42 protein-coding genes (1 of these 42 cut by a window edge) are annotated in these 57,671 nt (G+C 52.1%); 4 read left to right on the top strand and 38 right to left on the bottom strand.

Annotated features, from left to right (window positions below):
• From BCM02_RS02415 to BCM02_RS02350, 13 genes are all read right to left on the bottom strand, one after another.
• Window positions 1-1,206, bottom strand: the 5' portion of a protein-coding gene (locus tag BCM02_RS02415) for an amino acid permease (RefSeq protein WP_148927443.1). Its footprint begins 135 nt before the window's first position; 1,206 of the gene's 1,341 nt are visible here — the first part of the coding sequence; it begins with the start codon at window positions 1,204-1,206; the stop codon falls past the left edge of the window.
• 24 nt (window positions 1,207-1,230) lie between these two features.
• The gene (locus BCM02_RS02410) at window positions 1,231-2,040 is read right to left on the bottom strand and encodes a TIM barrel protein (RefSeq protein ID WP_148927938.1); all 810 of its coding nucleotides are present in this window, start codon (window positions 2,038-2,040) and stop codon (window positions 1,231-1,233) included.
• Between the two features lie 696 nt (window positions 2,041-2,736).
• On the bottom strand, window positions 2,737-3,735 hold the full coding sequence (locus tag BCM02_RS02400) for an NADP-dependent oxidoreductase (RefSeq protein ID WP_148927442.1): 999 nt from the start codon (window positions 3,733-3,735) through the stop codon (window positions 2,737-2,739).
• Window positions 3,736-3,791: 56 nt separating this feature from the next.
• Window positions 3,792-4,595, bottom strand: coding sequence for an SDR family NAD(P)-dependent oxidoreductase (locus BCM02_RS02395; RefSeq protein WP_148927441.1), 804 nt, complete (start codon window positions 4,593-4,595; stop codon window positions 3,792-3,794).
• The gene (locus BCM02_RS02390; protein WP_148927440.1) at window positions 4,592-5,293 is read right to left on the bottom strand and encodes an SDR family oxidoreductase; all 702 of its coding nucleotides are present in this window, start codon (window positions 5,291-5,293) and stop codon (window positions 4,592-4,594) included. Before BCM02_RS02390 ends, BCM02_RS02395 begins: the two co-directional genes overlap by 4 nt.
• A 336-nt stretch (window positions 5,294-5,629) precedes the next feature.
• Window positions 5,630-6,208 carry a TetR/AcrR family transcriptional regulator gene (locus BCM02_RS02385; RefSeq protein WP_148927439.1) on the bottom strand — a complete coding sequence of 193 codons (579 nt, stop codon included), beginning with the start codon at window positions 6,206-6,208 and terminating at the stop codon, window positions 5,630-5,632.
• A 227-nt stretch (window positions 6,209-6,435) separates the two neighbouring features.
• The gene (locus BCM02_RS02380) at window positions 6,436-10,524 is read right to left on the bottom strand and encodes an alpha-L-fucosidase (protein ID WP_187433978.1); all 4,089 of its coding nucleotides are present in this window, start codon (window positions 10,522-10,524) and stop codon (window positions 6,436-6,438) included.
• Between the two features lie 47 nt (window positions 10,525-10,571).
• Complete coding sequence (locus tag BCM02_RS02375; RefSeq protein WP_148927437.1) at window positions 10,572-11,378, bottom strand: carbohydrate ABC transporter permease; 807 nt, start codon at window positions 11,376-11,378, stop codon at window positions 10,572-10,574.
• A complete protein-coding gene (locus tag BCM02_RS02370) occupies window positions 11,375-12,322 on the bottom strand; it encodes a carbohydrate ABC transporter permease (RefSeq protein ID WP_148927436.1) in 948 nt (315 codons plus the stop codon). Before BCM02_RS02370 ends, BCM02_RS02375 begins: the two co-directional genes overlap by 4 nt.
• Window positions 12,323-12,422: 100 nt before the next feature.
• Entirely contained in the window at window positions 12,423-13,808 is a 1,386-nt protein-coding gene (locus BCM02_RS02365) for an ABC transporter substrate-binding protein (protein WP_187433977.1), read from the bottom strand.
• Between the two features lie 82 nt (window positions 13,809-13,890).
• Window positions 13,891-15,657 carry a cache domain-containing sensor histidine kinase gene (locus BCM02_RS02360; protein ID WP_148927434.1) on the bottom strand — a complete coding sequence of 589 codons (1,767 nt, stop codon included), beginning with the start codon at window positions 15,655-15,657 and terminating at the stop codon, window positions 13,891-13,893.
• A complete protein-coding gene (locus BCM02_RS02355) occupies window positions 15,654-17,225 on the bottom strand; it encodes a response regulator transcription factor (RefSeq protein WP_148927433.1) in 1,572 nt (523 codons plus the stop codon). Before BCM02_RS02355 ends, BCM02_RS02360 begins: the two co-directional genes overlap by 4 nt.
• Before the next feature lie 529 nt (window positions 17,226-17,754).
• Window positions 17,755-20,259, bottom strand: coding sequence for a pectate lyase family protein (locus BCM02_RS02350; RefSeq protein ID WP_148927432.1), 2,505 nt, complete (start codon window positions 20,257-20,259; stop codon window positions 17,755-17,757).
• A gap of 558 nt (window positions 20,260-20,817) precedes the next feature.
• On the opposite strand from BCM02_RS02350, the gene BCM02_RS02345 reads away from it, so the two are divergent.
• Window positions 20,818-21,234, top strand: coding sequence for a VOC family protein (locus tag BCM02_RS02345; protein ID WP_148927431.1), 417 nt, complete (start codon window positions 20,818-20,820; stop codon window positions 21,232-21,234).
• Window positions 21,235-21,374: 140 nt separating this feature from the next.
• On the opposite strand, the gene BCM02_RS02340 is transcribed toward BCM02_RS02345, so the two are convergent.
• Genes BCM02_RS02340 through BCM02_RS02330 form a run of 3 tightly spaced genes read right to left on the bottom strand, consistent with a single transcriptional unit; the run spans window position 21,375 to window position 24,321 of the window.
• Window positions 21,375-22,481, bottom strand: a complete 1,107-nt coding sequence (locus tag BCM02_RS02340; RefSeq protein ID WP_425466138.1) for a sigma-70 family RNA polymerase sigma factor — start codon at window positions 22,479-22,481, stop codon at window positions 21,375-21,377.
• The gene (locus tag BCM02_RS02335; RefSeq protein ID WP_148927429.1) at window positions 22,391-23,605 is read right to left on the bottom strand and encodes a leucine-rich repeat domain-containing protein; all 1,215 of its coding nucleotides are present in this window, start codon (window positions 23,603-23,605) and stop codon (window positions 22,391-22,393) included. The genes BCM02_RS02340 and BCM02_RS02335 overlap by 91 nt, the downstream gene beginning before the upstream one ends.
• Window positions 23,606-23,634: 29 nt before the next feature.
• Window positions 23,635-24,321, bottom strand: coding sequence for a hypothetical protein (locus BCM02_RS02330; protein ID WP_246183156.1), 687 nt, complete (start codon window positions 24,319-24,321; stop codon window positions 23,635-23,637).
• 294 nt (window positions 24,322-24,615) lie between these two features.
• Here BCM02_RS02330 and BCM02_RS02325 point away from each other — a divergent pair, with 294 nt between their 5' ends.
• Entirely contained in the window at window positions 24,616-24,795 is a 180-nt protein-coding gene (locus BCM02_RS02325; protein ID WP_148927428.1) for a hypothetical protein, read from the top strand.
• Window positions 24,796-24,901: 106 nt separating this feature from the next.
• Here BCM02_RS02325 and BCM02_RS35795 read toward each other — a convergent pair whose 3' ends face one another.
• The 19 genes from BCM02_RS35795 to BCM02_RS02235 all read right to left on the bottom strand — a co-directional run bounded on the left by BCM02_RS35795 (window position 24,902) and on the right by BCM02_RS02235 (window position 47,164).
• Window positions 24,902-25,138, bottom strand: coding sequence for an SDR family oxidoreductase (locus tag BCM02_RS35795; RefSeq protein WP_246183155.1), 237 nt, complete (start codon window positions 25,136-25,138; stop codon window positions 24,902-24,904).
• A 19-nt stretch (window positions 25,139-25,157) separates the two neighbouring features.
• Complete coding sequence (locus BCM02_RS35790; protein ID WP_246183154.1) at window positions 25,158-25,433, bottom strand: SDR family NAD(P)-dependent oxidoreductase; 276 nt, start codon at window positions 25,431-25,433, stop codon at window positions 25,158-25,160.
• A gap of 195 nt (window positions 25,434-25,628) precedes the next feature.
• Window positions 25,629-26,450 (bottom strand): type II CAAX endopeptidase family protein, encoded by an 822-nt coding sequence (locus BCM02_RS02315; protein WP_148927427.1) that lies wholly within the window; start codon window positions 26,448-26,450, stop codon window positions 25,629-25,631.
• 175 nt (window positions 26,451-26,625) lie between these two features.
• Window positions 26,626-27,294, bottom strand: a complete 669-nt coding sequence (locus tag BCM02_RS02310) for a response regulator transcription factor (protein WP_148927426.1) — start codon at window positions 27,292-27,294, stop codon at window positions 26,626-26,628.
• A 2-nt stretch (window positions 27,295-27,296) separates the two neighbouring features.
• The gene (locus BCM02_RS02305) at window positions 27,297-28,181 is read right to left on the bottom strand and encodes a sensor histidine kinase (RefSeq protein WP_187433976.1); all 885 of its coding nucleotides are present in this window, start codon (window positions 28,179-28,181) and stop codon (window positions 27,297-27,299) included.
• Between the two features lie 566 nt (window positions 28,182-28,747).
• Complete coding sequence (locus tag BCM02_RS36255; RefSeq protein WP_281288141.1) at window positions 28,748-29,041, bottom strand: c-type cytochrome; 294 nt, start codon at window positions 29,039-29,041, stop codon at window positions 28,748-28,750.
• Window positions 29,042-29,109: 68 nt separating this feature from the next.
• Complete coding sequence (locus BCM02_RS02295) at window positions 29,110-29,754, bottom strand: response regulator (RefSeq protein ID WP_148927423.1); 645 nt, start codon at window positions 29,752-29,754, stop codon at window positions 29,110-29,112.
• A gap of 197 nt (window positions 29,755-29,951) precedes the next feature.
• Window positions 29,952-30,569, bottom strand: a complete 618-nt coding sequence (locus BCM02_RS02290; protein WP_148927422.1) for a hypothetical protein — start codon at window positions 30,567-30,569, stop codon at window positions 29,952-29,954.
• Between the two features lie 171 nt (window positions 30,570-30,740).
• Entirely contained in the window at window positions 30,741-31,226 is a 486-nt protein-coding gene (locus BCM02_RS02285) for a FixH family protein (protein ID WP_148927421.1), read from the bottom strand.
• A gap of 15 nt (window positions 31,227-31,241) precedes the next feature.
• Window positions 31,242-32,624: a PepSY-associated TM helix domain-containing protein gene (locus tag BCM02_RS02280; RefSeq protein WP_148927420.1), complete on the bottom strand. Its 1,383-nt coding sequence runs from the start codon at window positions 32,622-32,624 to the stop codon at window positions 31,242-31,244.
• A 247-nt stretch (window positions 32,625-32,871) separates the two neighbouring features.
• Window positions 32,872-34,104: an NAD(P)/FAD-dependent oxidoreductase gene (locus BCM02_RS02275; RefSeq protein ID WP_148927419.1), complete on the bottom strand. Its 1,233-nt coding sequence runs from the start codon at window positions 34,102-34,104 to the stop codon at window positions 32,872-32,874.
• 198 nt (window positions 34,105-34,302) lie between these two features.
• Window positions 34,303-35,439, bottom strand: a complete 1,137-nt coding sequence (locus tag BCM02_RS02270) for an FAD-dependent monooxygenase (RefSeq protein WP_246183211.1) — start codon at window positions 35,437-35,439, stop codon at window positions 34,303-34,305.
• Window positions 35,439-36,035, bottom strand: a complete 597-nt coding sequence (locus BCM02_RS02265; protein WP_148927417.1) for a TetR/AcrR family transcriptional regulator — start codon at window positions 36,033-36,035, stop codon at window positions 35,439-35,441. Before BCM02_RS02265 ends, BCM02_RS02270 begins: the two co-directional genes overlap by 1 nt.
• Before the next feature lie 132 nt (window positions 36,036-36,167).
• Window positions 36,168-36,932, bottom strand: a complete 765-nt coding sequence (locus BCM02_RS02260) for an SDR family NAD(P)-dependent oxidoreductase (RefSeq protein WP_148927416.1) — start codon at window positions 36,930-36,932, stop codon at window positions 36,168-36,170.
• Between the two features lie 48 nt (window positions 36,933-36,980).
• Window positions 36,981-37,370 carry a VOC family protein gene (locus tag BCM02_RS02255; protein ID WP_148927415.1) on the bottom strand — a complete coding sequence of 130 codons (390 nt, stop codon included), beginning with the start codon at window positions 37,368-37,370 and terminating at the stop codon, window positions 36,981-36,983.
• Between the two features lie 128 nt (window positions 37,371-37,498).
• Entirely contained in the window at window positions 37,499-38,422 is a 924-nt protein-coding gene (locus BCM02_RS02250) for a helix-turn-helix transcriptional regulator (RefSeq protein WP_187433974.1), read from the bottom strand.
• Window positions 38,423-38,502: 80 nt separating this feature from the next.
• Window positions 38,503-39,228, bottom strand: a complete 726-nt coding sequence (locus BCM02_RS02245) for a YheC/YheD family protein (protein WP_246183210.1) — start codon at window positions 39,226-39,228, stop codon at window positions 38,503-38,505.
• A gap of 174 nt (window positions 39,229-39,402) precedes the next feature.
• Complete coding sequence (locus BCM02_RS02240; RefSeq protein WP_148927413.1) at window positions 39,403-45,885, bottom strand: immunoglobulin-like domain-containing protein; 6,483 nt, start codon at window positions 45,883-45,885, stop codon at window positions 39,403-39,405.
• A 736-nt stretch (window positions 45,886-46,621) separates the two neighbouring features.
• The gene (locus tag BCM02_RS02235) at window positions 46,622-47,164 is read right to left on the bottom strand and encodes a VanZ family protein (RefSeq protein ID WP_148927412.1); all 543 of its coding nucleotides are present in this window, start codon (window positions 47,162-47,164) and stop codon (window positions 46,622-46,624) included.
• 364 nt (window positions 47,165-47,528) lie between these two features.
• Between BCM02_RS02235 and BCM02_RS02230 the strand changes: the two genes are divergently transcribed.
• Entirely contained in the window at window positions 47,529-47,993 is a 465-nt protein-coding gene (locus BCM02_RS02230) for a CBO0543 family protein (RefSeq protein ID WP_246183152.1), read from the top strand.
• Between the two features lie 716 nt (window positions 47,994-48,709).
• Window positions 48,710-49,126, top strand: coding sequence for a helix-turn-helix domain-containing protein (locus tag BCM02_RS02225; protein ID WP_148927411.1), 417 nt, complete (start codon window positions 48,710-48,712; stop codon window positions 49,124-49,126).
• A gap of 110 nt (window positions 49,127-49,236) precedes the next feature.
• On the opposite strand, the gene BCM02_RS02220 is transcribed toward BCM02_RS02225, so the two are convergent.
• From BCM02_RS02220 to BCM02_RS02210, 3 genes are all read right to left on the bottom strand, one after another.
• Window positions 49,237-55,443 (bottom strand): DUF4962 domain-containing protein, encoded by a 6,207-nt coding sequence (locus tag BCM02_RS02220; RefSeq protein WP_148927410.1) that lies wholly within the window; start codon window positions 55,441-55,443, stop codon window positions 49,237-49,239.
• Window positions 55,444-55,534: 91 nt separating this feature from the next.
• Entirely contained in the window at window positions 55,535-56,722 is a 1,188-nt protein-coding gene (locus BCM02_RS02215; RefSeq protein ID WP_148927409.1) for a saccharopine dehydrogenase family protein, read from the bottom strand.
• Window positions 56,723-56,903: 181 nt separating this feature from the next.
• The gene (locus BCM02_RS02210) at window positions 56,904-57,560 is read right to left on the bottom strand and encodes a GntR family transcriptional regulator (RefSeq protein ID WP_187433973.1); all 657 of its coding nucleotides are present in this window, start codon (window positions 57,558-57,560) and stop codon (window positions 56,904-56,906) included.
• Window positions 57,561-57,671 lie beyond the last annotated feature (111 nt).

Raw genomic sequence — 57,671 nt, 5'->3', positions numbered from 1 at the left:
CCATGCCAGCCAAGCGGCCCCCAGGATGGCAAGAATCGTCGTGACTCTCCATAACGGCATGCGGTAGATCGGCTTGTAATCTTCTCGCTTCCGGCATTTATAGACCGCAGCAAAGTCCATGATATTGATGATAAGCTGGATGAGCGTGAAATAGCCCAGCAAGGCCGTCAAGTTACTGAAAAACACCAGCAGACAAGCCAGCGTAACTTGCGCAATAATCGAGAAGCTTGGGGTTTCGTATTTGGGATGAACTTTCGCGAAACGCTTGAAGAACAGTCCGTCCTTCGCCATGGCATATTCCAGTCGGGGCTGGAACATGATACAGGAGCTAAGCGAGCCCAGAATGACGATAATCGCCGTGATCGCTACAAAGTGGGAGGCAATGCCCGATAGCCCCGGGATATATTTCACAGCATCGGAAACTGCAGCACTCGAACCCATCAATTGCTCGAATGGCAGAAGACCCGTCACGCAGACCGCAAGCAGCGTATAAAGCGCAAGCACGATCAGCACTGAAATGATGAGCGCGCGCGGAAGGATCTTCCCGGGATTGACAAACTCGCCGGCCATGAAGCAGATCGCGGCCATTCCCGTGTAAGCCCAGGTGGTGGCGGATATACCGCCGATTAAGCTGGATTCGGCCCCTGGAAGAGGGGTATAAGCGAAGTTATCAAAGTTCATGTACATCAAGCCCAGAACAATGACGATCAGGAAGGGAATGATTTTGACCGCTGTTATGATGACCTGGAAACGACCGCCCTCTTTCACGCTGCGGTAATGAATGGAGGTGATCATCAGAATGATCGCAACCCCCAGCAACTTACCGGCAAAGCCCGAGAAGAAGGGAAAGAAACTGGCCAGATAGGAGACGATCGCAAGCGCCATGATGGAGATCGAAGGAGGGTCTAGCGCCCAGAATGTCGCCCAGCCGTACAGGAAGGCAAGCGGCCGCCATCCTGCCTTATTCAGATATACATAACCGCTCCCATTTTGCGGGTAGGCGGTCGAAAGCTCGGCTAATACCATGACCTGCGGTATCGCGATGACCCCTCCGATAATCCAGGCCAGAATCGAAATCGAAGGCAACCCGGCGGCTCGTGCAACATCGCCGGTCGAGACGAATATTCCAGAGCCTATCGTCGTTCCGACCGCAATGGCCAAAGCCGACCAGAAGCCGAGTTTCCGCGTAAGCGTGCCGTTACTCATAAGAGTTCCTCCAGATCAACATGATTAAGATAAGAAACCCGATTCCCTTAATGCCGCGATCGATTTCATCAGCACTTCCTGCGGGTTCTCATAATACCGGAACCCCATAATTTCAAGCGTAATAGCCCCGTCGTATTGGCTGTTCTGCAGAGCTGTGAGGCAAGAGCGCCAGTCCAAGACACCGTCATCCAGCCCTAAATGCGCATCCGAAACGCCGTCTCCGTCGATTAGATGAACATGACCTAACTCCGGTAGCGCATCGAAGTAATCTCCCGGACCTTCACCTGCCAGTTGCATGGCGACCGTATCGATCATGCCCTTTAATGCAGGCGATTGTATTTGATCCATCACCCGCCTAATCCCGTTTAGGTCCGTGATCAAGTTCGATTCAAACTTGGTTAACGGCTCCAGCACAACCGTCAAGCCTTCCCGCTCGGCTACCCGGGCTATCCGATAGATCGAATCGCTGGCATAGTCCAACGCTTCCTCAAGAGGTGTTGCGAAGTCTCCTATGCCGGATGTGAGCAGCATCATCTCTGTCTCCAGCTCTGCGGCGGCATATAAATTCTCCGTAAAATAATCCACGCTCTTCTGCCTCCACCCTGCATCCGAAGCCGCAATATTGTAAGGGTAGACGCACTGCTCCGGTGTAAAGCACACAAGCTTCATCCCTCTCGCTTTTAGCTGCCGACGTATGTACCGGATATTGCCTAGGACGTTGCGGTAAACATACAGATGCGGTTCCCCCGCCCATAGCTCGATGTGGTTTATTCCCAGCTGCGTCATCGACTCCAAAAAATAATCGAGCGAATAATGCCTGTATGTAATATTCATGCCTGCAAGTTTCGTATTGTTCACCCCCTTTCATGTAAGCGCTTTTAATTGTTATGTCTTGTATTATAACTAAGGGGTACATTTTAATCAACCGCTTTTTTCTGTCTGGTTCGGTGGCTTTCTCTTGCCCGTAATTTGCCGATGAAAACACGCAGTTAAACAAAGACGGCAAATAGCGCCGCAGGGATAAGTCCCTACGACGCTATTTTTTAGACTATAGTAGTCCATCAGACCCAGTTCGCTTCTTTCACGTCGATTTCATCGAGCTCCCATTCGCTTTCCAAGGAAAATCGTGGCGTCGTTCTCCATTTGAACGCAGAGTCCGCCAATTTCAAATGAATTGAATGCTTGTTCACCTAGATAACATATTCTCAAGTAAATAGTTCAACTATCCTCCCCGTGCTTAAAAGTGAAAAGGGAGCACAGCCATGGCAATTGCCCCTGGCTGAAAACTTGGCATTCTGAAAGGGCGGAGAGTATCAGGTCATTGACACGCGAGTTGAATATCAGACCCACGTGGGAAACGCCTGAGATCCGAATGATATTTGCACCGTTTAGGTTTGAAAGATAGTTGGGGTTGTTTGATGGAGCTACCGTTCTCTCGTTAGCGTAATCAGCCAAATGTTGCGAAGTGTGAATGCGGTATTATGCCAAGTCACCCTTCGAGCTTATTTGCAACATTCATATATCCTCTCCCTAAAAGGTTACAATCACTTTTCCTTCGGAGTGACCAGTAGAAACTTTAATTAAAGCCTTGTTAATGTCATCAAAATTATAAACTGAATCTATAGCCGGCTTAATATCTTCATCCTCAACTAGTTTCGTCAGTTCTTGTAATTGCCTGCCATTGGCGGACACGAATAAGAAGCGATATTCTTTATTCTGTTTAGCTGCTAATCGATCTAAACGAGCACCTACTAAACCAAACAATAGCTTTTTCCATATTGAGAAATTATTTTCTGCAGCAAAGCGGTAATTGGGTAAAGCTTTCAATGATACCAATTTCCCATGGAGTTTGAGGATAGCAAGTTCCATTTTAATTTCTTTTGTACCCAATGTATCGATAACATAATCGATATTAGAAAGCAAATCAAAATAATTTTCCTCTTTATAGTTAATGAATTGATCAGCACCGATGGACAGTGTACGCGATCTCCCTCTTTCACTGCCGCTCGTAATCACATATAACCCCATCGATTTGGCAATCGGGATAGCCATCGTACCAAATCCGCCGGTTCCTCCAGGAATAAATAATTTTTTATCGGGTTGAACATGAAGTACATCATGCAAGGCTTGATATGCAGTCAAAGCCGTGAGGGGTACCGCGGCGGCTTCAATAAAAGAAAGATTTTTAGGCATAACGGAAATCGCATCCTCATGGACTGCCGCATACTCAGCAAAAGCTCCGATTTTATTTACTGGCAGTCTCGTATAAACGGGATCTCCAACCTTGAATTTCACAACATCTTTTCCAACAGCCTCAATAACGCCGGATAGTTCGTTTCCTAAAGTTAAAGGGAAGTCATAATCGGCAATCATGCGAATACTACCATTTAAAATAAGAATGTCTAAGGGATTTACACCTGCAGCTTTTACTTTGATAAGAACCTCATGATTATTGATTTCTGGTATTTTTATATTGTTTATTTCTAATTGGATTTGTTTTGAATATTTCTCCATTTGTGCAGCTTTCAAGTCTTCATCTTCTCCTTTTCTCATTTTCTTAATTCCACATTCGTTTATTGGAAAGATTAAAGGCGTACTTTAACTTGTACGCCAACTTTAGCCTGTGCGGATCTGACCGCCTTTGTCATGAGCTTGCGAGGCAGCAACCGCGGCAAGAACGCCATGAACTTGTTGCGCCCCCCTGTTATGATTAAAGTCTTGCCCCGCAAGAATTCGCGATATCCTATGTCAGCCACCTGCCCAACCTCCATAACGCCGCTTCTAAACAGCTTTGAGGTGGCTAGCCCAGCACGATCGACAAAGCCAGTCGCTGTCGCTCCCGGACAGAGTGCCGACACAGTCACGCCTGCGCCACGCAGCTCATTCTCCAAAGCCTCAGTGAACGATAGTACGTACGCTTTTGTCGCGTAGTAAACTGCCATCAGTGGTCCAGGAAAGAAAGCCGCCAACGAAGCCACATTCAGTACCCCACCTTGGTGCCTTTTGACCATATCCGGTAAGAAAACCTTTGTCATTATAGTCAAAGCCTTGATATTAATGTCGATCATATTCGTCTCTTGCTCCAGCTGTGTCTCCAAGAATTCCCCGTACAAACCGAAGCCCGCATTATTTACAAGATAGTCGACGGTGATCCCTTTTTCTTTAAGCTCCTTGTAGATTTCCTCCGCCACGCCAGGTAACGCAACATCTTTGGCGATGTATGTCGTTTGGACACGATACTTTTCCCGATATTCCCTCGCGAGATCCACGAGCTTGTCCTCGCTGCGTGCGACCAGCACCAAGTCGTATCCATCTTTGGCGAATCGATCCGCCAGCTCTTTTCCAATTCCGCTCGACGCTCCGGTAATGAGTACAGTTTTGCTCATCATTTAAGCTGTGGGTAAATTGCGGCTACCCCGCCAGCGAGAGCACGCTGGAGTTGACGGCTCGGTTCGTCAGCAAGAATTTCAAAGCTATCGGACTCTATTCCATCAATTGCTATTTTTGCAATATCAGCAGGGTTGGACTTCGGAGCTTCTACGCCTGACGTCATGTCTGTATCCATAAAGCCTACATGCAAGCCAGCTACTCTCACATTTTGAGGATACAGATTTAAGCGCAACTCGTTCGTCATTGCCCACGCAGCCGCCTTTGCAGCCGAATAAGCGCCTTCACTCCCCCCACTACTGAACCATGATAATGCGGAAAGGATATTCAGTATGGATCCTCCACCATTATTAATAAGAATAGGTGCGAAATTGCGAATCATGGCTAATGTGCCAAAGAAGTGTGTATTAAATTCCAACTGAATTTGATCGAGATCACCGTCAAGCAAAGTAGCGCCTGTAGCCGATCCTGCATTGTTGATCAAAAGCGTTACATCTTGAGCGGCCGCAGCAGCTGCAACTACCTCTTGAGGATTCGTAATATCAAGCTTTACAGGGATTGCACCGGGAATGTCAATGGACTGCGGATTTCTTGCTCCGGCATATACCTTAGCCCCTCTGGATAGAAGTTCAAGGACAAGATGGCGACCAAAACCTCGGTTCGCGCCAGTGACAAATGCAACTTGTTGAGAAATATTCATTTTCATGTGCTCCTTTTATTGTATTTTTGTTTATGAAGTTGTTTTCTTGTTGATACGTAGTAAGTACGGTAAGCGAGTTTTACGCCATACTTTCTTTCTAACGAGAACGATCATTCTCAAAATCGCAAAAAAAAAGCTGCGTGCCTTACTGTTGTTTTTGTTTGTTGTGTTGTTTTAACTGCGCTGTTAAACTTCATTGTAAACGATGCTTTAGAGCCTCTTTCGGCGATTATATTTGAGAATGTTCATTCTAAAATAGGCGCAAGATAACCTGATCGCAAAGAGCATGGTTTAGCAGAAGGGTGACTTCACATCTGAACTGACAACCACATACCCTTATTCTTCCAGGAGCTTCATCGACATATGAGTAATACGGTGAAGCTTTTCTTTGGAAGCCGAGGTTCTTGCCATTACCCTTAACCCAATCCATACATTATGCAGGTATTCCGCCAATTCCTCAGCATCGTATGTGGAGGTGAATTCACCGTCACGTTGTCCCCAAAGAATAATCTCCCTGAGCAAATGCTCTGCTGTCGTGAATGATTTCGTGGACTTGTTGTCCACCTCGACGTCGCGCGCCGCCAATTCTACGGCCGAATTCACCATTAAGCAGCCGGCTGGCGAGTCCTCATCCCCGTCGATCATGAAACCAAATATAAACTGTAATGCCTCCGATGCGGTCTTGGATCCTTTAACCCCTCCTGCAAGCGCGGCGCTGATTTTGTCGTCAAACCGATCCATCGCTTTCAGGAACAGATTATGCTTATCTCCAAAAGTATCATACAAGCTTCTTCGATGAATACCCATATGCTCAACCAACTCGGTCATGGACGTTTTCTCGTACCCCTGCTCCCAAAAGAGCCGCATTGCCTTATCCAAGACCTCTTTCTCTTCAAACTCCTTGCTTCTCGCCATTCCCATCTCCCTCCCTTAATTAATATAACATATTGAGAACGATCAGTAAAGAATCGTTATACTCTTTTTTGATGACAAAATGGCTTGCTAGCACTCTTCGTCTGCGAGCATTGCGTCCAAGAGCTGCAGCAACTCTTTAACAACGTTGAACCAATTGCGCCCAAACGGAAAAAATAAATAAGAAACCCTTGTTAATAAAACCAAGGGTTTCTTGACATGCATCCGGTTTATCTGCCGTAAAATTCAATTTCCGATACGCTCGTGTAGCCGAATGGCGGACTTACGTAACGGTACCAGCGATACGTACCTGGATGATCAACTTGGATACCATTCCAGGCATACGTCGGCACGGCGTCAACAGAAGCGAGATCAACGAAACCGCTATTCGGACCTTCGTTCGAGCCTTGGAACTTTCCTCCAAGCATACGGCCTTCATATAAGACGCGAGGGATAAATCGGATGAACTTCAATTGGCGCGCATTTCCTTCGCCAAGATCGATGCCGGCATAGCCGTCGCTCGGGCCGAGGTTGTCGAAGAACGTGTGCGCCAGACCGTCGAATGCCTTATCGAACGTCATGCTAGGGTCGTAGGCAGGCTCCGTCCCGTATACCGTCCCTTGAAGCAGAACACCAGGCTTCTCCTGCGGATATCCGTCCACTTCAATGACGATGACCGGATTGAAAGCTCCGGGTGCACTTGCGGGCACATGAATGACCGTATCAGCTTCAACCGTTTCAAACGTATACTCGGAAGAGGCATCATCCATCGGATATATGCTGCTGATTGTATTGAACAGGGACGGGATGACGAGTCGTCCGTCTTCCGGCCAATTCGCCACATGCAAATAGAGCTTGCCGTGCGTGGACGTCGATATGCCCCACGGTTGGGGTTCTGCGTAAACATTCGCTCCCGCTCCAGATATACTATCGCCATATTTGCCCATCCAACTGCCGATTTGATTGAGTACAACTGTGCTTTCTTCCGGAAGCCCCCCATCCGGTTTCGGACCGACGCCTAGCAGCAAATTGCCGTCCGCACCCGCGGCGCTCGCTAATGTAGTCAATAGTTCGCCGCCGGTTTTCCAGTTGTTATCGTAAGCGACATAACCATAGCTGTCATTCATCGTTATCGCTGTCTCCCGGGGAAGGCTCGCTTGGGAAGCAGCGCCATTGCCGGTTCCGAAGTCTCCGTATCCGCCGCCGATGCCGCTGTTCACGAGGATACCCGATTTCAAAGTGCGAACGTATTTATACAATGCTTTGGCGTCGTCCGCTGTCCACCAGCTGCTGTCCGAGCCGTCGAACCAAATCAGGTCGGGATCCGTATCTTTAATCAATTCACGGAGCTGCTCTTTCATTCCCGCCACATACACATCCTTCTGTCCCGGAGCCATCGTCGTCGTACCGTCGGCATTCCGAGTTTGCGATGGATGGAACCAGTCGGAGATGGAGTAATAAACGCCGAATTTCAATCCCTGCGCCTTGCTCTCTGACGCAAGAGCGGCAACCGGGTCGTTATGGCTCTGGTCCTTGCCGTAAGCACTCGTTTTCATAAGGTTAAAATCGCGGAATTCGTTCACCTTCGTGTCGTACATGCTAAAGCCGTCGCGATCTTTGGCCGTGAACACGATATATTTCTGCCCGGCGCCTTTGGCGGCTGCCACCCACGACTGCGCATCGAACGAAGACGGGTTGAATGGTTTGGCTGCATATTTACGATAATCGGCTTTCGAAATGTTAGCCCAGTTCATGATCCGTTCGCCGGCCGCTTTCTCTTGCGTCTGACCGTTATAAGTGCCGGCCAGCTGGGTATAAGCACCCATACGGAACATGCCGCCGAAGCCGGCATTCTTATACCACTGCGCACGCAGTTCCTTCGCTTTAACCGTATCCTTATCCGGATTCGTTCCAAATACGAACCAATTCAGATGCAGGTTCGTCGTGTTAGGAAACACGAGATAAAGGTCGTGAACGCCCGAAACATAGGAAACGGGGGCATACTGTTCTTTAAAAACGTCGTCTCCGCCAGTGGACTGCGGGTTCAAGACACCGATCACGCGGCCGTCCGGAGCATCAAGCCGGATTTCAATCGAATGATTATTCGAAGCGTCGGCCAAAGCGAGCGTAGCCATAAACGTATCGTAGAAGCCGCCTTCAAAGTCGACGCGGCCATAACGGACCCAATCGCCCGCCTGAATTTGACCAATAGCTGTATTGTCCGGCGAACCGCTATCTTCCCTTCGGACGCTGCCGCTTTTTTCGCTGTAACGATGGGCTTGAATGGCATCATTGGCGGAAGCTTTCGCGTTGTTCGGTTCCGCAGTGTAGAATTCGATTTCCGCCACGCTCGAATAGCCGCTGTCGGGACTGACATATCTCAACCACCGGTAAGCGGTCGTGTCTTTCACCGATACTTCGTTCCACCCATTGTCCGGCGTCCAGTCGATCGTATACAGATCGACGAACCCTTTATCCGGTCCGTCGTTCGACCCCTGGAATTTGCCTTTGATCATGCGGCTCGCATAATCAAGCCGCGGGAGAAAGCGGATTTTATTGACGGGCTTCGCGTTCCCTACGCCAAGATCGATTCCCGTATACCCGCCATTCGGGTAAAGATAATCGAAGAAGGTACCGGGATTTCCGTCGAACGCCTTCTCGAATGACATGCTAGGGTCATAGCTCGGCGAAGTTCCGTATGGAACGCCCGTAAGCACTTCGCCCCCATATGGGGCATACTCCGGCAAGCCGGGAGCCGTTCCGATCCGATCGACCCTGTATTCGAATGCTGCGGTTGTTTCCGCTAAAGGTCCGCCCCATATCCGTTCCGACATCGCTTCTCTCGGTCTGCGATTGAACCATTCGAAATAATCATCGGACAGTCGAGGTCCGTACCATCCACCGGTCCAGCTGGAGAGGCTGAAGCCAAGCAGCTTCGGATCCTGCGGAATCGTCCACTCTTTGTATACGCGATTGGAGTTGGGCGGATAACCCGGCGGATCGGTCGGTCCCGTGTAGAGAATGTTCTCGTCTGAATTGACGACGTCATAACCCATTGCCGTATACTTCAGCGGCGATCCTCTCCATACTTCGACGATGATGTCTTGATCCGGCTGCAAATCGTTCTCTTGATCGATATCCCACCAGTTCCAGATTATCGACCGTTTTCCGTATGATTTCACAAGGTCGTTCAGTTCGTTGGTGAAGTCGACGAACACGTCGGCTCGCTTATTGAATCCGCGACTCTCCGCATACTGGATAATTTCCGGACTGAGAGCGGTCTTTGCATCCGTCTGATACTCGTCTGCTCCCATATGGAAGTATGGACCATCAAACAGCGGAACGAACTCCTCGAAAAGTCCTTTTATCCACTCCCGGTTTTCCTCGCGCGTAATATCGATCGTCACTCCCGTATCGAAATGATCGCCGGTGGGGAACTTGAGCTGTGGATTATACTTAATCATCGGGATCGCGTGAGCGGGAACGTCGATTTCCGGAATGACGGTCACGTGATATTTTTTAGCCAAGTCCTGAATGGCGCGAATGTCCTGCTTGCTGTATGACTCCCCCGGCGTTGCCAGACCCGGGTATTTGTCGCTTTGCAAACGGAATCCGTAATCATCGGTGAAATGAATGTGCAGCGTATTCAACTTATGCCAGGCGATCTGCCGTATCATCTGCTCAATATAACCGAGCGTAGCGAATGTATGACCCGAGTCGATCATGAATGACCGCCAGCCGATTTCGGGATAATCGAGCGCAGTACCGTGCGGCAATTTGCGGTGCGCCGGATCCTGCTTCAAGATCTGCAGCACGGTTTGCAGGCCGTAAAAAACGCCTTTGTCGGTCTTGCCTCGAATCGCCGTTTGCTTGGCGATATTCAGCACATAGCCCTCGTCGTTATCGAGTGACGAGTCCAGCGTCAGAAAAAGGTCGCCTTTCTTAGGCTCCTGCGAAACGACGACAGGCATTTTCTTGCCTGACATTGTGTTCAAATCTTCAGTGAATACTTGGGCTTCGTCCATCAATTGTTCCTCGTAAGCTGAATCTACAACGACGCGAGCGTGCTCTTTGAACAAAAAATAGCCGGTTCCGCCTTGCCATTCTCGTAAGGAAGGAACGACTTCGGGTGCCGGGTTCACTCCGACGCCTTGCTCTTCCAAATAGACATCTACCGACTCAGCTGAAGCCTGCGGGAGCTGAGCAAACGAAAGCAAGCTTAGGGTGACCGCCAACAAAGTCAACCCAGCCGTCTGAATTCTTGATTGCGGCTTTCTTATTCCCGGGCTGACATCACGGTTATTCACGTATTTCCCCATCTTTTTCATACTCCTCCTTTAACGGGTTTGGACTTTCAACGCCTGGGTTACCCTTTTACGGCCCCGGCCGTTATTCCTCGTATGAAGCTTTTGGTTCCAAGCACGAAGATGACAATGAGCGGCGCAATCGCGATCAGTAGCCCCGTCAGTCGCGCTCCGTAATCCGTTCGATATAAATTTCCGAGCGAGTTGATGCTCAAAGGGATGGTGAACAACGATTCTTGATTGATCAGGACAAGCGGAAGCAGATAGTTGTTCCATGATCCCAGAAACACGAGGAGAGACAGTGTTGAAATCGCAGGCGTAATGACAGGCAACACAATCTGCATGAAAATGCGGAACTCGCTGCAGCCATCCATTCTCGCACTCTCTATCAGTTCGGTATGCAGGTAGGTCTTCATAAACTGCACCATCCAAAATACCCCGAAGGCGTTGGTCGCACCTGCAAGAATCAATGGAAGATGAGTCTGGCTCAGATGAAGCGCTCTCATCTCGATCAGAAAGCCGACGAGCCCGATTTGGCCTGGTACCATCAGAGTGGCGATAATAAAAGCGAGCACTGCCTTTTTTCCCCGAAACTCGTATTTCGTCAGGGCAAAGCCGGCCAAAGCGCATATGAACACACAAATGACGGTAGTGGCAATGGCGATATACGTGCTATTCCAGAAACTTCGCAGGAAGTTGCTTCGCAGAACGGTGAGCAAATTCTCCCATAGATAGTCTCCGGGCCCGAACATTTCCCCCTTGAAAATATCCTCCGATCGTTGCGTAGTCATCATCATCAGAATGTAAAAGGGAGCGATTGAAATCAAGGAGATGACGGCAAGCACGAGATTTATTCCGATTTTTCTCATTCCCGTTCCCGCCTCCCCAGGAAAAGGTAGCTGATGACAGTAAACACAAAAATGATTAAAAACAGCGTAAACGCGACAGCCGAGCCATATCCGAACCGAAATCCGGCAAATGTAACGTCAAAATAATACCAGATTGCCGTCAAAACCGATCGCTCGGGCCCTCCGACCGCGGCGGCGTTAGCCGAGAACAGAAGCCGTGGCTCGTCGAACATCTGGAGTCCTCCGATGAGGTCGGTCAAAATCAAGAACATCGTAATTGGAGCAAGCAACGGTATGGTTATCTTCAGGAATGTGTGCGCCGGAGAAGAGCCGTCAACCTTGGCCGCCTCGTAAAGATCTGGAGAGATCGCGCTAATACCTGCAAGATAAATAGCCATATGATAGCCCGTATATTTCCAAATAATAATGACTGCCACGATAATTCGGGCTGATAAGGGTTCGCCGAGAAAATTGATTCCTTCCTGGACCATTCCCAGTTTAAGCAGAAGCGCGTTCACCGAGCCGGACGACCAGTCGAACAGAATTCCGAAGAGCAAACCGATAGCGACAGGCGTTGTAATGTACGGCAGAAAATTAATCGTCTGGAAGAAAGATCTTCCTTTCGTTAGCTGAAAAAGAAAGGTGGCCAGTAAAAGCCCGAACACGATGACGATCGGGGTGGACATGAGCATAATGAGCATCGTATTGCCGATCGACTTCCAGAAAAAAGGATCTTTCGTAAAGATGGTCACGTAATTTTGCAGCCCGACAAATGTCTTCTTGCCCATTCCGTCCCAGCTCATAAAACTGGTTGTAAACGAATACAGGATCGGATAGATTTGAAAAGATACATAAAGCGCAAGAAATGGCGTTAGAAAAAGATAGGGCCAGATTCGAAATGGAATAAGATAGCGCGTATGTTTCTTTGCTTTGCGAGCCGTTTCGGCACTTGCTGCCGTGCTCATAGATATTCGTCACCTCGTTCCTCATTCAACAGGGAAATCGATAAAACGGAGGCTGGGCCGCCTGAATGGACGCGCTTCAGCCTCCAGTTTTATTGCCCCGCTATTTCACTTCCACATCCGGTAGTTTGGCCTTCACTTCTTTCAATAGCTTATCGAGTGCATCGGCAGCCATCACCTTGCGATCGGAATTGAGCAGTATGATGGACAGGTTGGCTGCATCATTAATAACAGAATCATATTGGGATATCTTCAGCGTACCGATGTTAGGCACGACATCATCGATCCAGAATGCGCCGATGTCCTGCCCTGCGAAGAATGGATCGGGAGAGGAGGCGAAGTTCGGATCTTCGTATACGGATTTAAGCGGAACATAGAAGCCCAAATCCTTGCTGATCGATGCGCCTTCCTTCGTCAACAGCAGCCACTTGATAAATAACCAGGCCAATTCCTTGTTTTTGCTTTCCTTGCTGATCCCGAAAGTCGTTCCTCCCCAGGTGAACGGTCCGCCCGGCGGTTGCATCAGACCCCAACGCCCTTCGCCGTCTTTATCATTGGTCTTGATCACATATTGCGTACTCCAGTTTGCCGCCGGATAGAAAAGATGCTTGCCGGCTGCATAGCTGGCATTCCATGCCGGCGTCCACATCTCCAGCTTGTCTACGATCCCGGAGTCCCGAACTTCAACGACCTTCTCCAAGATATCCTTCATTCGGCCAGTCACATTAACAGTCGCTCCGTCGTAGAAAGGCGTCTCGGTTTGGCCTGAAAGGAACGTGTACACGTCTCCGAGACTGGCGAACAGATAAATGCCGTCTTTTTCTTTCAGTTCCTTACCCTTCTTGATCAGCTCTTCCCAGGTCGGAAATAACGCTTCCAGTTGCTTAGGGTCGTCAGTGCCCAAATAGTTCTTCGCCAAGTCCCGGCGATAAGCCATGGCCGCAGGAGTTAACGTTTGTTCGATCCCTACGATTTCTCCCTTGGAGTTACTTGTTAACGGCAGCAAGTAATCGAATACGCTCGATTTGTCAAAATTGTAGGGCGCATTCTCGAGGTTTTCCCAAATATCGATTTCAAACGCCTTCGCTCGAAATCCGCTTTCCCCAACCAGAAGGTCGGGGAGCACACCTCCCGAAGCGATTGTCGTTTGAATCTTCTGGACATAATCTCCGGCCGTGACATTCGTTACTTCAAGCTTCACATTCGGATACGTCTTCTGGAATTCCTTAAAGGAAATATCGTAGTAATTGGCATCCCAGCCCCAGAGCGTAATCGTTCCCTTGTAATCTTCCGGCATTTTCTCAGCCGCTTCGGAACTCTCGCTGCTTGTTGCGGTTTCTGCGCCAGCGGTCTGACTTGGTTCGTTACCCGAATCAGAAGCGGCTCCGGTCTTGTTGCCTTCCCCGTTCCCTACGCATGCAGCGAGCATAACGACGGCCAGCGCAAGCGTAAGCCATACCGCAATGATGGGTCTTAAACGTTTGGTCACCTTGTTCCCCCCAGTAGCTTTCGTTTTGGTTACATTGCAAACTCTATCACTTTGAATGCGGTTACAAAACATAATAACCCGGTTATTTAGTGTAATATCCGGGGGACTGTGTTAACGGAATCGTGATTTTGATCTGCGTACCGACAATCGGCATCCGAACGATATGCATGACCGCAGCCGGTCCGTAGAAGCTTCGCAGCCGATCCCGAACATTAGCCAGCCCAATCGGCCTCATATGCCCGGACACATCCTGTTCTATTAAACTTTGCTCGAATCGATCGACCGCTTCTTGATCAATGCCGACACCGTCGTCTTCCACTAAGATATACAAATAGTTCGGGTCCATTTCCATTCGAACCGTAATCGTTCCCGGCTCCGGCTTCGATATAATCCCGTGGAAAAGAGCGTTTTCAATTAGCGGCTGCAAAATCGTACGGGGAATGACTTGCTCGAGCAGGACATCGTCAATCTGCCATCGTACCTCGAACCTGTCGGGGTAGCGGAATTTCTGAATCGTTAAATAATGGCGTACGCTCTCGATCTCTTCTTTGACCGTGCATTGATAGTCCGTCTCCGTAATTAACACCGACTCCTGTAGCAAGCGAATAAAAGCGCTCACCATTTGAACGATGTCCTTGTTGCCCTCAAGCTGTGCCATATAGATCACGGTGTTCAGCGTATTGTAAATGAAATGCGGATTAATCTGGGACAGTAATAGATCAAACTGCAGTTTTTGTTTTATTTTTTCATCCGCAATGGACTGACTAATATAATTTTGCAGTTCGTGAAGCATCCGATTAAACCCTTCCCCAAGCAGTTCGATCTCGTCGCCGCTGCGAATCGCTACCGTTGCATGAAGTCTGCCCATAGAAGCTTCTTTCATCGCAGTCGTCAATTTGGAGATCGGTCTCGTTATGTTGTGAATAAGAGGCGTAAGGGCGAGCAAAATGATGATAAGGGTTACAACCGTTATGAGAATAAAAATATACATAATCGAGTTGATATCCCGTTGGATCGCGCTCTTCGGTTTAGCCGTTACGAGCTTCCAGCCATCCCACATCATTCCGTTTATCGTGATGAGCTGCTTCCTGCTTTCCTTCTGAAAAACGGTGGACTGCGCGAGATCGTGTAGCGGCAAATCGTAGGACACTTCGTCAATGCCTGATCCGTTACCCATAATCGTTCGATTATCCGCGTCTAGCAGATAGTAGGCATCATAGCCTTCTTCTCTTTCAACAGAAATTGCTTCGGTGATGTACGCTAGATTGACATGAATAATAAGCTCGCGAAGATTACTCTGAGCGTCCAGAACCGGGTTATACCAATTGATATAGCTGACGATATCTGTCGTCTCCTGTCCCCTCTTAAGGTGGTGGACCTCCGAGAAACCCGAGTGAACGTTTCTTTCCTCGTGGTTTCGATACCACTCCTCCTGTAAGGTTTTTGTATAGTAGTCATTGAGTAGACGGTTCGTGGAGAAAGCCTGTCCATCTTTGCCGACTAATACAATACTCTCGATTCCGTTTTTAAGCAGCAAAAATTGATTCAAATACGTCGACATCTCCACTTGGCCGTTGAGTCTTTCATATAGATCGGAGGAGTAGATCGTTTTCATGCGCGATTGAATCCCGGGGTCCACCAAGATGTTATAAGCCATATTGCGTAAGTCGTTCTGGAAATAGCGGAGTTGACCGGCGGTTTGACTTAGTTGGATCGATTCGTCCTTCATGATCTGTTTCTTCAAAATCTTATTAAAGTAAGAATAAGCAATTACACCGCTAGCAAGCAGCGCCAAAGAAACGATGACGGCAACGCTGGCGATGACTTTGGTTTTGATTCTGGCTCTCATCGGTTATCCGCCACGCTTTCCTTGTATTCCTGGGGAGTTAACCCTGTCCATTTTTTGAAAACATTGCAAAAATACTGACTTGACCGGTATCCGACCAACCTAGCAATTTCATATATTTTGTAGTCAGCTTGACGAAGGAGCGACTTCGCTTTCTCCATCCGGTATCCAATCACGTAATCCATTATCGTTCGGCCGACTTCTTCTTTAAACAAGTGACGAACGTGATCGCCGCTAAGCGATTGTTCGCGGCCGATCGTCTCCGCGCTCAAATCCTCTCCGAAATTCAGGTGAATGTAATGGATCATTTTTCTTACTTTACTGGAGTAATTCATCATAGGATCGGAATAGGAAGCGATCGCTTCCGTTTGCTGGACAAACCACTGTTTAATATCCGCCACTGAATACCATAATTGATCATTTATTTCTCTCTTCGTAAACAACTCCGGGTAGGAAGGCATTCCTTTGACCGCCCGCAACTGCTCCAGTTGACGAGTGAAGGTGTAACACATCCATTTAAGCAGCGTCGGATGGAATCGCTCTCGTTCCAGATGCGTGAACGCCGCGTCGATTCGAAGCCGAAGCGAATTCAGCTCCCCCTCTGCCGGCGACTCCCGAATCATCTGATGCAGCACTCCCCATTCCGCCTCCACATCGAACGCTTCCAAGGCAAATGAACCCGGCGCCACGATCTGCTCCCTGCCGCGCTTCACCAGGAATTCCGATGATTTGTCCAACTGCAGGAACTGTTCGCTAATATCAACGGGTCGCTTGCATGGCCGGGATATTAGCACGGATAGCGTGGATTGTCCCCTTTTTGCCCGTTGTTGGTAGACGGATGCAAGATGATGAGCCTGTCTCCAAGTATTATCCTCGCCTGCGTTTCCGGATAAGAAAACAAAGACAACTTGTTTATCCTTCGCGATTTCAATCGTTTCAATATAGGTCAAGCTGGATAATTCCCCGTAGAAATCGATTTCCTCCCATTTCGGGAGAGGAAGCCCCGGTGGATCAATCCTATTTTCTAGTACGGGAAAAGCCTTGTCCGCCTGAATGTATAAAAGAAGGATACTCCCTCGTCCGAACAGCTCCGCTTCCAACTCTCGGGGGAACTGTGAAGTGAGCGGGGACTTTCCGATCAGCTCCTTCAAGGATTGACGAATCATCAGTTGTTCTTTCTTCTTCTCTTCCTTCAGCCGCTTCATGATCTCAAGAAGCTCTTCCTCCAGATAATGCGCATTCATTTCATGCTTTAGCAAGTAGCCCTTGATTCCGATCCTGAGCGCTTCCTTCGCATAATTAAAGTCCCGATGAGACGTCAACAAATAAATGGTTCTATTCCTGTTTTGAGCAAGAATGCGTTTGCTGACCTCTAAACCGTCCATGACGGGCATGCGAATGTCCATAAAAATCAAGTCCGGGTTCTCCGTATTCACCAGATCCAGAGCCTGGTGTGCGGTGATGGCTTCCGCCACGATCTCAAAACCCAGTGACGGCCAATCCACCAGAGATTTCATATGCCGTAGAGCCATAATCTCATCATCAACAAACATCACCCTAATTAGCTCCATTCGATTCTAGGCCTCCAGTTATTGATATGAATCTTGCGCACTCTGCCTCCCGTACGGATAACATAGGAATATACGTTCGTTACATTTGGCCGATTTCCTCCCTTTAGAGTCTGTTAAAGTTCCCGATCGTTAGAGAAGACCAAGCGCGTTGCCCTCCCCTTCGCAAGCCGGAATAACCGGCCGAGACCCCCTGCAACCGGTTCACGATCTAATTGAGAATCATCCTCGTTTGGGTAGAACAATACATGTTCTTGGCCTCAATCGGCAAACGATATAAGCTCTTGTCATTTGCTTTTGACAAGAACTTATATCGTTAAAACAGAAAAAGCCGCGACTATGCGGCTTTGAAGCATATATGTTCTGGTCACCCGACATATTTGTATGGACACATGTCTATGGTGCGCAGGCATTCTGGAAAAACGATTAACCACCATCTGCGCATAGAGGACGCTCCCTTCGCCTTGGCTTGGGCTACGTCCTCCTCCAAATACTCCATTCCAACCGTGATTCAGTCAGAGCTTTAGCCTAATTACTGCATCGGTTCAAATCCATTCATCAAGCTGATATTGGAGAACTTGGCATAGTTCAGCTGGTCGAGGTCGTTGGCAACATCATTGCTGTCGACGGCGAAGCCGACATAAATCTTCTTCTTCATCGGGATGGTCCGCTCGCCGATCTTAGCCCAGGACTGTCCGTCCAAGGAACCGTAGGCATAGAAGATGTCGCCTTTACGGCCCAACTTAAGCCAATAACCCTTCTCCACTCCGTCCAGTTTGAACGGAATGTCCGCCACCAGCTGTATACCCGCCTTCGATGCATTGGCTGCACTGTCCAGCGTTTCGGTCATTTCGTTAAAGCTGCCGCCCTTGGTGTCCCTTCCTGCCAGATAGGCGGACCAGGGGTAAGATTTGGATATTTTTACCCAAGAGAGCCCCAATGCCGCTGCAGCACTGCCATTCGTCAAGTCATCACGAATCATGAGACCTGTGAAAGCGTGATTATCAACGGAGCCGATTTCATCCAGCCGCACGGTAAACTCCAGATCCCCGGACATCTCCTGGTAGACAAATTGGAAGTCATCCTTGGTTGCGTCCGCCTCTTTGGAACTTTCCACGGCACCTTCACGTTGACCAAGCTTGCCGCTGCCTTTGACCGTCATCACGCCGTCTGTCAGGCTCGCGGAGCCTTTGACATCCGGACTGCCGATATCCGCTGATTTCCAGCCATTTTTACCTGACAGTTTACGGTCGACGTTGATATGGATCTGCGCAGCAGTGGTTTGGGTAGCGTTCCCCTCCGTATCAATGACCTTTGCAGAGATAAAGTAGGAAGCGTCTTGAAGCCCCTGGATGGTATACACATATTTGCCGCCGCGAAGCTTGGCATCACCCAAATATTGCGAACCGTTGTAGACTTCTACCTTACTAATATCGTGACCGAACTTGGAGGAAGCCTTGATCTCCACCGGTACTGCTTTACCTAGGTCAAATTGAGCATTGTTCGCGGGATAAGCCAGCTTCGCCTCAGGATTTTCGGCGATATGCTCCATGTCTACCAGTCCGTTCATATATAGCTCGAGCCAGGAGTAACCGCTCTCTGTAATCGTCTTGTAGGCGTCAGGGTTCTCCCAGATCCCTTGCTCCTTCTCCCAATCGTCGGCCATTCCGTTCAGGTTAGTATCGAAATCAGCAGGGTGTTGCTCCTCGATCCTCCCAAAGCCCGATACATATCCACCAACCTCATGCTCCGTATTGATGTAGCGACCTAAGCCTTGCTTCACTTCCGCAACGATTCTGGCATCGATCGCATCCCGTCGCGGATAGGTGGCTCCGACCCGCGAAAGGATATCTGTCAGCAGCTTTTCGTCAGCAGCCTTCACCCCGCTACGCACATAATCGTCAAATCCTTGATTGGTCACGCCATGATTCCCTCCCGTGCTATCTGCAGAGAGGTAAGGCTCCGTTCTATAAAAGGTTTGGTGCGGCCCCTCGGTATCGCCGGAATTTTTAACGAATTCGGAGGAGCCGTCTAACAAGCCTGTCAGCGTATTGTTGATCCGGTTCCCATTGATATAGAAGCCTCCGAGCTTGCCAACCTCGCCAGCATCGATAACCCTATCGGCTACATTGTCCCGTGTGCCCGGTCCTGCGATTTCGATGTTGTTCATGTAGTTCGTAAAGTTGAAGCCGCCGCCATAAATCGTGTTAAAGCCCCAGTTGTAGATGACGTTATTCGAAAATTGCACGACTGCAACATGATCTGCATCCGCTTTACCGGCATAACCACCGCCAAGTCTCGGGTTACGCGAGGTGTGGCCCGCATAGAGATTGTGGTGGAAGGTGGTCTTGTCCCCGCCTGCAATCCCGCCATAGCCATGTCGACCTTTGGAGTGCCCCGACAGGGTTAAGCTCTCCGAGATGATGGACCATTGAATGGTGCCATTCTCGCCCCGGTAGGTTGAGAGGGTCTCGTCCGTATTCCAACTGAAGGAGGAGTGGTCGATCATAAACTGTTTGTTATCCCTTCCCCACAGAGCGTCCATGGAATCACTGCCGTTGAACACATTGATGGCACCTGGGCGGAAAGACATATAACGGATGATGATATTCTCGGAGTTACTGATATTGGTGTCCCAGCCGGCTAGCGTAATGCCGTTACCCGGTGCAGTTTGTCCGGCAATGGTCAGATTCTTGATGTTATTCAGTCTTAGGGAGTTCTTCAACTCAATGGTGCCCGACACGCGGAACACGATCGTACGTCCTTCCTTAGGGGTTGATTCAACCCCATATCGGAGAGAGCCTTCAATCGGATTCTCACCCGAACCATAGTCCATAAGGTTGGTTACGATGTACACGTCACCGCCCCGGCCGCCGCTGGTATAAGCCCCGCCTCCTTCAGCACCGGGGAAAGCCAGGACTCGCGCATTCATAGATGGGCCTTCCTCAGCCTGTGTTGTTGCCGTGGCACGGGGCAAAATCAAATTAGCTGACAGCGCTATCGAAAGACAGGAAATGACGGTGATTGCTCTTTTCATACGGGGACTCTTATGTTTCATCTGTTGATTCGTACAACAGGATCCTGCCTGACTAGAGCAACTAACCCGCTGTCATCCGAGCGCAGTCCTGCTATACTTCCTCCCTTCAATAATGTGTTGGTTGGCGGCATAGAAATGATGTGAAAGTGCTGCCTTGACGACCTTAGCGTAGGCGTTTTCTTGCATTCCGTATATAATCATTTGCCCATTTATAAGCTAAGATCCCGTTATTATGCGGTTTCCACTGTACATTTCTGGGCTTATGAGTACGGGATAAGTTGATGATTATTGCTTCGCCGACAATCCATATGCTTTATACAACTTCCCGGAGGCGTAATATATACGGAAACGCATTCCCTTGGCGGTCGCCAAAGGAACAACGGGCGAATACATAATCTGGAAATGAAATACCTACGCTCCTCCCCTTCGCGGATATGTCTTTTTTCAAAAAGTATTCTTCCGAGACCATGAGACCGATGAATTCCCGGATCGGCTGTCGTCTATATAAACGAAGGCATAAATGAATACAAACTAATTTGACGAAGAGGTGTTTTGAAAATGGCATTAACGTCCGCATTCACGAGCTTCAACCTGCCTGTAAAAAACGTAGGACAATCGAAAGCGTTCTTCACCGGACTCGGATTCGAGCTCAACCCGCAATTCCCCGAGAACGAGAATTCGGTTGCCATCGTGATCGGCGACAACCTGCAGGTCATGCTGATCAATCAAGCATTCTTTAATACGCTTACGGAGAAGGAATCCGTCGATACGAGCAAGTATGCGCAGATGACGATCGCATTGGCCTTCGAGAGCCGGGAAAAGGTCGATGAAATCGTGAATACCGCGGTCTCCTTGGGCGGGAAATTGCACGCTGAACCTGAAGATCATGGGTTCATGTATCATTGGGGCTTCGTGGATTTGGACGGCCATCTGTGGGCGATTAACTATATGAACATGAATGCGGCACAAGGTTAAGGCTAACGGATAGCACGCTCGAATTAGGGTTCAAAAAGAAAGACGCCAGGCATCTTCCCCGGCGTCTTCTTCGCGATGATTGATTTTGTTCGGTATAGGCTTTGAAATTGTCCATGATCGCTTGCCAGCACTGACGATATTCATTGGTCAATTCGCTCAGGCAGCCCTAATCGCGAAAATAATGGCGTATGAATGAAGTTTTGAACGTGCAGGATTTGATTCTCTTTGGTTTCGATGACGTGGATGCCCCAGGGTACCAGGCCAGTGCCCTCTTTGTCCGGCATGTACTGGGCCAACGCCGGATATCCGCCATTCACCGTGACGGGCACAAATCGCGAACCTTCGCAATGCCAGCGAGTAAGCGAATAGAAGGCGGACAAATCTTCCTTGCCGCGGATCCACATCTCGAAGGGCGGCATCGACATGCAGCCTTCCTCGTGGAACAACGCGACGAGCGTGGCAATATCGAATTGCTCGAAGGCCTCCACATACCGGGACAGCAGCTGCTGGTCCGGTTGAACGTCCATGCTGCTGAGCTCATCCGAGCGAAGCTGCGCCCGGTCCATCGTCTCTCGGGCTCGTTGCAAGGCGCTGTTCACCGCTGCCGGCGACACCGCCAACGTCTCCGCGATCTGCTTGGAGGACCATTCGAATACATCCTTCAAAATGAGTACCGCGCGCTGCCGCGGAGGCAAGGTCTGCAGGAGAGCGATAAAGCACAGTTGAAGAGTATCTCTGCGGACGAGCCGATCCTCCGGATTGCTCCCAAAGTCGGGAGACGGCCAGATCCAGGCAGAGTCCGGCAGCGTGTCGCGCGGCTCGACGATGGCGACGGCCGGGTCGAACAGGTCAACGGGAAGCGCGCGGCGTTTGGATTGTCTCAGCTTGTCCAAGCACAGGTTGGAGGCAATCCGATAGACCCATGTTTTGAACGAGGAATCCTGTCTGAACGTGCTCCCGCTCTGCCAGACCCGAATACTCGTCTCCTGAACGGCATCGTCCGCATCGTCCATGGAGCCTAGCATTCGGTAACAGAACGAGGTTAAGCCCGGCTTCAAGCTTGCAAATAATGATTCGTCAAATGCGGTCTCGTTCATCGCGGCCTCCCTTAAACGATCTCCCCGAAGGGCGGTACCTTCATTATAGGATTCCAAAATCAGTATTCGCGCGCCGCATCGAACCAGCTTATAGCCATCTCCTCTCTTATGGGCTGGCCGATCATGTGTTTGGACTGGCTGAGTTGCCATACTGCTTCACCGAGGTCTTCTCTTTCGGTGGTTTCGATCCCCTTGAGGGTATTAAAGCGCACGGTGAAGGCCGTAATAGCTGCCTCGGCATCAGCAAGATTGCGGGCCTGGGCCATGGAAGCCTCAGCAACGTTGTAAGCTTCATTAGCCAATCTGGCCAGACGTTTAGGCCAGGACGAGAACGGGCGGCCAAATTCGGTCGTCCACCACTCGGGTTTTCGTAATTGGCTCACTGAAGCATGGTCGGTCCACGGGCGGGTCTTTGCGCGTGTTTTCATTTGCTGCTTAAGGCGCTTTCCGGCGCTCTCTTCCACATTGAAGGCTATAAATCTATCAAGCAATGGCCACGCGTTCAAGGGTGGCAAGGCCTCCAGATCAGGCATGAAGCGCAGCTCCAGATGGGTTAACTGGTCATGCCGAGCTAACGAGTCCACATCGCTGAAGTGCCCGCTCAAACTCAGTGACTTCAGGTTTGGAAACCGGTCCAGGCAGTCCAGCGAGATGGGCTGTCCCTGCGGCGCGCTTTGTAGCGTCAAGCACGTCACCTGGTGCAAGTCACTCCTATCGGGCAGCATGAAAGGAGGAGCATTTTTGCGTCGGCTGGTACGCGGTGCTAATGTCAAAGAAGATGGCAAACCGCCAGTAGCTGAGAATCGTGATAGATCGCCGGACACGATTAAGCGACAAGGCCTCTTCGGAAGTTTCAATTTCAGATTCCCTCCGGACTGGCCTAGCTCTATATGCAAGCCATGCAAAATGGACTGACTGGCGTCCACCACCGCATCTGCAGTCAGCACCGGGGACCATGTCATCTCTTCAATGGGCCGTTTCTGCGCCCATTCAAAGAAGCCCGCGTCACTGCCTGTATAATGCAGATATCGCGGCCATGGCGAGCCCGCCGGTGTGGCAAAGACATCAAACTCGGTCCAGTCGATGCGTGCATCGGATGCCACGACAAGGTCTGCCTTTTTCACCAAGTGCGGCGGTCCGATTGATAGGCTGCCCACACCGGGCTGAATGACAAGCGTGTGGCTGTGAGGACCCGTCAGATCGATGAGATAACGACCGGCCTCTCTAACAGAAGCAGGAAGGCGAGCATGTTTATCATTTTGCACTTCCGTCATCCTTTCTTCTGATTGGTGTGGATCTCCACCTAGCGGCGACAAACTTGCATGAATGCTTCTAACGGCTCCAGAGTCGAGAACGTCTTCTTCGCATCCTTCTTCCGTTGCTCACCGTAGCGTTCGGTCAACTCCTCGACTGATTCAGCTTTAATCTTCGTATACCCCGATTTGGTATATCTGTTTATGTACGTCATCTGCCCTTCCTCTTCAACCCACTCGTAAACGACGTCATATTTGTCCCTCAGATGCTTCAAATGATGTGACCGGCGCACCACTGCAAAATGTTCTTCAATGGCTTCATCGCATTCGTCCATAATCTTCTCGTATGTGCAGCCAACTCGCTTCAGAATCTCCATTGCCCGTTCATCGCCGTATCTCGCGAGGAATGCCTTCAACGATACCAGCGCATATAACGTTATTTGTTCCTTGTCATTCGGATTCTTGTATTCATAACAGCCTACAACCAAATTGCGGTCGGTCATTTCCTCCTTACTGAATTGCATCTGGAACAAATGCTCGAGCGACTTCTGCTTCATAACGGTTTCCAACATCTGTTCTTTATCGATCTTGATGCCCGTTGTCACCCACGGAAACGGCAGTTGGCTGTTACTTTCACGCGAGATGCTGCCCCTCAGATTCAAAATCGGCAGACCCGTAGCAATTGCGTACGACCTGTTATATCCTTCGCCCTCGAATATTGCCTGTTCTTCTCGCATGTGTCTTGCCCCTCCTTTGATATGTTCCGGCCTTTAGGCCTTGGCGGGTTATTTTTGTCATGCACAATTTCTAGTATAGCAGTATTTGTTTGAGGTTCTATTGAAAAATCGTGACAAACTATTAGCGGGTTTAGTTCAACAAAAACAGCCGATCGTCATGATCGGCTGCACCTTCTAAGGCCTTTCTGTTTATTTCTGTCCACCAAAGTGGAAGCCGAATTGACCGTTATATCCCCCTAATTGACCGCCAACATCGAAACCGAATCCCTTTCCCCCACCTAGATGGCCTCCTGCATGAACGCCTACTCCGTAATCACCGCCCAGATATCCGCCAGTATGAACGCCTATACCTTGCCCTCCGCCAAGCTGGCCCCCCATATGAACCCCAACCCCGTAATCGCCGCCAAGTTGGCCGCCGACATGAACGCCTACACCATGGTCTACTCCAAAATGACTACCCGCATGAACACCTAAGCCATAAGAACCGCCAATCTGGTTTCCGCCCTGGATGCCTGTGTTCTGACTGTTATTTGGATATACGCCATAGTACTGCTCGGGATACGGGTAGTAATAAGACGGTCTAGCACATCGACATGGGGAATACAAATAGGGATTGCTCATCCTGATCAAGCCTCCAATCTGTTGTTAACATTAACCTATTCAATTTAGTCAAATCGTGATACTTGTCGGCGTTACCACCGTCGGCCGTCAGGCTGGCTCCTGTCGTAAACGTGGCATCAAACGCCATAAAAAGAACCGCTTTGGCCACTTTCGCCGGGGTACCATGGCGTTTCATCGGCGTGAGATTGTCGCCCATCTCCTCAAAAGCCATCCTCTCAAGCCATTCCCGCATTCACATGCAGAAAATCGATAGCCCCCATTTCTTCCTCTACTTCTTTGCGCAATTTTATAATATCCGCCATAGATGTTATATCTGAAACGATCACCCGTGCGCGTTCGCCAAGCGCATTCGAAGCTTCTACCACCTTGTGGGGATTGCTGCCCGTAATAATGAGTTGGGCTCCGCCATCAACCAAAGCCCTTGCAGTAGCGAACCCCATCCCATGTGTTCCTCCAATGATAACCGCTTTAATTTCATTATAATTGCTCATTGATAGTCCTCCTTTTATTGTTATCGAATGCCCCATTACTCGAAGGAAATAGCCCTTTTCGGAGATGGCACGATTATCATAAACGTTCTCATTTGCGTGAAAGTCAATATCTCTTATGTCCGTGCGGACGGAAACGGAGCCAATGACGACTGCCTTGTTGTCTTAACCGAGTTTTAGTAATTTCTAGACCGTCCCCTAGCTACTATGCGATATCCTTGATTCCCATTTTTCGCCCCGCCATAAATACCAAGTTAGGCCTGCATAGAATAGGATGCCAATCAAACCCATGTCTCCTGCAAGATACATACTCCCCTCTGATTGGGCAGTGAAGAGTGTAGTGAGCACAAGCCAGCATAAGTTATGACTCGTATGCATAAGAGAAGCCGGCCATACGCTGCCTGTACGCAGACGCAGCATGCTAATGACTGGTGCCAAGAACATGGTGCTTACAACGGTAAATGGCAGTAAAATCCACAGCTTCTCTCCTTGGTGATACTCTCTTGTTAGCAGTATGATGGGGAAATGCCAGATCCCATGAATAACTCCATTTATCAACATCGCCTTGCGCTCCCCGATACCCATAAGCCGCGGCAGCAGATAACCTCGCCAACCCAACTCCTCGCCAAGGGATTCAAAGAGCGTCCCCTTAATCAGTGCAAAGATCAGTACTGCGGGAACGACTTCCCATTCAAAGCCTTGAAAGTCCGTAGGTACATCCAGCTCAACCATCCCCAGTGCCCAAACGGTACCGTAGCCGAGTGCTAAAGGCACAATTGGAATGATCAGGGCTGGAAGCCATCCCCGAAGTCCAAGCTTATGCAGACCGAGCTTCCTCCAGTCTTTATGGGAATAACCATCCCGAGTAACAACTAGCATCATGATCAGTGCCGCAAGTGTCGGCGTCATCATATACAGAAAGCCACTTATGCCCGGTATGCTGGCAAATGCAATCCCCAATAAGAGCGAAATCGAAGTAAATAGACCTGCTTTTCTAGTATCCTTTAATTTCGTTAACAAAATATTTCACGCCTTCCGAGTAGGTTTATTGCGGCCATTCCGCGTCGTCCCCCTACTTTACAGAAGGAAAGTCATGTCTGTTAGTGACATTAGGATAGAAAAAGTCAACGATGTCATATAAGCCAGTGAAATAGAAAAAGCCGGCAGCCACATTAGCTTCCGACTTCTCAACTTACTATTTAAATAACCCTTCCTCCGTTGCTTTGCGCATCATAGAAGCCCGATTGTGCACATTCAGCTTGGAGTAAATGCTCGATATATAATTTTTCACCGTGCCCTCCGACAAGTACATCCTCTCTGCGATTGCTCGATTGGCCATCCCCTCGGAAATATACTGAAGCAGCTGCAGCTCTCGGTCGGACAGCCCAAACTCCCCGCTCTTCTCGGACCCCAGTGCCTTTCCAGTCATCGTGTCTGAAGAAGGCTTCGTAAATAGCGCCCGGGCTACCTCTTGGGTAATCATCATCTCGCCCCGGTTTACGAGGCGGATTGCGCTTAATAGATCCATCGGATCGATTGCCTTCAAAATATACCCTTCTGCGCCGGCATGCAGCGCAGCGCTAACATACTCTACTTCTTGAAACGTCGTTAGCATCACAACCTTTACGGACGGCCAGCGCCGCTTAATCTGCTCGGTTGCCTCTACGCCGTCCATAATCGGCATATGGATATCCATTAGTACCACGTGCGGCTGTAACCCCTCTACGAATTCAACTGCCTTGCGTCCGTCCTCCGCAGTGCCGATAACATGAAGATCCTCGGCCATATTCAGCACGATCGCCAAGCTTTTGCGGATCAAATCTTGATCCTCTACGATTAGCACTTTTATTGTCTCCGTAGTCATCTTTACGCCCCTTCCTGATTCGACAGTAAGCCTGGATCACGTTTCGTCGGAACTGTGCATTCTAGCGTCATCCCTTTCCCAACTTCGGCTATCCATATCACCGATCCTCCTGCATTCGCCATCCGCTCAGCCATAGTCCGAAGGCCGAAGCCTTCATTAATGCCATTGGCACCTTGGCCATCATCCTCAACTCGAAGACGAACTTCCCCTTGCCCATATGACAGGGAAATGTCTATGCGGTTCGCGTTACCATGACGCTTTGCATTCGTGAGTGATTCTTGCAGGCAGCGGATTAGCGCTAGACGCGCTTGCTCAGGAAGAGGGGATTCGATACCAGTAGTCTCCAGATCCACCTTTGTACCGGTATGCAGCGCGAATTCACTTGCAATCTGGTTCAAGATCCGAGAGAGCGACTGCCCCTCATCATGTGGTGCCAGTTGATGAATGTGACGTCGAACCTCATCTAATCCATTTCGCGTAAAATGCAGCAGCTCGCGCATACTTTTCTTCGCTTCCACAGGAGAAAGATCGATTAAATAGTAGACTGCATCCATACCAGTAATCGCTGTCGTGAACGTATGCCCGACCGTATCGTGCAGGTCGCGCGACAGACGATTTCGCTCTTCCGCAAGCGTCAGCTGCTCGATTTGCTTTGCGTATAGTTCCAGTGTCCGATTCTGATCTTGAATGACACGGTACATCGCATTGATCCGTTGATACGAGCCGACCAGTTTCTGAAAGATAAACCCGATTCCGAATAAGATCGCCAAGTTGGCTACGGAGTCGATAAGCTCCTCCGTCTCCATATTGACGGGTTCGCCGGTTAGGATAAAAGGAAATATTAGGGCGACAGCCAACGTCCACAGCGCGTGCCAGCCTCGGCTCATGTACCCAAGCATCAGCATTGGGACTTGAAAGAATATGAATGCCCCCGCTCTAATCCCGATGACGCCACGAACATCATGCCAAGCAAAAAAAGATCGGTTGCCGCAGGTGCGAAGCGCGGGACGCCTCTTAATAGATATAGCAAGAACGGAACCGTACCACACAGTAAGAAGCCGGCGGCCTTAAACAATAGCTCTAGTCCCGAATCACCCGCGTCAAAGCGGAGACTCAGTATACTAAGAAAACACCATACGATTCGAAATCCGAATACGACATAATCAAGCCAATGCCTAGGTTTATCAAAAAATGCTTTCACGATCATTCACAGCCTTTATTCAATTCAATATTCTATTAACCTCAAGCATAACAAAAGAAAGTCATATCCGCATGATGACTTTCGGCTAAAATAACCCAATAGCACCATCGCCAGACAAGCGCATAAGACGAGCTGTAGTGTCTTAACTCTCAAACTTGTCATTCCTTTCCTTGAAGCGTTACGCTAATCATTGTTTCCCGTTCACTCGCGATCTAAATGACCCGATCGAGCTATCTTTAGAGCGACGCATACCTATCGCTTCGCCGCCAGCCACTCCGTCAGCATGCCGATCTCGTCCGTGCTCAGCTCTTGCTTGAATGCCGGCATGCCGCCTCCTCCATCCGTTATTTTCGCCGCGATCTCTTCCTGCGACATACGTGCGCCGATTCGCCGCAAATTTGGTCCGACGCGTCCTTTCAACCCTCCCCCGTGGCAAGATGCGCATTGCTGTTTATACAACGTTAACGCCGTCCGCACGAGGGGATCGCTACCAGGTTCCTCCTTAGTTTCGGGATCTGCGTCTTGGCTGCAGCCGGCTAGAATCATGCCCGTTAACAAAAAAACCGCGGTACTGCGCACCCATCTTGAACCGCGAAGATGCCTCTTGTTCTTGTTCAATGACGCTTCACCCAACCGTTCTCGATCGCATGCCGCGTCAATTGGACTCGGTTCTCCAGGTGCAATTTATGGAGAATATTCTTCAAATGATTCTTCACCGTTTGCTCCGAAATGGTCAGCTCTACCGCAATTTCGCGGTTCGTCAGACCTTTGACGACCCCGCCTAATATTTCCCGCTCTCGCGGAGTCAGCGGATGATCATGTGCCGCGCCGTGATCGTGAAGGGGGAATTCTCGTAATATTCGTGCAGCGATTTCGCGCGACAAAGGCGCTTCGTCCGAAACGATCGCCTCCAAATATTGCAGCCATAGCTGGGGCGACAAGTTTTTGAGCAAATAGCCTTGCGCGCCATTCTTAATCGCCTCGAACAAATGGGAGATATCATCGGAGACAGTAATCATGACCACTTTCACGGCCGGATACTTATGTTTGATCAGTCGAGTCGCTTCGAGCCCGGTCATGTTCGGCATATTAATGTCCATCAGAATCAGATCGGGCACATATTCGTCCGCAAGACTTAATGCTTCCTCGCTATTCTTGGCAACTCCTACGACTTGGAACATCGGCTGGCTAGATAAGATGTCGCAGATTCCCTCGCGAGCATGATGATGGTCATCGACGACCAGTACGCGCACTTGCATCTTCCGGTTCACCCCTTATTAGGTTTGTATCCCCATACCATTCATGATAGAGAACTGCGCGCTCGGTTGCCTATGACTCGATAGGGTCATACTCGCCGATAATCGATGAACGATTTGTGACGGGGATGACAGCAGGCGATGTAATGCAATGATAAAAAGCCGCATCAGCGTTAACTCGCATCCGCGGCCATAAGGTATTACGTCATCGTTTGTCCAATGCTCAATGTGTCTTCCTGCTCGGTCACAACACCTCTATCAGCGGCGACAAGCTCCTGGTCTAGCGCACGGTAGAGAACGAACATGCATACGGCAAATACGGCATCCATGAATAGGATCGTCAACGCGGGATATTCATGAATGGTCATCACGCCAAGCATGGCCCCCATCATCCCGCCCATAAGACCGGCCAGCATGCCATCCATGGCAGCGAGCAGGCTGAAGTTGACTCCTGCCGCGTATCCGACTAGCATGCCGAACAATACACCGATGGCGGTCGCAAAGAATAGATGGTTGAGGAAGAGCCCGCCGATCGTCCCCACGACAAGACTCGAGCCCATCGCTACGGTCATCGCCGCCATCATCCCGAACATCTCGCCGGCCCTTCTCCCTTCCGCTCGCGTCTGCCAAAGAAACGCCGCGATGATCAGCACGACGAAAATCGCCGAGCCTACGCTAACCTGGATCGCAGCTGGCGATAAGCCCGATCCGGCGGCGGCATCCCCGCCGTGCTCATGCGCGGAAACCGGCAGAGCGGGAAGGGATGCCCCTGCTATAATGATTACGCTCGATAAGATTGGCCGCCAGGATAGCTTCATCTCACCTATTACCTCCTTCATCATCGATCGCTCGTTCGATCGTTTCCTCATTCCCCCCATTATATGGACGCGATGTCCTTCTAGAATGACGCGAACGAGCTATCTTTGCTACTCGCCAAATACATCGGTGTTCGCGAATGGCAGACAGCGGTACATTCGACGATGCTCGAATTAATGATGCTCGCCATGAGCGGTTTCATCAGACCTCGCAGCGCTTTCCATCGCAATTAGCTCCTCTACCGCCTTCGGACCAACGGCGAAACGTTTGATGGGCAACACGCGCTCGCCGCCCGTCTGGATGAGAGACTGCACGTAATAAATTCCTTCTCCATCGATGCGATGGGATACCGTATAGACGCCAGGCAAGGACTCTGTCGCTTTCATGGTAACTGCCGCATTCGATTTACCTTCCGGCCAAAACAAGAATTGCGCTTGTTCCGTATGCCTGACCGGCTTTCCGCCCTTGGATACTTCAACGGAAAAGTCGGCATCCTCTCCGACCTCAAGCGTCTTGGGAAGATGTAAATCTACCGTGAGGTGCGCGGGTAATCCGCTTTCGCCCGTTTCGGGAATGTTAGCCGTGCAACCAAATAAAAGCGCGCTGAGAAGCAAAAAGCTGCCTAACGACGCGGACCGAAACAACCTTCTTTTTGACATGATTCATTTCTCCCCTTATACGGAAAACCAGTGTCGCAATGGTTTCACTCGATGTACGACCAACACGTCCAGGACAAGCACAATGAGGATTGATATGCCGACCAGCGGCATAATGATCCCGCAAACGAGCATGATCAGCGTAACGCCTATTGCTACCTTCTTGTTGTCGTGCTTGTTCGGAGCACCCAACTTTCCGTCTGGTTTGCGCTTCTTCCACATCATGTAGGCGCTTGCCGCTGTCAATATGAGGCCTAAGCATGCGACTAAGCCTAGCAGTTGATTGGGGAGGCCGAACAGTTTGCCCTCATGGAAGGCGATCCCGTACGTAATGGCTTTGGCCATGATCCCGTAATCCGCGAACCGAACGTCGGTTAACACGGCACCGCTATATTGGTCGAGATGAAGCGTTGCGTTGTTACCTGGCTTCACATGCGAAGTCGATACGGTAAATACGCCGGTCTCGCCTTGAGGCAACGTAATGGTGTAGGGCTTTGCCACATCTTTCGAATCCGCGATCTCGGCGATCGCATCCGTGCTTAACGTTATGTATCCTCCGCCGGCGGATCGAGGGAGAGGAAGGTTCTCTGCTGCCCAAGGCAAGTCTTCGGCCACGTCTTTCGCGACCGTGACGGATGACGGCTTAGCGCCAAAGCTGTACGCATAAGGCGGCGTGTTGGTATTGGTCGAATTCGCAAGCCGGTCGATCTGCGGTCCCATAATGCCCGACCAAGGCAGCCCGCCTGCAATGATCACGATCAGCAGCAACGAGATCCAGAAGGCAGGAACGGCGTGCAGATCTCGCCAGAATAGCCGGCTGCCAGGTTTGCTAAGTCGAGGCAGAACCGTTCCCCATATCGAGGATCTATTGCGCGGCCACCACAAGTACAAGCCGGTCAACAACAAGATGATGGCCCAGCACGCGGCCAGTTCAACGAGACGGTTCGCGAAGGTACCGCCAACGACAAGCTCGCTGTGTAGTTTTTTGAAGAAAGACGAGAAGGTGTTCGCCGTGTCCAGCGTGCCGAGAACTTCACCGTTATAGGGATCCACATAGACGGTGGTCGGAGTTCCGCTCAGACTTGCTGACATGGGATAGCTGGCGTCTTTCGCTTTGGTTAATGTTAACGAGGATACCTTTAGATTCGGGTTATCCAGTTGAACCTTCTCGATAATTTGCGCAGGCGAAAGACGTTGAGTGCCTACTTCGCGAACGACCAACATGTCTTTGTACAAATAACCCTCGATTTGCGGCTTGAATAAGTAAACCGCGCCGCTAAAGGCCAGGATGATCAGAAATGGAGCAAATATTATGCCGGCATAAAAATGCCATCTCCATACCGATTGGTAAATCGTTTTGCTTAATCCTTTCGAAGAACGTATGGTTTCGCCCGCACTCATGAACCAACATCACCCCTGCGCAAATTTAACATCTGCTTAAAATATAGCGCATCGGATTTGGATGGTGTATGACTCATTCGAGCTATACGGAGTAAAATACTTCAATCTCCAAGCGATTTTTCTCCTCCATCGGCAAACAAGTTATTTTCAATCGTTTTTGACAAGAACATATATCGTTAAAATAAAAAAAGCCGCAACTACGCGACTTTTTAAGCATATGACTTCTTGTCACCCGACAGTTCGGCGACTATTCCTTCGGCTGAAGCAGACGGCCGATCGTCATGCCGAGTTCTTCCGGCTCGTTCGCGTAGTTATAGATACCGAGGAACGCCTGCGTCGCCTCCGGGTGCGAGCCGATCAGCCGATTGACCGCCTGCTGCTCCGGCGTTACCGGGACGTTCTTCGTAATCTGGCATGCCATGCCGAAGCGCGACATCATCTTCGCCTCCAACTGCTGACCGTAAGCGGCAGCCATGGGGTCCCAGCTCGCAGGCCAGTCCGTGCTCGCGGCCAAGACGCGCGTCAGGACGCGCGCGCCGTACATCGCGTCGTGCATGCCCTGCCCGAGGGCCGGGTCCTTGAACGAGAGCGCGTCACCGACAAGCGCCCAGCCCGGTCCCATGCCCTCGAACCAATCGTTGTCATAGCCGATCAGTCCGCGGACCGGTCCGGCGAGCTCGGCGACCGGGAGACGTTCGGCAATCGGCGTCCCGGCCAGCCCGCTGCCGACGAGCTCGCGGAACCCCTTCTCCGTATCCGCCGTGAAACGATCGATCCACGCTTGATCCGTCAACGGGAACATCGCTCCGACGACGTGCTGGCCGTCGCTCGTCGGGAAGACAATGGCGAGACGGTCGGCCTTCTTATAGAACTCCACGCAAGGCTCGCCCTCCTGCTCGTAACCGGAGAAGTACCCCACGTAGGAAGCATAGTCGGTCGGCACCGCCTGCAGCCGCTTCGCGCCGGCGAGCGAACGGACGACCGAATGGCGCCCGTCCGCCCCGACGACAAGCCGTGCCGTATAGGACTCGGTGCCGCCTCCGCGGCGCACGCCCGTCACGCCCGTGACGCAGCCATTCTCGCGCAGTAGATCGGTCACCCGAAAACCTTGAATGGCCGTCACGCCCGCCTGCGCGGTCGCCGCCTCGAACAGCGCATGATCCAGATACGTCCGCTTGATGCAGAAACACGCGTTTTCTCCATTGACTTCCGGGTAGTGGCCGTCGATCACGGCATCGTCGAACTCGATATAAGCCCGCTTATATAGCGGCGTCTCCGTTGCGAGCAGACGGTCCATTACGCCCATCTCCCGCAGCATCGCGACGGAATTGCTGAAGAAATTGTGCGTCGATAGCGTATCGCTCGGCAGCATGCCCTTCTCCAGCAGCAGCACGTCGAACCCGGCCTTGCCGAGCTCGTAAGCCAACGTCGAACCCGCTACCCGCGCGCCGACGATAATGACGTCAAAATTTGTCCGCATCCGAATTTCCCTCCCATGATGGTTATCTTTCCCTTCATTGTAGTCTCTGGATTGTCATCGGAATAGTTACAGACGGTCACAGAATCTGTCATGGAATTACAGTTCATTCGCTTTTGACAAGAACTTATATGGTTAAAAATCAAAAAGCCGCTGTTATGCGACTTTTAAGCTTACATGTTCTTGTCACCCGACGCCTGTTCATATCCGGTAAAGCTGCTGAACCTGCCGATTATTCATCGCGTCTGGAATCAGCTTCATGACCGTATTTCGTATTCGGCATAGGATGGGTTGCTCTAGTTGGGCAATCTTGCCCATCCGGAACGAATCGGCCACCATGCGTCGTACTCGGGATATGCGAAGCTTCTCATACGCCCGGAATGCATCTTGAGGAGAATTCCCTCTCTGTATACAGCTAGCAAGGACGGCGGCGTCCTCTAACGCCTGACATGCGCCTTGCCCCAGATTTGGGGTCATCGCATGCGCGGCGTCTCCCATAAACGCAATACGGCCATAGGCCAACTGCTCGAGCGGCTTCCGGTCCGCGATGTCCGCATGAATGAGCGGGTGATGCTGCGCTTGCCTAAGAATTTGCGGAATCGGATCGTGAAAGTTCGCGAAATGATCGAGTAGCCCTGCGGCGTCCATCGCGCTAGCCCGCTCATCTCCTGGCGCCGCGTTCGTCAATGCATACCAATACGCGCGACCGTTCTTCAGCGGCACGACGCCGAATCTGCCTCTAGCCCCCCATGTTTCGCTCAAATACGGCTGATGAATCTCTATGGAGGCGATCCCGCGCCAGCATGTGTACCCGGCATAGCGGAGCGGCGCTGGCGAAGTTATCTGCTGGCGGAGCAACGAGTGAATGCCATCGCAAGCTATAATGGCCTCCCCTTCCCGCTCGCTGCCGTCTTCCAACATAAGAATCGGATTCTGCTCCTCCGCAAGCACGCATTGTTTTACCCCAACCGCTTTCTTGCCCAAATGTAAAGCTTCGCTCGGCAACGCATCCGTGAGCAGGCGATGCAGATCTGTTCTTGTCAACGCAGCCGATGATCCATATTGCCCCCCGTGCATGCGCGATAACACATCGCCGCGATCCGATAAGATCCGCATTTCCGAAAACGCCCGTCCTAGCTCTATTGCCCGTTCCTTTAAATCCGGATGAAGCCTGCGCAAAGCTTCTAACGCGTTGGGCGCGAGTATGATTCCAGCCCCGGCCGGCTTCGCTTCCGGGAACCGCTCGAAGAGCGCAAAGGGCAAGTCGCATGTTTGCAATGCAATCGCTGCAGACAGCCCTGAAATACCGCCTCCTGCAATCAGCCAAGGACGGGTCATCATTCTTCGCCTCCTATCCCTTGCCATGCTAGCTGGAGTTGGGCGAGCAAGCTGGTCTGCATCTGCTCTTCGTCGGCGTAGTAGCCGCTGGCAAACCGCATCAACGTTTGAAAATACAAACCGACCAGCATGACCGCCGCCAGCTCCGAGCTATGCCCCCGTTGCATTTGACCGCTGGCCTTCGCTTCGTTCAACAGCGGAATAATCGCCTTCTCGAAACGTTTAATCGTCTCCATTTCCTCGCCGAGTAATGCGGAGGATCTGACCATCTCGGACATCGATACCCGAAGAAGCTCAGGTTGAGCCGCGGCCTGCTTGGCCAATTCGGCAAACAGCGTTTCAATCCGCTGCCGAATCACCGGCAATCGGCTTAATGCTTCGAGATGGCCTGCCACCCGCTCCATCTGGGATTCTCCCATGTATAACAAAACCATCTCTTTCTTCGGGAAGTAATTGTAGAACGTCCCTTTGGCCACGCCGCATGCGGATGTGATCTCATCGACGGTCACGCGGTCGAATCCCTTCTCTACGAACAATTGCATCGCTTTGGCGTAAATCGTTTCTTTGAGCTGCTGCTTTCTGGCAGAACGGAGCATAAGCGTAACGCCTCTCTTTCGCGCACAAAAAAATGACCGCAGTCATTTTATGACTTTGGTCATAATTATACTTCCGATCCTGCATTTTGACAACCTATACCGCATTCTATATCGACGCGCTATTGGCGGAAATTATTGCGCGGTCCAACCGCCATCTACTAGCAGCAATGTGCCAGTAACCAGATCTGAAGCAGGAGAAGCCAAGTAAATCACCGCTCCAGCCACATCATGGACGGATCCGATTCTACCGGCGGGAATGCGCGACAGAACATTATCCCTGAACTCCGGCGTACCCAGGCTTTCGGAAGTTCCCGGCGTATAAATAAAAGTTGGGCCCACTGCGTTAATATTCACTCCCCGGCTTGACCACTCCAGCGCAAGAACTTTGGTAAGTTGATTGACTCCGCCCTTGGAGGCGCAATAGACAACACCTTTTGGGATGCCAACGACACTGACCTGAGAGCTGATATTTATAATTTTGCCGAAGCCTTGTTTCAACATGACCCTTCCAGCGGATTGGCAGCAGAAGAACAGACCTTTTAAATTGACATCGATCATATCGTCCCAATACGCTTCTGTCACATCTTCGGCAAGCATACCATCGCCTACGCCCGCGTTATTAACAAGAATATCAATTCGGCCATAAGCATCCACCACAGCTTGGAAGACGGTTCGAATATCGGCAACATGCCGAACATCCAAGGAATACGCTTCGGCCATCCCCCCTTCATTGGTAATGTCTTTTACCAACTCAACCAAGCTCGCTTTATTGCGAGCGGTTAGGATGACTCTGGCTCCTGCTGCCGCCATCGCCTTCGCGATTCCATAACCGATCCCTTTGCTCGCTCCCGTAATCATGGCAATCTTATTATGTATACTGAAATCTGGATATTGCATGTGATCCTCCCCCTTATTCGTTCATGTTAATTGCCCCGGGTTTGCTCGTTATTCGGCATAGATCGAGTGGATGTTTCCTTCGGGATCGGCAAAAAAAGCAACGGTATGTCCCCAAGGCATGAGCGCTGGTCCTCTTATTGCCGTGCCGCCATTCGCAATGATGTTCTCATAGGCGATATGTACCTGCTCCGGCGAAACGCATGGGAAACACAGTTCCAATGCTTGTCCCCTAAGCTCTTCGGAATAGGAAGGATGGCCGTTCGTATTGGCAGCCATTAAGGATTTGGAGCAAATAGACAAGCGTACGCCGCTATTTGCGAACTCCACGTACTCTTCAGAGTCGACAATGGTCGGGAATCCAAGGACATCCCGATAGAATCGAGTCATTCGGGGAACGTCATTGGTTAATAGCGTTATCACGGTTACTTGAGCTTTCATAGAATAAACTCCCTTTCGGATGGTGTTTACTTACAAATGCGACGCTGCTTCCTTGAAGAAGAATAAACCCCCTTGACAATGGTTATGACCATTATAAAGGGGGATATCGGACAACTGTATGTCGTAGTTCAGGGATACAATTCAAGCATGGATTGGACATGAGCCCGTATTCGTTGTTTTAACGGTTCCGGTTCCAATACGGTGACTCGATTGCCGTAAGCAAGCAGCGTTCCAAACCAACCTCTTCCCCATTCCGGCGCGCTGAACTCAATCGTAAAATGATCCGGATCCCGTTCTAGTTCACTCCGAAGCGCATTCGGAAATGCTTCCTCGATGGATATTCGAAGATCTGCCGGGCACAACAGTTTCACCTGGATATGAGGGCGTTGATCCTGATGTTTCGCTAGCAGCGATTCTCCGTTCTCATGCGGTTGGATGAATGGCAGCGTCGTAGAAGCGACGTGGCGCATTCGGGACACCCGAAATAGACGATAGTCCCGTTTTTCCCGGCAAAACCCGTACAAGTACCAAGCATACCACTTATATGTGATGATTAGCGGGTCGACCAGTCTTTGCGAGGTTTGATTTGCTGCATTCGTGTATTCAAATCCGATGGCGCATTCCTTGCTAATGGCGGTCTCGAGAGCCGTAATATCGGATCTGATCCGGGACACTTCGCGCAATACGCCAAAATCAAGGTGCAAGTGCTGCTGCAGGCTCTGGTTTACGGGCAACAGCGCTACCATTTTCTCCAACGTGGCCTCAGCCTGGCGGCTATCATACCCGGAACGCAACCCCTTCAACGCCGTGAGTATAAAATTGTAATCTTCGGGGCGAAAAACCTGACTATTCATTTCAAAGCGATCCATGATGTAGTATCCGCCGTTTACTCCCTGCGAGGAACCTACGGGAATCCCTGCCAGACTCAAGGTCTCCATATCCCGTTGAATCGTGCGCGCCGAAACCTCGAACTTCTCGGCCAAAGCGCGCGCGCTTGCCGTTTTGCGACTTAAAAGGTAGATCACGATTCCGAGCAATCGGTCTATTTTCATGCTATCCCCCATGACAAGCTTTCTATGCTATCTTGCCATTATACTAAAAAATAGCAGATCCTCCTATCAAGGGGATAAACTTAAAATTTCGAATACCTCAACATCCTTTTGTACATCGTTTTATCTTGAAGTTCGTTGAAAATACTCATGTCCGGCCCCGTATTAATCTCTAGAATCCATGGCTTCATCGTGGAATCAATGGCAATATCCACGCCAAAAGCTTTTTTACTTCTATAACTTTCTGCAAGAACAATACTCGCGCGCCTCCCTAATGATTCCATTTTCTTGATAAAGTTTGCTCTCGCGGCTTTATCGAGATGTGATTGGAGTAACGTATCCAGGGGTAAAGGCGTTCCTCCGCTGTGAAAATTAGTTACGATCTTCTTCGGTTTAGCTAACCGCCCGACTATTCCCGTTGTTTCGAACTCCCCCTTTCTATTCTTTTGCACCATAACCCTAATATCGAATGAGCGGCCGTTATGTTTTAACAGATCGATACCTTGTTGAACAATATACCTATCTTTATTTAGGAACCTCGCAAGCGAATGGTATAAAGCCTCAAAGGCCGTATACGTTCTTGAGGTCGTGCCGATTCTTAATATGAACCCTCTGTGATCATGAGTGATCTTATATATCCCACGGCCTCCAGTGCCTTCGTCTAGTTTTATATAAAGCGAATCATACTTCATTAGCATGTTTTTGATATTCGATTTTGTAGCTGCTTTCGTGTCAGGTAATAACGGGCTTATCGCTTCATATTTTTGCATAAATTGATGTTTTCCTAATTTGCCCATTTTGTATTTCACCTTCTTCAAACCATCTACCTCCCTCATATTCGAACATTCTACCTATCAATTCCATCCATTCATAATATGAGTTTGCGCAGATAGGGTTAGGGCTTCTAATCAAAAAAAGCAGGAGACAAGGATGGACCATCCTTATCTCCTGCTGCCTCTACGCTTTGCGTTGATAACTTACATTCAGACCCACGCCAGTACCATTCTCGCCATCCGGACAAGGTCCTCGATGTCGATGATGCCGTCGTTGTTCAGATCGTGCGCCTTCACTTCATTCCAGCCTTCGCTAGCGGCCGTCATTCCATAGGATTTGGCCATGAGCGCCAAATCGCCGACGCCGATACGATTATCGTCGTTGTAATCGCCAGGCACGCTCGTATGGACAGATGCCTTGAACGCTTGAAGCGCGCTCGCCAGCTGTTCTGCCGCCTCGGCGACTTCTGTCTGCGTCGCCGCCGCATGGTCGGCGACGACAGCCGCGCTTGTGATCGCGGCAAGAAGCTGCGCCTTGCTGCCAGCCGGATATTGTCCGACGCCGCTGCCTTCCACAGCCGCATGGTGCGCTTGCCGCGCTTCTGCGAGGAGCGTACGCAGCGCGGCTTTGTCGACAACGCCGATCTGGACGCCGTGCGACGTACCGGCCAGCGTCGTCTCGGCGCCTTGGCTATCCGCCACGACCAAGCTTCCCGCTTCGACTTTCGCAATGCCCGGCGAAGCATTGGGCTTCACCGTGAACGCAAGCTTCAGAACGGTGCGGTTCGGCTTCGCCCGGTTCTCGCCCAGATGGACGCCAAGCACGCGAAGCTTGCCGGCTTCTGCTTTGTAATCGGCGATCTGGAACGTGGCCGTATCGGATGATGCGACCGATTGGAATGTCAGACGATCCGCATCATACGTGAAGGTTACATCCTGGGCATATACTTCGCCGTCATAGCCCTTAAGACCGTAAATCAGTTCAATCTGCTGTCCTGCTGCCGCTTGGTCGGCTCCATCCAGGTCTGCGCCTGGCTGCGAACCTTCCACCTTCACTTCGGCGACGGCCAAGAATGCGCCATCAGCGGTTGCCCCGCTGATCGATGCTTGACCTGCCGCTACCGCGACGACGTTGCCGTTTGCATCCACGCGGGCTACCGCAGGATTGCTGCTCGACCAGATCACCGTCTTGTTCGTCGCATTCGCAGGCGCGACGGTTGCTTGCAGCCGAAGCGCTTCGCCTGCCATCAGCTCCATCGATTGCGGATCAAGCGTAAGGCCGGTTACCGGGACGTCGCCTTCCTGCACGACGGCAGGAACGCGGGCCGACAGATCGTCATACTCGGACCGCGTAACCGGAATGACGGTACCGTGACGAGGCGAGGCCGGCAGGTTGTAATTCGCCGACAGCGTCCATGCGCCCGATGCGAGGTCGGTCGTCTCGAACGGCACGTAGCCCCGTCCCCCGAACTCGTCGATGAACATATACCACTTGTTCTCCGTATTCGACTTGAATACGGTCGGACCTTCGCCCTGACCGATCGTCCCTTTGCCTATGCCTTCCTTGATGAGCCGGAATGAACCCCCGACCGAATCGCCGACTTCCTGGAAGACGAACTTGCCGTTCGGCGTGCCGGCCGAATTGCCTCGCTCATCCTTCGTGAACCGGTAGATATTGCCGTTGTATTCGATCATCGTCGTATCGATGACCGAGTAACCGTAGTCCATATACACCTTCGGCTCCGAGAAGGTATGGAAGTCCCGGGTCGTCGCGTACACCATCTGCTGGTAAGCGCCTCCGGTATGTGCTTCGTCCGCATACAGCTTCGATGCCCAGAAGACGACATATTCGCCTTTGGTCTTATCGTAGATCACCTCCGGCGCCCACGTGTTGCCCGCTTCCGGCGGCGCAACCTGGACCATCCGCTGTTCGGACCAATTCACCAGGTCGCTCGATTCCCACACCATGATCGATCGGCTGCCGGCCGTCTGCGCACGAGTCCAATCGCCATTGCCGTAGATGCGAAGGTCGGTGGCGATGAGGTAGAACTTATCGCCTTCCGGCGAACGGATCAAGAACGGATCGCGGAGGCCTTTCTCCCCGAGCTCGGATGTAATGGCCGGAGCGCCATCGTTCAACTCCCGCCAGTGAAGCGGGTCGTTCCCTTGGCTGAGCGCAAAATAGATCTGCTCGCCATTCGACTTGCCCTCGCCGGTGAAATACGTGAAGGCATAGCCTTGGTAAGCTTCCTGCTGCGGCAGCTCCTTCACCTTCGCGAGGAAACCTTTCGTCAACACGCTAGTGCCAAGCGAGATCGTCGCCGTCAGCGCGACCTCGCGGTCACCGCTGCCATGCGCCGGTCTTGTTACTTCGCCTGTCGCCGACACGACGGACGGCAAGCCCGACGTCCACGCGATGGCGGACCCGTTCGCGCCTAGCGTCGGCAGCGTCAGATTGCCGCGCACGTCGTTGATATTCCGAACGACGAGCGCTTCGGCATCCATCCGGACCGCATCCGCGCTTGCCGGCTTGTGCGCGACGATGAAGACGAAGGTTTTCTCCTGTGTACGAACCCCGTCGGACAGCGTCGCCGTCAGCGTCACCGTCTGGCTGCCCGCTTCCGCCTCGGGACGGTTCACCACGCCCGTGCCGGAGATGATGGAGGGCTCGCTGGATACCCAGCTGATCGTCGTGTCGTAACTGCCTTGCGTCGGCAGCTTCAGATTCGTGCGGACATCATTCTCGCTCGTATTTGCGCCAAGCAGCGAATTCGCGGTGAGCGCGTCAGCCGCAAGGCCGAGCTCCAGCCCTTCGAGCTTGTTCTTCTTCGCGGCAGCCTGCTCATTCAGCTGCGCGATTTCCGCCGCCGTAAGCGCGCCGTCATACACCGCGAAGTCGGCGATCATGCCGCCGAAGTAGGGATCGGAGGCGTAGAACGACTTGGCGATATAGCCGCTGCGGCCGGTCAGATTGTTAATCTGAGCCAGCGTGTAGCCTTTGGTAGAGTCGGAGCCAACTTCTACACCGTCCATATAGAGCTTGATTGTTTGCTCCGTCCCGGACACGACGACCGTGACCAACTTCCATTCGCTTGCCGCAAGCGAACCGGTCGTTGCGTTCGCGCCGGCTTCGTTGCTCCAGCTCGTAATGCCTAGACCTGCTCGCGCGGAGCGGTCGCCGGAGTTGCGCTTCGGCGTCGCGAACAAATATTTGTTGCTGTCTTGGCCAAGCGCGAAGATCCACTCGGCTTCTCGTTCGCCCTTCCAGTTGACAAGCGAGGAGATGGTCACATCGGTTAAGCCGTCCAACACGCCCTTCGGCAACTCGATATACGAATCCGCCGCGCCGCCGGCGAAGCTAAGCGCGCCTGCCTCCGGACGATGAATCCACTGCGCCTTGGCCGGGTTCACCCATGTGCCGTCGAATGCGCCTTTCTGGTCCATTACCTTCACGCCGTCAATCTGATTCATGTCATAGCGCAGGATGAGCGATGCCGCCGCTGGCTCTTCCGGCGTGTTATCGACATCGGTCTGAAGCGCCTCGATCTCGTCCGGGGCAAGCGCCCGGTTGTAGATGCGGAAATCGTCCAGCTTGCCCTTGAAGAGGCTCGCTCCGCTGCGCGACGATTTGCCAAGCGCGTTGAGCGTCGTCTCCATGAGCATCCGCGGCTCCATGTTGAATACCGAACTGCGGGCCGTTTCCGCGCCGTCTACATACAGAACCGCGTCGAAATCGTCCATCGTCACCGCGACATGGTGCCACTCTTTCGCTGCAAAGCTCGTGCTGCGAAGCGCGTACTTGTAGTTGTCGCCAAGTCCGGCCGCGTCATTCCCGAATTTCTCGCTGAACGGGGTCACGATGGCGAACTCCAGCTTGCCGGTATCGCCGGACGTGCTCAAGTACATCGAATTGCGGTTCGCCGTGCGTCCGGTCTGCGAAGCGAAATCGAAGATTCGCTGGCCTGGGATATTCGCATCCGTCTTCACCCATGCGGCGAACGTCATTTTCTCCAGATTCAGTTCCTTAATGAGGTTATTCGGCAGCTGCAAGTAACCGGTTGCGCCGTCCAGCGCAAGCGAGCCGCCTTTCTCGCCGACCTTATCGTCTGCGTTAACCGAGGAACCGCCGACCAGCTTGGCGTCATGCCCGCTGCCCGATACGTCCTCCACGACGCCGTCCGTTACATCGCTTGGACTGAACGCGTAATGCACGACGGGCTGCTCGGAAGGCGTTGGGCCAGCCTGCGCATACTTCGCCTGCAGCGCTTCATATTCGCTGCCCGAGATTGGGATGACCGTACCGTGACGAGGTCCCGGCGGCAGCGCATAAGAGGATTCCGGCAGCAGGTTGTTCGCGAATTGCGTCCCGTCCTCCAAGTTGGTCGATACGCGTACATGGTAAGGCCAGGAATCGAGGAGCATATACCATTTGTCCGCGTTCAAATCCTTGAATACGGTAGGACCCTCGTTGTTGCCGGCATGGCCGATCAACCCTTGGTTGCCGTTCTTCGTCGACGGAATCGGATCGAACTGGTAGCCGTTGGCCGCGATGCCGTCTTTGTCCGTGAAGATACTTGCCGCTTTCTCGTAATATAGCTTGTAGTTCACTTCGGATTTCGTGAACCGGTACAGCTTCCCGTCGTTCTGTATCATCGTCGTGTCGATCGTCGGGAACGCTTCGTCCAGGTACACCTTCGGCTCCGAGAACGTGTAGAAGTCCCGCGTCGTCGCATAGTACATGACGTTGTATTGACCGGTTGGCCGACCGTTCGCATACTTGCCATAGGTGTCCGCGACCTTCATCGAGGATGCCCAGAAGACGACATATTGGCCGGTCTTCTCGTCGTAGAACGCTTCCGGCGCCCACGTATTGCCGCCTGCCTTCGGCGCGACTTCAACCATGCGCTGTTCGCTCCAGTTGACCAGATCGTCGGATTCCCAGATCATGATCGAATGGCTTCCCGTGATTTGCGCTTGGTCGAAGTTGGTGCTCTCGCCCATCTTCAGGTCCGTTGCCAGCAGGTAGAATTTATCTCCTTCGGCCGAACGGAGGATGAACGGATCACGCAGCCCTTTCTCGCCCAGCTTCGATTGGATGATCGACTGCCCGTTGTTCAGCGCCTTCCACTTGAGCGGATCCTTCGCCGTCGCGAACGAGATCTCCTCTCCGCCTTCATATTCGCCCGTGAAATAAGCGAACAAGTACGAATCGTATTGGACCGCGGCCGGTTTCTTCTTCACCGTCAGCGTGAATGTACGCTCTACCTTGGCCGCGCCTTTCGTTACCGTTGCCGTCAGCGTCGCGTTCGTGTCCGCGTTCGGACGCGTGACTCTGCCCAGTTCATTCGCATCGGAGGCCGCTTGCGCGCTCCCCTTCACGATATCGGGATGGCTGGAGACCCACGTAATCTGCGTGCCGTTCGGGCCCGAAGTCGGCAGCGTAATATTGCCTTTGACGTTCGATGGGTTCGGAATCGACAGCTTGCCCGCGTCAGTCGCCGCGCGCTGCTCATCCGAGAATTGCTTCAGCACCGTCAGCGTGAACGATTTCGATACGTTGAGCCCTTGGTAAGCCAGATTCGCGGTGAGCGTCACCTGCGCATCGGCGGAGTCGAGGCCCGGACGCGTCACGGTGCCGTTATTAGCCAGCACATGCGTGTTGCTCGATGTCCACGACAGCGCGACGCCATGCTTACCGGTTGTCGGCAGCGTTAAGTTCCCCGTCACGGCATTCGCGCCGTCGCCAGCGGTCAGATAGCTGTTCACATCGAGCGAAGCCGCCGCGTCATCGACCATCAGCCGGTTCAGCTTCGGAACCGACTCGCTTGCCTCGGTCTGAAGCGCTGCGACCTCGGTATCCGTCAGCGCGCGATTGTAGACCCTGAAATCGCTGACGCGTCCCTTGTAATACGGATCGTTGCCGAAGATCGATTTGCCGATGAAACCCGAATAAGCGGCCGTCGGATCGATCAACTCGGACAGCTTAACGCCGCCCGCCGCGCCGGAGGCAACCTCCACGCCGTCGACATACAGCGTAATCGTATTGCTCGCTTCGGACATGACCGTCGTCACGAGCTTCCATTGATTGGCCGCCAGCGTCGCCGTTCCTTTGACGAGCGTTTCGTTGCGCCAGCCCGCTTTCGAAATTCCCGAGACGACCGGCTTAGCCGAGTTCGTCGAATGCCGCGGGGTTACGAAGAAATATTTGTTCCCCGTCTCAATATTGCCGTTCACCGCGCCCAAGCCGAAAATCCACCGGTTGTCGCCGTCATTGTCCCAATTCACGAGCGACGAGACGGTGACCGCATTAAGACCGCTCAGCACGTCCTGACCGCCGCTATCCTTCGGAATCTCGATATACCCGCTCTTCGAGTTCGAGCTTCCGCCGCTCAATGCCGCGAAGCCGACGTCGGCGCCCTTCACAAGCTGCCCGTTCTCCGGGTTGCGCACGATCCCGTTCCATCCGCGTCCGCTGCCGGACAGATCGGGAACGGTCGTGATGCCCTCATTCGCGGCAGACGTAGCCATATTGTAATGAAGAATCATGCCCGTCGTATCCATCTCTGCAGCCGCCGCAAGTACCGTCCCTCCGGTCCTTTCCCCTGCCGCGGCGCTAGTTGCGCTTACATTGGACAAAGGGCTTGCCGTCACGAGCAAGGCCATGACGAGTGAAACATATTTGCGTCCTTTCATTGTCTGACTCCTCCCTAAACACCTGGCGTCTTCTCAGAAGCTTGCAATTGCCGCAGCTGTCGTGCATGCGCTGCTTTCTGCGCCCGTCACCTCCCCCTCGATCCTTCGTTAGCCTGAAACCCATTTCATGTAACCCCTTTCAGTTGGTCCGTTTTAAACGTACCGAAATGTAGCAATCGGCTCAATGGAATTTTTTTCGCCAAACGTACAATAATTTGTCCGCTCCTTGCTTCATTCGCCAAAACCTCTCCTTGGCGTTGCCTGAAGCGAACGCCTGCATGCAGACAAGGAGAGGCGAGGTGGGACGATGCGAAGCCGAACTAATTAGAGAAACGTCGGATTCGCGGAGTATAGAAGAGAATTTGAGAGCATGGTGGAGATAGGTAGTGACTGGTCAGCAGCCGTCCGATTGTCGTCCTGTTCATGGTCCGCAACAATCAGCCTTGTCGACGCGATGAGGTCGATGAGTTCCATGATGCGATTACCGTTCAGATCAGTTCGCTTGAGTTTGCTCCAATACGGAGCGTAGGGATTTGAAAAAAGATCCGCCTAAAAAGCGGATCTCATTTCGGTCGGCGCCAAGTCAGCCCCCTCTTCACCCTTAAGACAAGCGCCCTGTCACGATATTCGTCACTTTCTAAATCATTGAGATGCCTGAGAATAAGCCGCTAACGAACAAAAAAGACCTGCAGGAAATCCCCTGTCGATCTAAGTTCGTGCATACGCATGCAGATATTCAGAATCTCATCTTGATCATGAACAAGTAATAATATAGGGCAGGTAACACGATGATGGCGGATAGCACGGTGATCGCAGTATGGACTTTCTTCTCGTCTCGTACGATGAACCGTAAAGTCTGGTACCCCAAAATACCAAGCCATCCACCTAAACCATTTAGTATGAGATCATCGATATCCGCTGCGCCAATGCCTAGAATCCCCTGAATGATTTCGACAATTAAACTAGCAAGGACTATGATCCGCAGATTGATGACTGCTCTCGCCTTGTTTTTAAATAAGGACAAATAGCCGCCAAGTGGGATAAAAATCATTATATTGCCAACCACATTAGCAGAAGCGAATCTTCTTAAATTCTCCGAGCTGCCCGATAGAAATTCACTTATGCTGTAAAAAGGAATGAGATTGATAGACCTTACGATCGTCCTTTGGCTATCGAACAGCTCCGAAATCGAAACTCTCGATAAGAAAAACACCTTAATTAACAAAATGATGTACCCGATGAAAACCCCATATAAAAATATTCGTTCTCGCTTGTTCATCTTATCTCCTCTTTCTCCCCCTTCATGAGCATACGTTGTCGGCATTCTATCTTCGGCCATCCGTAGTGAAGGAAACAACGTTTAGCATACCCGCATATGTAACGAGATAGGCTGGCTTTTGGTTGAGGAAGGCGAGCATGGTCAGGAGTGTCACGCCTTGTGAATGTTGTCCTGCAGCCCCAATGTATTACAGATGCGCAGCGGCGGGAAACATAATGGCAAAGGAGCTGAACCCATGGACACCGAACAGAAAGATGAACTGGCTCACATTATCCAGAGCTACCGCGATACGAATCTGGACTCCATCCACTATTGGTTGAAATACTCTGCCTTTGATCAATGGCGTTTCTAGCTGACGATTGTTTTGCTCATCGTTCCGCTCGTGATCCTCTTCTTCAAGTTGGACCGCAGCCGTGTTTATCAGATTGGCTTTTACGGTTTCGCCATTCATGTGCTTGGCGTGTACGTGGACACCATCGGCACAAATTATGGCTTCTGGTCCTATCCGTACAAAATGGTCCCCATACTGCCAACGAGTTTTACGCTGACCAGTTCCATGATTCCCGTTGCCTTCATGCTCATGTATCAGTGGCTGTCCCGTAAACATATTCATTATTATCTAGGCGCAGCCGGCGTATCGGCCATATTCGTCTTTGTCGTTCATCCGATCTTCATGTGGATGGATATGTTCAAGATGTATCGCGGATTCAACTACTTGATCATGTTCGTGAATTACTTCAGCGGGGCGATCATCGGGAAACTCGTCTTGGATCTATTCGTCTACCTCAATAAACAGAATGACACGATCAGGATTCGAAAAATTAATTGACAATCGAAATAACCCCCGCTCCTGGAGCGGGAGCAATGCTGTCAGGTTAAGGGAAAACGTCGGACAAAATCCACTGAAGCTTTGTCCGTCAGGACAAAAGCGTGCCACACTCAAGCCTTCCCGCCGACCGCGAACAAACATGCGAGCACGAAATAGGGAGTCCTGAGCGTTTTCAAAGGAAAACGCACTTCGGAAGCATACGCTTGGGCAAAGCCCTGAACGCTTTCCAACGGAAAGCGCACTTCGGAAGCATAGGCTTTGGAGCCTCCTCGGCGGAGGAGGTGGGAGGAGGGAGCAACGATGGCCATCCTAAGGCGCGATCATTGGGGACTGTACGTTTCACGGTGTAACGATGCATTTACTCAACTTGCCGGCTATACGGAGGAAGAATTGTCTAGGTTGAAGCTCGAAGCAATATTTAGAGAGTGGTCCGAATCTGCGCTTACAGAGAAGATGACCTTCTATACGTTAAGAACCAAACAGCATCAAAAGGTCCCCGTCAAGCTCGCTTGCAGAACGAACGGCACGAGTTCGGAGCCGACATGGATTTGTACGGCTACCGATGAGAGCGCCGAGCGATGGATTCAAGATCAGATGCAGCGGCAAACGGTCCTCCTCTCGGGGATCGTAAACGCGAATCATGCGTTCGAACAAGCGGTTAAACCGTTCCTTACTCCTTATTGGGCCAAGATGCCGCGCGAATAGACAGGTCGATCATGTCCCTTATTCACGAAGATGATCGAAGGCGCGTTGTTGAGGTCATTCGTCGCGCGGTGCTTGGCAGCCGCCCGGAGAACCTCAATATCCGTACCAAATGGCTAGTAAACGAAGAAAGTTTGGAAGTGACCCTGACCTTGGCCCCCTTCTATCACAGCGATAACACGTTAAATCAGTACGCGTTTATCGTTACCGATCTTCGTTCATCGCAAGGCGATCCCGCCGTGAAGCTGAAGATCATGATGGCAAGGTGCAACCTATCGGCGCTAGATTTATCGGAATCGACGGGAATATCCGTCCAGACGATATCCAAGCTTCGCAATGGCAGAATCCAAAAGCCTCAACGTTTAACGGCCGAGTTATTGGCAACCGAACTTGGCGTGAAACCTCAGGATATATGGGCATGCACGAGGTGAAAAACAGCAGCCAGACCGGCTGCTGTTTTATTCTGGAGCTATAATTCCCTAGGGTAATTGTTCACCCGATTGGAATAAAGCGAGGCCGACGTTACCGCGCTGTAATTACTTCAGTTCACGATGACGGTCATCTCTTGGCTTTCGGTGACGCCGGCCGCGTTGATCAGTTCGGCTTTGTAGAGATACGTGCCTGCCGCCTTCCCCGTTATCGGCGTACTCGCCGATTGGGCGTTGGGAGAGTTCGCGGTCAAGGACTGGGTGTCGATCAACACGTCATTCTCGTACAGCTTGTAAGTCGTACCGTTCGTGCCCCACCACATGTTCATCGTCACGGCGTAATCCCCGTTCGTATCCCAGTTATCATGGGAGAGTTCCGGCTTGCCGGAATTGGAGTCCTTGACGGTGACCGTGACCGGCGTGCAGGCCGTGGCCCCGCGCCCGTTCCGAAGCTCGCACGTATACACGTAGGTTCCGTTCGGCTTGCCCGATACGGTCGTTACTGCGTTCTGGGCGTTAGGCGTTCCGTCGGCAAGCCGCTTCGTATCGATCGCCGCGCCGTTCTCGTACAGCGTGTAACTCGTGCCGTTCTGGCCCCACCACAGATTCATCGTGATCGTATAGTTGCCGTCATGAAGCCCATTCGCATGACCGCTGTTACTGGACAGCACCGCAGCTCCAGGGACCGCGGCAGCACTCGGCACTAACGCGTCTATGGCGGCTTGCAAGCTCGCGGCAGTCGCGTCCACTTGCTCTTGCGTTGCGGCAGCGTCATCGTTCACGGCGGTCGATTGCACTAATGCCGTATGCAAATCAGTCCATGACGCCGGTGTATAATCCCCCTCATTCAGCGCTTGGGCAGTGGCGATCTTGGCGGCAAGCGCCGACTTGTCTGCAGGTTCGCTTGCTTCCGATTCGACCAATCCGACCCAGTCCAAGTTCATCGGGCCCTGTACGTTCCACATCGTCACCGTAACTTTGCCTGCCGTTAGGGCAGTGCCGGTCTCGATCCGCAGCGCCTTCCAATATTGCGGCTCCGTTCCCCAGTTGAATGTCTTCTCCGCCTTGGCGGTGTACAAGTCGCCGCCGATCTGGATCAATCGAGTCGTCAGCTCGCCTTCCGGCATATCCCAGCCGGCTACGTATTTCAATACGAGATCATATTGCCCGGACTCCGGCACGTCGAGCTGCCAAGTGATCGATTGGCCCTTCTGACTCCATGCCGCGACGCCGGTGCCATTGGACAAGAAAGCTCGCGACGTATAGACATCGAATTTTCCGCCGGCCGTGGACGTGAAGAATTCCGCTTCCTTGAAGGAAGCCAAGCCGTCCTTCACCGCGTCGTAATCCTCTTCCACCACCGTCTCCGTCAGATCTCCGGAACCAGCCGTTCGGAGCCGGAGCGTGCCGCCGGTCCCGCGGAGAATAACCTCCGGAGCCGCGTCGAGGTAGATCGTGGCTTTCGGCGAACCGAATTTGGAGAACACCAGCCCTTCCGGTGCTTCCAATACTTCGTACAATCCGCCCGGTACATTCGCGAGATTCCCCCATCCTGCCGTTCCGCCGTCATACGTGCCATGCGCCTTCAACGTAATCGGGGTGTTGACGCCGTCGAGTTCGACATTCAGCGTCAAGGGAGATTGCGGTCCGGGAACCGAACCGCCATATAGATGGAAGCGGTGATCGCCGCGTCCGGTCCGAACGGTCAGCAACTGGCCATTCTTTTCCATATGAATGCCTCTTTTGTTCAGCGCTTCCTGTACGTCCCCTCCGAGTTGAACCGGTTGGTAATGCGCATCATGGAGAACGGCGTCGCTTGGAACGCGGACTTGAACTTGCATATCCGTCGCGCCCGAGACCGTGAGCTCCTCTTCGTCGATGACGACCGTGGCCGGAACGTCGGACTGAATAAGCGTGACGCCGTCCTTCACGAGCTTCGTTCCGCCGACCAACATGAAGCTGCCGTCCTTCTCCGTTACGGCGATTCCGTCGAACTGCATATCGCCGGCTGTCACGGAACCGCTCTCGGACAACCGCACATACACGCGAGTCCCATCCGCGAACACGATGCTTTGGTAAGCGCCGTGGTTCGCTGATTCTGTGATTTCGAGCGGATCCGAGCCCGCGCGGTAAGGCTGGAACGTCGAGACGAGCGTCGCGTTCTCCGATTTGGGGAACTTGAACACCGCGTGCCGTTGAAGCGGTTTGGAAGCCCAGCTGCCGGTCGGCATCACGACTTCTCCTTGCTCGGTCAAATACTGATCGGTCGCGTCTGCGTCTTCCACGGTCGGATAATGGAATTTCATGTCCAAGGCCGCCCCGTTCTGCGTGATCGAAGCGCCTTGCCCATCCGCGTCGAGCGTCAGATCCGTCATCGCATGGAGTCTGAATTCGAACTGCGAGCCGCCTTGATCCTTCGCTTTCAGGTTGTCGACGACGACGAAGGCATTCGGTTTGACGTAGATGATGCTGCGCTGCGCTTGCGTTATCCCCGGGTGATCCGGATCGTTATAGGTATTATACGATTGCGTCGCATCCCCTACCGTCGCATCGAACGACTTGCTTGTGACGAAGCCGGTAATTTTGCCCGAAGCGCTCATATCGAGTATCTTCTGGCCCTTCCCTCCATCATAGGTGATGGCATTATGCGCCAACGTCGTTCTCGTGAACCCTCTGTCGTGGACGCTCAAGTAGCTGTCGTAATGACCGGCGTCGATCGCCAGCTGTTCGCCGTACGCGTTGATAATGAAGCTGTTCTGGTCCGCATGATTGTGGTTGTAGCTGCCGTACTGACTCGACTTGAAGTAGAGCGACACGCGATCCGGATCGTAGAGACTCGAGTGCATGGCCACCCAATCCGTGTCCTTCTGCCACTTGGCTGTCGGCATATCGACCGGTGGTCTGCCTTCCAGATCCGGGTCTCCGTAAGCGAATCCGAACAGATAATTCAAGTCCCGACCCGAGCTGAAGGAATCCGCATACCACTGGATGACCGGGTTCTGATAGACTTGCGCCGTCCGCTGCGCGTTCATTGCATTCGATGCATGCATGAGGTTGAACGTATCGTCGCCGAATACGCCGTTCGGCTGGCCGTGCGGCATGTAGTACAGGCCGAAAGGCTGCTCGTTGCGCGAGAACGCCTTGTCGTATATGTTGAGACCCGAGGCGGCGAGCAAGACATCGGAGAACGCTTTGTCCCACAGATGCGAATATTGCCAGTACCCCGTTCCCGATGCCCATCCGCCGTCATCGCCGGCGACGGGAGGGAAAATATTGATCCGGGCCGGCACGGCTTTCTCGAACCAGTCTTTGGCCAGGGTTGAGAGCGGAACGCCGTTCACCGGAAAGTCGTCGTGCAGCAGCGCGATCGAGATGGTGCCTACGTAACCCGACGCCGTCCATCCGTGGGAATTCCATGGATTCTTGTACAGGGAGGAAGAGCCGAGAATGCTGTTCACGAGCACTTGCGTACGCCCGATGGTCATCGGCAGAATCTTCTGCTTATCCTCATCCGAGAGAAGCGGATAAATCCAATCGTAGACGATCGCTCCTTTGTACGCGATGTCCCGGAAAGACTGATCGACCTGACGATAGTTCGTCGCTCCCTCCGGATCCCACTTCATGATGTTGATCAGCCGCTCTTTGGCGAAATTGCCGTACGCCTCGTCTTCCGTCACGAGATAGACGAAAGCCGCGGACAAGATGAGATTCGTCTCGGCCGTCACGGCCGCGGTTACCGCATTCACGGCGGCCACGTAAGCCGGGTCCTGCATGTTGACATAATCCCGCGGGAAATTCAATTCCGGCTCTTTCGGAAGAGGAGCCGCCAAGTTCGCGTTCTGCTTGACGCGATCGAAAATCGGCTTGCCGATTCCATCCTTGTAAGCCCGGAAGTCTTCCAGCTCTTCTGCGTTGGTCAACACGCGAGGATGCGTCACTGGCACGTTCGCGAACAATTCATCCAACTCCGGAACGAGGAAAGGCACGGCGTCCGGCGTCAACCGGAATTTGCGGCTGTCGCTCCAATCCGACCAGCCTGCGGTAATATGGAACCTGACCCGCCAAAAGTAGGAGTTGCCCGGCTCTAGGGCGGTCGGCAAATTGTGGAGATTGACCTTCAAATCGTTCTTCGCGTAGACGGGCTGGCTGAACGAGCCGTCCGTTGCCGACGCGATTTGGAATTCGTATTTATCGGCCCCGGCGATGTAAGGCCAGGCGAAATCCGGCGCATTCTGGCTGGTGACTGCCTGATGGGCAGGCCTGAAATGCATGTACGTGCCAGGCACGAGATTCGTCGGCCAGTTCAGCGATCCCTGCGGCTCTTCGATGACGGGCCCATCGGCCGAACGAAGCTCCGCGGAGTCGAACACGATCGTCGATTGATCCTCCGCCGAGGACCACAGCAGCACCCGCGCGAATGCCGTTCCCGCCGGCGTGGCACCTTCGGCCGCCAGCTCCTGCCAGCCCGCGGCCGCCACTGAGCTCGAGTCGTGTTGTCCGATTAAGCCTCCGTCCGTGTTGTAATATTGGAGACTAAGATTGGCCGTCCCCGACGTGACATTCGCCCATACCGCCGCCTTATAGTCGATATCGCCGATGTGGGGAATGAGTCCGCTGCGCAGGCCGAACGGCAGCTGGCTGCTTGCGTCCGTCACTTTCACGGCCCTGGCGCCGTGATAGACCGGATCGGTAACGGAAGCTGCGCTTCCCGCCAGCTGCCCGTAGACGCTCCAGCCGTCCGGTAGACCCGAAGCCGCCTGCTCGAAGCTCGCGTTGGCGAGCAGCTCGTCGCTTCGCAAACTCACCGCGTCGACATAAGCCGTCGTTGGAGAGGTAGCCAGATTCTCGTAAATATAAACGACCGCATGATGGCTGAAAGCTTCCGATGGCGCAAACGACAAGGAAAGCGTCTGCCAGCCGGAAGTCGTCCCGATGTCCGTGCCCTTCTGCTCGAATTGCCCCGTGGCATTGTAGGCCCGGAACAGCAGGGACAGCCTGCCCTGCTCCACCTTCGTCTTCAGGCTGACGGAGTAAGTCTCGCCGAAGCGGATAGGTATGTTCGGGGTCTTGACGCCGACTTCCCGGTTTCCTCCCGTTCCGTCATCCCTCATTTTAAGGCTCTTCGTCCCTTCGAATACGGTGGAAGTATCCAAGGAAAGGTTGGCGGATTGCGCCGCAACGGTCGGAAGCCAAACGGCAGGCAAGGCACCCTGCGCCTCCTCGAATCCGCCGTTCGCGATCCATACGATCGGCGCTTGCGGCGTCGGATCGTCATAACCCGTAATCCGGAGCTCAGCGGAGTCGAACGTCACGACCGACTGCTCCGTCTCACCCGACCATGCCAGCACCTTCACCGACGTCGCCTGCGCCGACGGCGTGCCTGTGACGGCAAGCTGCTGCCAACCCGTCGATGCTGCGGCGGAGACATCCTCACTGCCGATTAGCGTGCCTTGCGCATCGTAATATTGCAGCGACAGGGAGGCGGAACCGGACGACACGTCGGCCCATATGGCAGCCCGATACGATGCGCCCGCCAAGTGGGAGACCGCCGAGCTTTGGATGCCCAAGGCATCCTGGGCGCTGGCGTCGTTCACTCGCACGCCTCGGACGCCCTCATACACCGCGCTCGTGACAGAGGTTACGCCGGAAGACGGCGATCCATACACGCTCCAGCCGACCGGCATGCCGCCGGACACCGACTCGAAGCCCGGATTGGCCAGCAGTTCGTCGCTGGTCATCGTGACAGCGTCGATGTAAGCGGTCGTCGGTGCTACACCGCTGCCTTCGTATACGAAAACGACCATTTGGCGGCTGTAATCGGCAGGCGGCGAGACGGTGACTGTGAGGTCCTTCCAGCCGCCCCCGGCGTTTGCCGAAGCGCCTTTCTGCTGAAAGCCTCCGCTGGCATTGTAATAGCGGACCAACAGAGTCACGCTTCCTTGCGTGACGTTCGCTTTTAAGCGGACCTTATACGTCTCTCCGAAGCGGATCGGAATTGCCGGCGTTTTGACGCCAACCTCCCGGCTCCCGCCGGTTCCGTCGTCAGTGAGCTTCAAGCTTCTGCTGCCTTCGGATACGGTCGTCGCGTCCGAAGTGATATTCGCTTTCTGGGCGGCTACGGTCGGGATCCAAGTGACGGGAAATTGGTCGTTATCCAGGTTCTCGAACCCGCCGTTCACGATCAATTCCGGACCCTGTGCGGGCTCTGCGGGAACTGCGGCGTTAACAGAGGACGCGGTGCCTACGCTCGAGAATAAACTGACGAGGATGGCGATAACCAGCAAATACGATAATTTCTTGTTTGCCATTGGATGAATCATTTGTTCACCTCTTCTTCATTATCGATTTTTCCATCCATTAAGAAGCGCTTCTTCTCATCACCCCTTTCTATTAGCCGCTCCCTACGTGCTTCTACAGGCTCACGATTGGCTGAATGCGTTCTTGGATGACGATGTCTCGTTTGTGCAGCTCCTCGATGAAGGATAGATAAGGAACATCTTTGGTCGTGCGCATCAAGCCGCTGCCTCGAATGTCGCCGCGGGCAATCATCTGGGCGATAATGCTTGCGGTGAAGCCGACGGTTCGGTTCATCGCGAACAAGCCTGTGCGCGTATCGCGATAGTCGACTAAGTCGAAGGTAATCTGTATATCCTCGTTATCCTTGACGCCTGCTATTGTATTTCGCATGAGGACGATATCCTTCTCCTCTTCCTTGTAATGCAGCTGCGGCTCCAGGTGCGCTCTCATGAACGCATGCGGGGTAAGAGACGGGGACAAACCCGCCACCGGCTCGTCGCTCAAAAATTGCAATTGTTTCAACGCATGCCATAGCTGCGCGTGGCCGTTCCATCTAATGTACCGTCTGGATGTATGGCGGAGCGTCGCGGAAATGCCCAATATATCGGCGAATACCATGGCGTCCCCGTTGACGATCATTTCCAATTCGGCGTCGATGCCGGGGAAATTCAGGGTCTCCACCCATTGCGGGGCATGCTGATCAGCGGCAGGTATATCGATAACGACCCCGTTCTTCATGATTTTCCCGGGGCGCTTATGAGAGAGCAGCACGCCATCCCATATCCAAGTTAGTTTGTATTTGAGAGGATTGTCGATTGCGGACGGTTCAGGTAATCCCCCGCAGTACGAATGCAATTCATAGACGTGATCCAGCTTGCCGACGCCATATCCGCATAGAATCAAATCAATGCCCGGGTCCAGTCCGGCTTCAGGCATAATAATCATGTTTTGGGCTGCGGCCTTCTCATGAATCCCTTCCGGTAAAGCGCTTGCATAAAACGTGTTGACCACCGACACGCCCGCTTCCACCGCCGCCTCGGAGACGACCCCAATGAAGGAAATCGGCAGCAAATCGATGACGACATCCACCTGATCCCGCATCAGCTCCACGAGATCCGCTTTGTTGCTCGCATCCAATTTCGTCAACCGGATCTTGCCAAAATCCAAAAACTTGCCAAAAGGCAAGAGTTGCTCCGGCCGAACGTCGGCGCACACGATCTCGCGCGCTTCCGGACTGCGGCACAAATCGTAAATAACGGCTTTCCCTTGCATTCCGGCTGCCCCTAATACCAAGTACTTCATCAATCAGGCCCTCCCCAAATTGTTCAACAATATTGTTGATCTATTAACGATGCTATACCCGCTTGCAGTCAATGTCAAGATAAAGATCGTCGGGTCCGGAAATCCAACCTTTCGTTCAACAAACAACAAAAAAACCCGATCGCCAGGACCGAGTCTAGTGTTCATATGTAGTTGAAAGGAGTTAAAAGATATCACCTAGGTTGCTAAACTGGATATTGTCAATTTGCAGACTTTTCATCGCATTCGCAATATGCGAACGAACTTTCATGCCGGCAAGTTCTTCATTCCTGTCTCTAAAGATCTGGATCAACTCACGATGTTCCGCTGCGCCGGGCGCGGTTTGCGGCGAAGTATGAAAGAACACCATCTCGTACAACATTAAATAAATATTGGTCTGATCAATCATTCTCTCGGCGAATTCGATTAAGAACATGTTGGCGCATTTGCGAATATAGGTCATATGGAAATCTTTGTTAACCTGCAGATATGCTCTAAAGTCGGAGCTTTGGATCGTCTCGCCTTCCTCATCGCACAATCTTTGCATGTGCTCGTAATCGGTCTCGTCCATATATGGCACGGCCAATCGCGCGGCCAGCTGCTCCAGTTCCATGCGAATCTCGTAGGCTTGAACAATCTCCTCTTTGGTAGGCTGAATCACGAACGCTCCGCGATTCGGAATGACGTTGACCAGCCCTTCCTCGGCCAGCTTGCGTATCGCGCCGCGAATCGGCGTCCGCCCTACATTCAACTTGTCGGAGATGACGCTCTCCACCAATTGATTGCCTGGCGCCAGCTGCCGCTTTAAGATCGAATCCCGCAACTTTTGATAAATAAACATCTCTATCGTTTCCTTGGATTTGCTCATTTATGTTAATCCCTTCCGCCGCGCCAGTTTCGTCCAAGGAATTTAACCGTACAATTTCATTGAACAATCCCATTATACCGATTT

Origin of the sequence: Paenibacillus methanolicus (genome assembly GCF_008124765.1) — a bacterium.
Classification (GTDB): domain Bacteria; phylum Bacillota; class Bacilli; order Paenibacillales; family Paenibacillaceae; genus Paenibacillus_Z; species Paenibacillus_Z methanolicus.
This window is presented reverse-complemented; position numbering and strand designations above follow the sequence as displayed.

Bases quoted from the DNA above. Each gene is read 5' to 3' on its own strand.
- BCM02_RS02410 (WP_148927938.1), bottom strand. From the start codon at position 2,040: ATGAATATTACATACAGGCATTATTCGCTCGATTATTTTTTGGAGTCG.
- BCM02_RS02395 (WP_148927441.1), bottom strand. From the start codon at position 4,595: ATGATGAGCAAAACTGTACTCATTACCGGAGCGTCGAGCGGAATTGGA.
- BCM02_RS02390 (WP_148927440.1), bottom strand. From the start codon at position 5,293: ATGAATATTTCTCAACAAGTTGCATTTGTCACTGGCGCGAACCGAGGT.
- BCM02_RS02385 (WP_148927439.1), bottom strand. From the start codon at position 6,208: ATGGCGAGAAGCAAGGAGTTTGAAGAGAAAGAGGTCTTGGATAAGGCA.
- BCM02_RS02380 (WP_187433978.1), bottom strand. From the start codon at position 10,524: ATGGGGAAATACGTGAATAACCGTGATGTCAGCCCGGGAATAAGAAAG.
- BCM02_RS02375 (WP_148927437.1), bottom strand. From the start codon at position 11,378: ATGAGAAAAATCGGAATAAATCTCGTGCTTGCCGTCATCTCCTTGATT.
- BCM02_RS02370 (WP_148927436.1), bottom strand. From the start codon at position 12,322: ATGAGCACGGCAGCAAGTGCCGAAACGGCTCGCAAAGCAAAGAAACAT.
- BCM02_RS02360 (WP_148927434.1), bottom strand. From the start codon at position 15,657: ATGAGAGCCAGAATCAAAACCAAAGTCATCGCCAGCGTTGCCGTCATC.
- BCM02_RS02355 (WP_148927433.1), bottom strand. From the start codon at position 17,225: ATGGAGCTAATTAGGGTGATGTTTGTTGATGATGAGATTATGGCTCTA.
- BCM02_RS02350 (WP_148927432.1), bottom strand. From the start codon at position 20,259: ATGAAAAGAGCAATCACCGTCATTTCCTGTCTTTCGATAGCGCTGTCA.
- BCM02_RS02345 (WP_148927431.1), top strand. From the start codon at position 20,818: ATGGCATTAACGTCCGCATTCACGAGCTTCAACCTGCCTGTAAAAAAC.
- BCM02_RS02340 (WP_425466138.1), bottom strand. From the start codon at position 22,481: ATGGCAACTCAGCCAGTCCAAACACATGATCGGCCAGCCCATAAGAGA.
- BCM02_RS02335 (WP_148927429.1), bottom strand. From the start codon at position 23,605: ATGACGGAAGTGCAAAATGATAAACATGCTCGCCTTCCTGCTTCTGTT.
- BCM02_RS02330 (WP_246183156.1), bottom strand. From the start codon at position 24,321: ATGCGAGAAGAACAGGCAATATTCGAGGGCGAAGGATATAACAGGTCG.
- BCM02_RS02325 (WP_148927428.1), top strand. From the start codon at position 24,616: ATGAACGCCTACTCCGTAATCACCGCCCAGATATCCGCCAGTATGAAC.
- BCM02_RS35795 (WP_246183155.1), bottom strand. From the start codon at position 25,138: ATGGGCGACAATCTCACGCCGATGAAACGCCATGGTACCCCGGCGAAA.
- BCM02_RS35790 (WP_246183154.1), bottom strand. From the start codon at position 25,433: ATGAGCAATTATAATGAAATTAAAGCGGTTATCATTGGAGGAACACAT.
- BCM02_RS02310 (WP_148927426.1), bottom strand. From the start codon at position 27,294: ATGACTACGGAGACAATAAAAGTGCTAATCGTAGAGGATCAAGATTTG.
- BCM02_RS02305 (WP_187433976.1), bottom strand. From the start codon at position 28,181: ATGAGCCGAGGCTGGCACGCGCTGTGGACGTTGGCTGTCGCCCTAATA.
- BCM02_RS36255 (WP_281288141.1), bottom strand. From the start codon at position 29,041: ATGATTCTAGCCGGCTGCAGCCAAGACGCAGATCCCGAAACTAAGGAG.
- BCM02_RS02295 (WP_148927423.1), bottom strand. From the start codon at position 29,754: ATGCAAGTGCGCGTACTGGTCGTCGATGACCATCATCATGCTCGCGAG.
- BCM02_RS02290 (WP_148927422.1), bottom strand. From the start codon at position 30,569: ATGAAGCTATCCTGGCGGCCAATCTTATCGAGCGTAATCATTATAGCA.
- BCM02_RS02285 (WP_148927421.1), bottom strand. From the start codon at position 31,226: ATGTCAAAAAGAAGGTTGTTTCGGTCCGCGTCGTTAGGCAGCTTTTTG.
- BCM02_RS02280 (WP_148927420.1), bottom strand. From the start codon at position 32,624: ATGAGTGCGGGCGAAACCATACGTTCTTCGAAAGGATTAAGCAAAACG.
- BCM02_RS02275 (WP_148927419.1), bottom strand. From the start codon at position 34,104: ATGCGGACAAATTTTGACGTCATTATCGTCGGCGCGCGGGTAGCGGGT.
- BCM02_RS02270 (WP_246183211.1), bottom strand. From the start codon at position 35,439: ATGACCCGTCCTTGGCTGATTGCAGGAGGCGGTATTTCAGGGCTGTCT.
- BCM02_RS02265 (WP_148927417.1), bottom strand. From the start codon at position 36,035: ATGCTCCGTTCTGCCAGAAAGCAGCAGCTCAAAGAAACGATTTACGCC.
- BCM02_RS02260 (WP_148927416.1), bottom strand. From the start codon at position 36,932: ATGCAATATCCAGATTTCAGTATACATAATAAGATTGCCATGATTACG.
- BCM02_RS02255 (WP_148927415.1), bottom strand. From the start codon at position 37,370: ATGAAAGCTCAAGTAACCGTGATAACGCTATTAACCAATGACGTTCCC.
- BCM02_RS02250 (WP_187433974.1), bottom strand. From the start codon at position 38,422: ATGAAAATAGACCGATTGCTCGGAATCGTGATCTACCTTTTAAGTCGC.
- BCM02_RS02240 (WP_148927413.1), bottom strand. From the start codon at position 45,885: ATGAAAGGACGCAAATATGTTTCACTCGTCATGGCCTTGCTCGTGACG.
- BCM02_RS02235 (WP_148927412.1), bottom strand. From the start codon at position 47,164: ATGAACAAGCGAGAACGAATATTTTTATATGGGGTTTTCATCGGGTAC.
- BCM02_RS02225 (WP_148927411.1), top strand. From the start codon at position 48,710: ATGTCCCTTATTCACGAAGATGATCGAAGGCGCGTTGTTGAGGTCATT.
- BCM02_RS02220 (WP_148927410.1), bottom strand. From the start codon at position 55,443: ATGATTCATCCAATGGCAAACAAGAAATTATCGTATTTGCTGGTTATC.
- BCM02_RS02215 (WP_148927409.1), bottom strand. From the start codon at position 56,722: ATGAAGTACTTGGTATTAGGGGCAGCCGGAATGCAAGGGAAAGCCGTT.
- BCM02_RS02210 (WP_187433973.1), bottom strand. From the start codon at position 57,560: ATGTTTATTTATCAAAAGTTGCGGGATTCGATCTTAAAGCGGCAGCTG.